At 70.4% G+C, this 55919-nt stretch carries 53 protein-coding genes, 1 pseudogene and 1 riboswitch (2 of these 55 cut by a window edge); of the genes and pseudogenes, 27 read left to right on the top strand and 27 right to left on the bottom strand.

Annotation, left to right across the window (positions count from 1 at the left end; genetic code table 11):
- From rsrA to ACZ607_RS15150, 6 genes are all read left to right on the top strand, one after another.
- Nucleotides 1–129: the 3' end of a mycothiol system anti-sigma-R factor gene (gene rsrA / locus ACZ607_RS15125; RefSeq protein WP_469735157.1), read on the top strand. The gene continues 192 nt to the left of window position 1, outside the view; 129 of the gene's 321 nt are visible here — the last part of the coding sequence; the start codon falls outside the window, past its left edge; it ends in the stop codon at nucleotides 127–129.
- A gap of 156 nt (nucleotides 130–285) precedes the next feature.
- Complete coding sequence (locus tag ACZ607_RS15130) at nucleotides 286–1674, top strand: HD-GYP domain-containing protein (protein WP_469735158.1); 1389 nt, start codon at nucleotides 286–288, stop codon at nucleotides 1672–1674.
- On the top strand, nucleotides 1671–2924 hold the full coding sequence (locus tag ACZ607_RS15135) for an HD-GYP domain-containing protein (RefSeq protein WP_469735159.1): 1254 nt from the start codon (nucleotides 1671–1673) through the stop codon (nucleotides 2922–2924). Before ACZ607_RS15130 ends, ACZ607_RS15135 begins: the two co-directional genes overlap by 4 nt.
- Before the next feature lie 91 nt (nucleotides 2925–3015).
- Nucleotides 3016–4008 carry a tetratricopeptide repeat protein gene (locus ACZ607_RS15140; protein ID WP_124274609.1) on the top strand — a complete coding sequence of 331 codons (993 nt, stop codon included), beginning with the start codon at nucleotides 3016–3018 and terminating at the stop codon, nucleotides 4006–4008.
- 82 nt (nucleotides 4009–4090) lie between these two features.
- Nucleotides 4091–4729 carry a peptide deformylase gene (def, locus tag ACZ607_RS15145; RefSeq protein WP_469735160.1) on the top strand — a complete coding sequence of 213 codons (639 nt, stop codon included), beginning with the start codon at nucleotides 4091–4093 and terminating at the stop codon, nucleotides 4727–4729.
- 199 nt (nucleotides 4730–4928) lie between these two features.
- Entirely contained in the window at nucleotides 4929–5666 is a 738-nt protein-coding gene (locus ACZ607_RS15150; protein WP_469735161.1) for a D-Ala-D-Ala carboxypeptidase family metallohydrolase, read from the top strand.
- A 70-nt stretch (nucleotides 5667–5736) separates the two neighbouring features.
- Here ACZ607_RS15150 and ACZ607_RS15155 read toward each other — a convergent pair whose 3' ends face one another.
- Nucleotides 5737–6711, bottom strand: coding sequence for a GlxA family transcriptional regulator (locus tag ACZ607_RS15155; RefSeq protein ID WP_469735162.1), 975 nt, complete (start codon nucleotides 6709–6711; stop codon nucleotides 5737–5739).
- Between the two features lie 81 nt (nucleotides 6712–6792).
- Between ACZ607_RS15155 and ACZ607_RS15160 the strand changes: the two genes are divergently transcribed.
- Nucleotides 6793–7017 (top strand): hypothetical protein, encoded by a 225-nt coding sequence (locus ACZ607_RS15160; protein ID WP_469735163.1) that lies wholly within the window; start codon nucleotides 6793–6795, stop codon nucleotides 7015–7017.
- Here ACZ607_RS15160 and ACZ607_RS15165 read toward each other — a convergent pair.
- From ACZ607_RS15165 to ACZ607_RS15190, 6 genes are all read right to left on the bottom strand, one after another.
- The gene (locus ACZ607_RS15165; RefSeq protein ID WP_469735164.1) at nucleotides 7014–8030 is read right to left on the bottom strand and encodes a ribonucleotide-diphosphate reductase subunit beta; all 1017 of its coding nucleotides are present in this window, start codon (nucleotides 8028–8030) and stop codon (nucleotides 7014–7016) included. The genes ACZ607_RS15160 and ACZ607_RS15165 overlap by 4 nt on opposite strands.
- Nucleotides 8030–10426 (bottom strand): ribonucleoside-diphosphate reductase subunit alpha, encoded by a 2397-nt coding sequence (locus ACZ607_RS15170; protein WP_469735165.1) that lies wholly within the window; start codon nucleotides 10424–10426, stop codon nucleotides 8030–8032. The genes ACZ607_RS15165 and ACZ607_RS15170 overlap by 1 nt, the downstream gene beginning before the upstream one ends.
- Before the next feature lie 136 nt (nucleotides 10427–10562).
- Nucleotides 10563–10685, bottom strand: a riboswitch (cobalamin riboswitch).
- A gap of 52 nt (nucleotides 10686–10737) precedes the next feature.
- Complete coding sequence (locus tag ACZ607_RS15175; protein WP_469735166.1) at nucleotides 10738–11238, bottom strand: GNAT family N-acetyltransferase; 501 nt, start codon at nucleotides 11236–11238, stop codon at nucleotides 10738–10740.
- 118 nt (nucleotides 11239–11356) lie between these two features.
- The gene (gene mctP, locus ACZ607_RS15180) at nucleotides 11357–12991 is read right to left on the bottom strand and encodes a monocarboxylate uptake permease MctP (RefSeq protein WP_469735167.1); all 1635 of its coding nucleotides are present in this window, start codon (nucleotides 12989–12991) and stop codon (nucleotides 11357–11359) included.
- A complete protein-coding gene (locus ACZ607_RS15185; RefSeq protein WP_469735168.1) occupies nucleotides 12988–13251 on the bottom strand; it encodes a DUF3311 domain-containing protein in 264 nt (87 codons plus the stop codon). Before ACZ607_RS15185 ends, mctP begins: the two co-directional genes overlap by 4 nt.
- Before the next feature lie 181 nt (nucleotides 13252–13432).
- The gene (locus ACZ607_RS15190; RefSeq protein ID WP_469735579.1) at nucleotides 13433–14206 is read right to left on the bottom strand and encodes a GntR family transcriptional regulator; all 774 of its coding nucleotides are present in this window, start codon (nucleotides 14204–14206) and stop codon (nucleotides 13433–13435) included.
- Between the two features lie 283 nt (nucleotides 14207–14489).
- Here ACZ607_RS15190 and ACZ607_RS15195 point away from each other — a divergent pair, with 283 nt between their 5' ends.
- The 4 genes from ACZ607_RS15195 to ACZ607_RS15210 all read left to right on the top strand — a co-directional run bounded on the left by ACZ607_RS15195 (nucleotide 14490) and on the right by ACZ607_RS15210 (nucleotide 19213).
- Nucleotides 14490–15776 (top strand): extracellular solute-binding protein, encoded by a 1287-nt coding sequence (locus ACZ607_RS15195; RefSeq protein ID WP_469735169.1) that lies wholly within the window; start codon nucleotides 14490–14492, stop codon nucleotides 15774–15776.
- 90 nt (nucleotides 15777–15866) lie between these two features.
- Complete coding sequence (locus ACZ607_RS15200) at nucleotides 15867–16847, top strand: carbohydrate ABC transporter permease (protein WP_469735170.1); 981 nt, start codon at nucleotides 15867–15869, stop codon at nucleotides 16845–16847.
- Between the two features lie 89 nt (nucleotides 16848–16936).
- Entirely contained in the window at nucleotides 16937–17683 is a 747-nt protein-coding gene (locus tag ACZ607_RS15205; RefSeq protein WP_469735580.1) for a carbohydrate ABC transporter permease, read from the top strand.
- A 9-nt stretch (nucleotides 17684–17692) separates the two neighbouring features.
- Nucleotides 17693–19213: a glycoside hydrolase family 3 protein gene (locus tag ACZ607_RS15210; RefSeq protein ID WP_469735171.1), complete on the top strand. Its 1521-nt coding sequence runs from the start codon at nucleotides 17693–17695 to the stop codon at nucleotides 19211–19213.
- 81 nt (nucleotides 19214–19294) lie between these two features.
- Here ACZ607_RS15210 and nagB read toward each other — a convergent pair whose 3' ends face one another.
- Entirely contained in the window at nucleotides 19295–20080 is a 786-nt protein-coding gene (gene nagB, locus ACZ607_RS15215; protein WP_469735172.1) for a glucosamine-6-phosphate deaminase, read from the bottom strand.
- Nucleotides 20081–20631: 551 nt separating this feature from the next.
- Between nagB and ACZ607_RS15220 the strand changes: the two genes are divergently transcribed.
- Nucleotides 20632–22098, top strand: coding sequence for a sensor histidine kinase (locus tag ACZ607_RS15220; RefSeq protein ID WP_469735581.1), 1467 nt, complete (start codon nucleotides 20632–20634; stop codon nucleotides 22096–22098).
- A 193-nt stretch (nucleotides 22099–22291) separates the two neighbouring features.
- Here ACZ607_RS15220 and ACZ607_RS15225 read toward each other — a convergent pair whose 3' ends face one another.
- Nucleotides 22292–22549: a WhiB family transcriptional regulator gene (locus ACZ607_RS15225; protein ID WP_003953983.1), complete on the bottom strand. Its 258-nt coding sequence runs from the start codon at nucleotides 22547–22549 to the stop codon at nucleotides 22292–22294.
- 320 nt (nucleotides 22550–22869) lie between these two features.
- A complete protein-coding gene (locus ACZ607_RS15230; protein WP_469735173.1) occupies nucleotides 22870–23838 on the bottom strand; it encodes a diacylglycerol/lipid kinase family protein in 969 nt (322 codons plus the stop codon).
- Between the two features lie 149 nt (nucleotides 23839–23987).
- Between ACZ607_RS15230 and ACZ607_RS15235 the strand changes: the two genes are divergently transcribed.
- Complete coding sequence (locus ACZ607_RS15235; protein WP_469735174.1) at nucleotides 23988–24440, top strand: hypothetical protein; 453 nt, start codon at nucleotides 23988–23990, stop codon at nucleotides 24438–24440.
- A gap of 36 nt (nucleotides 24441–24476) precedes the next feature.
- On the opposite strand, the gene ACZ607_RS15240 is transcribed toward ACZ607_RS15235, so the two are convergent.
- The 3 genes from ACZ607_RS15240 to ACZ607_RS15250 form a co-directional block, all read right to left on the bottom strand.
- Nucleotides 24477–25442, bottom strand: coding sequence for an RNA polymerase sigma factor SigF (locus tag ACZ607_RS15240; RefSeq protein ID WP_469735175.1), 966 nt, complete (start codon nucleotides 25440–25442; stop codon nucleotides 24477–24479).
- A complete protein-coding gene (locus tag ACZ607_RS15245) occupies nucleotides 25439–25852 on the bottom strand; it encodes an ATP-binding protein (RefSeq protein ID WP_014154139.1) in 414 nt (137 codons plus the stop codon). The genes ACZ607_RS15240 and ACZ607_RS15245 overlap by 4 nt, the downstream gene beginning before the upstream one ends.
- Before the next feature lie 230 nt (nucleotides 25853–26082).
- Nucleotides 26083–26343 (bottom strand): UBP-type zinc finger domain-containing protein, encoded by a 261-nt coding sequence (locus ACZ607_RS15250; protein WP_469735176.1) that lies wholly within the window; start codon nucleotides 26341–26343, stop codon nucleotides 26083–26085.
- 35 nt (nucleotides 26344–26378) lie between these two features.
- Between ACZ607_RS15250 and ACZ607_RS15255 the strand changes: the two genes are divergently transcribed.
- Entirely contained in the window at nucleotides 26379–27980 is a 1602-nt protein-coding gene (locus tag ACZ607_RS15255; RefSeq protein WP_469735177.1) for a Na+/H+ antiporter, read from the top strand.
- Nucleotides 27981–27995: 15 nt separating this feature from the next.
- On the opposite strand, the gene ACZ607_RS15260 is transcribed toward ACZ607_RS15255, so the two are convergent.
- The 4 genes from ACZ607_RS15260 to ACZ607_RS15275 form a co-directional block, all read right to left on the bottom strand.
- Nucleotides 27996–28904, bottom strand: a complete 909-nt coding sequence (locus ACZ607_RS15260; RefSeq protein ID WP_469735178.1) for a 1-aminocyclopropane-1-carboxylate deaminase/D-cysteine desulfhydrase — start codon at nucleotides 28902–28904, stop codon at nucleotides 27996–27998.
- A 78-nt stretch (nucleotides 28905–28982) separates the two neighbouring features.
- Nucleotides 28983–29573: an N-acetylmuramoyl-L-alanine amidase gene (locus ACZ607_RS15265; RefSeq protein WP_469735179.1), complete on the bottom strand. Its 591-nt coding sequence runs from the start codon at nucleotides 29571–29573 to the stop codon at nucleotides 28983–28985.
- Nucleotides 29574–29714: 141 nt separating this feature from the next.
- Complete coding sequence (locus ACZ607_RS15270) at nucleotides 29715–30920, bottom strand: globin domain-containing protein (protein WP_469735180.1); 1206 nt, start codon at nucleotides 30918–30920, stop codon at nucleotides 29715–29717.
- 132 nt (nucleotides 30921–31052) lie between these two features.
- Nucleotides 31053–31505, bottom strand: coding sequence for an RrF2 family transcriptional regulator (locus ACZ607_RS15275; protein ID WP_469735181.1), 453 nt, complete (start codon nucleotides 31503–31505; stop codon nucleotides 31053–31055).
- Nucleotides 31506–31603: 98 nt separating this feature from the next.
- On the opposite strand from ACZ607_RS15275, the gene ACZ607_RS15280 reads away from it, so the two are divergent.
- Complete coding sequence (locus ACZ607_RS15280) at nucleotides 31604–33031, top strand: FAD-binding oxidoreductase (RefSeq protein ID WP_469735182.1); 1428 nt, start codon at nucleotides 31604–31606, stop codon at nucleotides 33029–33031.
- Nucleotides 33032–33047: 16 nt separating this feature from the next.
- Here ACZ607_RS15280 and ACZ607_RS15285 read toward each other — a convergent pair whose 3' ends face one another.
- Nucleotides 33048–34058 carry a questin oxidase family protein gene (locus tag ACZ607_RS15285; RefSeq protein WP_469735183.1) on the bottom strand — a complete coding sequence of 337 codons (1011 nt, stop codon included), beginning with the start codon at nucleotides 34056–34058 and terminating at the stop codon, nucleotides 33048–33050.
- A 264-nt stretch (nucleotides 34059–34322) separates the two neighbouring features.
- On the opposite strand from ACZ607_RS15285, the gene ACZ607_RS15290 reads away from it, so the two are divergent.
- The 4 genes from ACZ607_RS15290 to ACZ607_RS15305 all read left to right on the top strand — a co-directional run bounded on the left by ACZ607_RS15290 (nucleotide 34323) and on the right by ACZ607_RS15305 (nucleotide 38304).
- Complete coding sequence (locus ACZ607_RS15290; RefSeq protein WP_469735184.1) at nucleotides 34323–35726, top strand: family 2B encapsulin nanocompartment shell protein; 1404 nt, start codon at nucleotides 34323–34325, stop codon at nucleotides 35724–35726.
- A 98-nt stretch (nucleotides 35727–35824) separates the two neighbouring features.
- Nucleotides 35825–36868, top strand: coding sequence for a family 2 encapsulin nanocompartment cargo protein polyprenyl transferase (locus ACZ607_RS15295; RefSeq protein ID WP_469735185.1), 1044 nt, complete (start codon nucleotides 35825–35827; stop codon nucleotides 36866–36868).
- Nucleotides 36869–36960: 92 nt separating this feature from the next.
- On the top strand, nucleotides 36961–37554 hold the full coding sequence (locus ACZ607_RS15300; RefSeq protein WP_469735186.1) for a GNAT family N-acetyltransferase: 594 nt from the start codon (nucleotides 36961–36963) through the stop codon (nucleotides 37552–37554).
- 81 nt (nucleotides 37555–37635) lie between these two features.
- On the top strand, nucleotides 37636–38304 hold the full coding sequence (locus ACZ607_RS15305) for a DUF6304 family protein (protein ID WP_469735187.1): 669 nt from the start codon (nucleotides 37636–37638) through the stop codon (nucleotides 38302–38304).
- An 87-nt stretch (nucleotides 38305–38391) separates the two neighbouring features.
- On the opposite strand, the gene snpA is transcribed toward ACZ607_RS15305, so the two are convergent.
- Nucleotides 38392–39063: a snapalysin gene (snpA, locus tag ACZ607_RS15310; RefSeq protein WP_469735188.1), complete on the bottom strand. Its 672-nt coding sequence runs from the start codon at nucleotides 39061–39063 to the stop codon at nucleotides 38392–38394.
- Between the two features lie 256 nt (nucleotides 39064–39319).
- On the opposite strand from snpA, the gene ACZ607_RS15315 reads away from it, so the two are divergent.
- The 3 genes from ACZ607_RS15315 (at nucleotide 39320) to ACZ607_RS15325 (ending at nucleotide 41611) form a co-directional block, all read left to right on the top strand.
- Entirely contained in the window at nucleotides 39320–40273 is a 954-nt protein-coding gene (locus tag ACZ607_RS15315; protein ID WP_469735189.1) for a LysR family transcriptional regulator, read from the top strand.
- 94 nt (nucleotides 40274–40367) lie between these two features.
- Nucleotides 40368–40733: a DUF952 domain-containing protein gene (locus ACZ607_RS15320; RefSeq protein ID WP_469735190.1), complete on the top strand. Its 366-nt coding sequence runs from the start codon at nucleotides 40368–40370 to the stop codon at nucleotides 40731–40733.
- Entirely contained in the window at nucleotides 40730–41611 is an 882-nt protein-coding gene (locus tag ACZ607_RS15325; RefSeq protein ID WP_469735191.1) for an SDR family oxidoreductase, read from the top strand. The genes ACZ607_RS15320 and ACZ607_RS15325 overlap by 4 nt, the downstream gene beginning before the upstream one ends.
- Before the next feature lie 113 nt (nucleotides 41612–41724).
- Here the strand turns inward: ACZ607_RS15325 and ACZ607_RS15330 are convergent.
- From ACZ607_RS15330 to ACZ607_RS15345, 4 genes and pseudogenes are all read right to left on the bottom strand, one after another.
- Nucleotides 41725–42261 (bottom strand): annotated as a pseudogene (locus ACZ607_RS15330) (NUDIX hydrolase); the annotation flags it as partial.
- A 488-nt stretch (nucleotides 42262–42749) separates the two neighbouring features.
- Nucleotides 42750–46403, bottom strand: a complete 3654-nt coding sequence (locus tag ACZ607_RS15335) for a hypothetical protein (protein WP_469735192.1) — start codon at nucleotides 46401–46403, stop codon at nucleotides 42750–42752.
- A gap of 148 nt (nucleotides 46404–46551) precedes the next feature.
- A complete protein-coding gene (locus ACZ607_RS15340) occupies nucleotides 46552–47082 on the bottom strand; it encodes an NUDIX domain-containing protein (protein WP_469735193.1) in 531 nt (176 codons plus the stop codon).
- Nucleotide 47083: 1 nt separating this feature from the next.
- The gene (locus ACZ607_RS15345) at nucleotides 47084–48439 is read right to left on the bottom strand and encodes a tetratricopeptide repeat protein (RefSeq protein ID WP_453712977.1); all 1356 of its coding nucleotides are present in this window, start codon (nucleotides 48437–48439) and stop codon (nucleotides 47084–47086) included.
- Between the two features lie 202 nt (nucleotides 48440–48641).
- Here ACZ607_RS15345 and ACZ607_RS15350 point away from each other — a divergent pair, with 202 nt between their 5' ends.
- The 4 genes from ACZ607_RS15350 to ACZ607_RS15365 all read left to right on the top strand — a co-directional run bounded on the left by ACZ607_RS15350 (nucleotide 48642) and on the right by ACZ607_RS15365 (nucleotide 51637).
- On the top strand, nucleotides 48642–49391 hold the full coding sequence (locus tag ACZ607_RS15350) for a hypothetical protein (protein ID WP_469735194.1): 750 nt from the start codon (nucleotides 48642–48644) through the stop codon (nucleotides 49389–49391).
- Nucleotides 49392–49471: 80 nt separating this feature from the next.
- A complete protein-coding gene (locus ACZ607_RS15355; protein WP_469735195.1) occupies nucleotides 49472–50383 on the top strand; it encodes an aminoglycoside phosphotransferase family protein in 912 nt (303 codons plus the stop codon).
- Nucleotides 50384–51076, top strand: coding sequence for a class I SAM-dependent methyltransferase (locus tag ACZ607_RS15360; protein ID WP_367554731.1), 693 nt, complete (start codon nucleotides 50384–50386; stop codon nucleotides 51074–51076).
- A gap of 15 nt (nucleotides 51077–51091) precedes the next feature.
- Nucleotides 51092–51637, top strand: coding sequence for an HAD domain-containing protein (locus ACZ607_RS15365; RefSeq protein WP_367554733.1), 546 nt, complete (start codon nucleotides 51092–51094; stop codon nucleotides 51635–51637).
- A gap of 91 nt (nucleotides 51638–51728) precedes the next feature.
- Here ACZ607_RS15365 and ACZ607_RS15370 read toward each other — a convergent pair whose 3' ends face one another.
- Nucleotides 51729–52232, bottom strand: coding sequence for a DUF2716 domain-containing protein (locus tag ACZ607_RS15370; RefSeq protein ID WP_469735196.1), 504 nt, complete (start codon nucleotides 52230–52232; stop codon nucleotides 51729–51731).
- Between the two features lie 180 nt (nucleotides 52233–52412).
- Between ACZ607_RS15370 and ACZ607_RS15375 the strand changes: the two genes are divergently transcribed.
- The gene (locus ACZ607_RS15375) at nucleotides 52413–53111 is read left to right on the top strand and encodes a hypothetical protein (protein ID WP_367554737.1); all 699 of its coding nucleotides are present in this window, start codon (nucleotides 52413–52415) and stop codon (nucleotides 53109–53111) included.
- Between the two features lie 164 nt (nucleotides 53112–53275).
- Here ACZ607_RS15375 and ACZ607_RS15380 read toward each other — a convergent pair whose 3' ends face one another.
- From ACZ607_RS15380 to ACZ607_RS15390, 3 genes are all read right to left on the bottom strand, one after another.
- Complete coding sequence (locus ACZ607_RS15380) at nucleotides 53276–54973, bottom strand: relaxase/mobilization nuclease domain-containing protein (RefSeq protein ID WP_469735197.1); 1698 nt, start codon at nucleotides 54971–54973, stop codon at nucleotides 53276–53278.
- The gene (locus tag ACZ607_RS15385; protein ID WP_469735582.1) at nucleotides 54963–55532 is read right to left on the bottom strand and encodes a hypothetical protein; all 570 of its coding nucleotides are present in this window, start codon (nucleotides 55530–55532) and stop codon (nucleotides 54963–54965) included. The genes ACZ607_RS15380 and ACZ607_RS15385 overlap by 11 nt, the downstream gene beginning before the upstream one ends.
- A 313-nt stretch (nucleotides 55533–55845) precedes the next feature.
- Nucleotides 55846–55919: the 3' portion of a DUF3631 domain-containing protein gene (locus tag ACZ607_RS15390; RefSeq protein ID WP_469735198.1), read on the bottom strand. The gene runs 1366 nt beyond the window's last position; the window shows 74 of its 1440 coding nt (coding positions 1367–1440); its start codon lies beyond the right edge, outside the window; it ends in the stop codon at nucleotides 55846–55848.

Consider the following 55919-nt stretch of genomic DNA (forward strand, 5'->3'; position numbering starts at 1 on the left):
GACGACGTCCCGGCCGACCTGCGCTCGAAGGTGATGGGGCGGATCGACCTGATCCGCTCCGGGCACGCCGTGCCCGAGCAGGACGTGTCCCTGGGCGGCGCCGACCGTCCGGCCGCCGCCGCCGAGTGACGGCGCCCCGGTCACGCGGCGGGCGCTGAAACCGTCCGCCGCCCGAACCCCGGTCATGTCACCCGAATGTGCTAATCCGACTCGTTCGGACCCTGCCCGATCCCCAACTCGCTAGCCTGGCGCCTCCATTGACCAGGCTGGGGGCGGGCGGTACGGGTGAGGGGCACACCGGGGGCAGCGCGCGCCCACATCCTGTGCGCGGCGGTCTGCGCCGTGGTCTGCGCCCTTCCCGCACTCCTCCCCGGGGCCGCGACGCCCTGGGGCACGCTCGGCCTCCTGGCCGTGCTCCACACACTCTGTGAACTCCCGGGCCGCCGGCGCGTCCTCGGCGGCTCCGTGCCGATCGGCGCCGGATCGTTCTTCCCCCTGTTGCTCGCCGCGGCCTTCCTGCTGCCGCCGTCCGCCGCCGTCCTCGTCGCCGTACCGGGCGCGCTGGTGGGCCGGGTGGACCGGCCCCCGGCCGCCGCGCGCCGTGTCTGGCGTGCCTCGCAGCTGGCGCTGACCGTGGGGGCCGCCTCATGGACGTACGCGTTCCTGGGGGGTCCCGGCACGCTCGGGGGGACCTCGGGGGACGCCGTGCCCGACCTTCCGTACGCCCTGCTGCCGGCCTGCGCGGCCGCGCTGGTCTTCAGCCTGGTGCTGGCCGCGCTGGACGGCGGGATCCTCGTCACGGCCGAACGCGTGGCCGTCAGGCACGCCTGGCGCGGGCTGCCCGCCCGATCCGTGGGGCCGCATCTGGTGCACGCCCTCGCGGGGCTGATGATGGCCGTCCTCTGGCACAGCACCTACGGGCCGCTGTCCGCGCTGGTCGTCCTGCTGCCGATGTACATCTCCTGCTGGGTCTTCGCGCAGTACCACCGCGAGCACGCCGCCCACCGCGCCACCATCAGGGCCCTCGTCCAGGCCGTCGACATCAAGGACGGCTACACCCGGGGGCACAGCGAGCGGGTGGGACGCGCCTCCGAGCTGATCGCCCGTGAACTGGGCATGGAGGAGGACCGGATGGAGGCCCTGCGCTTCGCCGGCATCCTGCACGACGTGGGCAAGCTCGGCGTCCCGACCCGGGTCCTGCGCAAGGACGGCCCGCTCACCCCCGAGGAGCGCCGCGTCATCGAACTGCACCCGGAGTACGGCCACGAGATCGTCCGGGGCATCGGCTTCCTCGACGAGGCGCGCGCCGCGATCCTGCACCATCACGAGCGGCTCGACGGCAGCGGCTATCCGTACGGTCTCGCCGGGGACCGGATCCCCGAGTTCGCCCGGGTCGTCGCCGTCGCGGACGCCTTCGACGCGATGACCTCGACGCGCTCCTACCGGCGCGGCCGGCCCGTGCCCGCGGCCGTGGAGGAGCTGAAGCGCTGCGCCGGGAGCCAGTTCGACCCGCGCATGGTCCGTGCGCTGGCGCGCGCCCTGGACCGGCACGGCTGGTCCGCCGCGGCCAACACGGTCACCTCCGACGAGGAGCCGGCCGGGCTGCCGCGGCAGCGGGCGGGGGCGCGGCCACCGGCCGCCGGCTCACCGGACCGCCCGGGACAGCCCCGGTGACCCGGGCCCCCCACCACCCGTCGCCCACCGCCCTCGCGGTCCGGGGCGCCGCGCTGGTCCTCGCGGCCGTCGCGCTCGGGCACACCCTGTGGAACGGCGTCGTCGAGCCCGGCCACGCCCTCGCCTTCGGCGTCCTGATCACCGTGGGTGAGCTCGCCCGCTGGGGAGCCCTGCCCGGCGAGCGCGAGCCCGCGCCGCTGGGGGCGGCCGGCGCACTCGCGTACGCACTGCTCGGGCGGAGCGGCGGACAGGAGACGGCGCACGGGGTGCTCCAGGTGATCACCGTCGTCGTCGCGGCGCAGCTGCTCGCCTCCGTGCCGCACACGGCGCGGGGCAACGGACCCGGACCCGACCGGGCGGCCCGCCGCGTGCTGGCCGTGGCCTTCGCCGCCGTGTGCTTCCAGCCGCTCCACCACACGGGCCGGACGGAACGCTGGTTCGGTGAGGGACCGTACTTCGCTCTCTTCCTGCTGGTGCTGCTGGTGCTCACCGCGCTCTGCGACGCGGTACTCGCGGCTCTCACCGCCGGCGGCTCCCGCCCGTACGGGCCGCAGCTGCGCGACGAGCTCCGCGCGCTCAGCGGCATCGGCTCGGCGGTCTGCGCGACCGGTGCGGTGATGGCGCTCGGGGTCGCCGTCGCGGGGCTGTGGGCCCTGCCCGTCCTGTGCGTGCCCCTGCTGCTCACCCAGGTGTCCTTCCGCCGCTACGCAGCCGTCCGTACGACATACCGGCAGACCATCGCGTCGCTGGCCCGGTCCACCGAGATCGCGGGCTACACCCCGCACGGGCACGCCCGCAGGGTCGCCGGTCTGTCCACGGCCGTCGGGCGCGAGCTGGGGCTCTCCGGTCCCGAGCTGACCGTGCTGGAGTACGCGGCGCTGATGCACGACATCGGCCAGCTCTCCCTGGTCGACCCGGTGGCCGACGGGGCGACCGCCGTGCTGCCGGCCGCCGAGCAGCGGAGGATCGCGCTGCTCGGCGGGGCCGTGGTCCGTCAGACCGGTGTGGATCCCGCGGTGGCCGTGGTGGTCGAGCAGCAGGCGGATCCGTACAGGGAACAGCAGACCGCCGCGAGGATCGTCCGTACGGTCAACGCGTACGACGACCTGTGCGGGGAAGGCGTCAAGGGGTCCCTGGGGGCGCTGGAGCAGCTCAGGCTCGGCACCGGCCGTGACTACCAGCCACAGGTGGTCGAGGCACTGGCCAGAGTCCTGGCGCGGGGCGGTCCGACCCCTGCCGGGGCTGGGTAACCCATGGGTAATGAGCGAGCGTCCGGCCGGGCATGGTTGGATGCGAAGAGAGCGTATGAACGAGGGTGTCCAGTCGGGACAGGCGGGAATCGTGAGGATCTTCGGGAAGGTACGGCATCGGCCGTCCGCCTCTTGGCGGCAGGCCACGGACCGCGCGTTCACGCTGATCGGCGACGGCCGGTACGAGGACGCGGGGGCGCTGCTGACGCGTGCGGCGGACCTGGAGCCCTGGCTCTCCGAGTCCTGGTTCAATCTCGCGCTGCTGCACAAGTTCCGGCACGACTGGGAGCAGGCGAGGGCCGCCGGTCTGCGCGCCGTCGCCCTGCTCGACCGTGAGTCGGGGGCGCCGGACTGGTGGAACGTCGGCATCGCGGCGACCGCGCTCCAGGACTGGCCGCTGGCGCGCCGGGCCTGGCAGGCCTACGGGCTGCGGGTCCCGGGCAGCGGCCAGCACAACGCGGCGGCCAACAGCGAGCCCACGGGCATGGAGCTGGGCAGTGCGGCGGTGCGGCTCTCGCCCGAGGGCGAGGCCGAGGTCGTGTGGGGCCGCCGGCTCGATCCGGCCCGGCTCGAAGTGCTGTCGATCCCGCTGCCGTCCTCCGGGCGGCGCTGGGGCGAGGTCGTCCTGCACGACGGCGTCCCGAACGGCGAGCGGATCACGGCGGCCGGCCCCTCGTACCCGGTCTTCGACGAGATCGAGCTGTGGGCGCCTTCTCCCGTCCCCACCTGGGTGGTCCTCCTGGAGGCCGCCACCGAGGCCGACCGGGACGCGCTGGAGCAGCTCGCCTCCGACGCCGGCTTCGCCGCCGAGGACTGGTCGTCCTCGGTGCGGCTGCTCTGCCGTGCCTGTTCGGAGAGCCCGATGGAGAGCGACGAGGGCGACGGGGAGCACCTGGACCCGCACGACCACAGTGAGCCCGGCCACCCCGGACCCCTGGGCCACCGCACCGCCGGTGACCTGTGGGTGCCGGAGCGTGAGTGCGGGATAGCGGCCCCGGCCGGGCTGGTGCGCGGTCTGCTGGACGGCTGGGTGGCGGACAGCCCGGACAGCCGTGAGTGGCGGGATCTGGAAGAAGTCTGCTGACCGGTGCCCGTAGGCTGTACGCGCACCGATTCCGGTGCGGGACACTCACGGGTTCAGGGTTGCAGGAAGGCGAACGGCGGACATGTCGCAGCAGGAGACGGACGAGCAGACCGGTGTGGACGACGAGGGATTCCTCGTGGACACCGAGGACTGCGAGGCGCGCGAGGCGGCGCACCGAGAGCGCGGCACGTCCCGCCCCATCACGGTGGTCGGCAACCCGGTCCTGCACAAGGAGTGCCAGGACGTCACGGAGTTCGACGACGAGCTCGCGCGGCTGATCGACGACATGTTCGCGAGCCAGCGGACGGCGCAGGGCGTGGGCCTGGCCGCCAACCAGATCGGTGTGGACCGCAAGGTCTTCGTCTACGACTGCCCGGACGACGACGGCGTGCGGCACGTCGGCGCCATCTGCAACCCGGTGCTGGAGGAGCTCGCCCCGGAGCGGCGCAACCTCGACGACTCCAACGAGGGCTGCCTCTCCGTGCCCACGGCGTACGCCTCGCTCGCGCGCCCCGACTACGCGGTCGTGCGCGGTCAGGACGCCCGGGGCAACGCGGTGAAGGTGCGCGGCAGCGGCTACTTCGCGCGCTGCCTCCAGCACGAGACCGACCACCTGTACGGCTACCTGTACATCGACCGGCTGTCGAAGCGGGACCGCAAGGACGCGCTGAAGCAGATGGCGGAGGGCACCGCGCGCTACGAGGTCGTCCCGAACGACTGACGTCGCACCTGTACGGACAGGGGCCCCGCCGGCGGCGGGGCCCTTTCCCGTGGCCGGGGGCTTCCCGTGGCCGGTGAGGCGCGTGGGCGCGGTGGTTTCGTCAACCGGCGTTGTCCCGGGCGTAGTTGACGCGCGTCGACCCGTCCGCCAGGCTCGTCCCCACGCCATGCCTCCACGCCTCATATGCAGGGAGACCCCCATGCTCAGACGTACCGCACATCTGCTGCTCGGCCTTGTCATGACCATGGCCTTCGCGATCGGCGGGGCCGTCGTCACCGCCGGCACCGCGCAGGCCGACGGCTGTTTCACCTGGACCCGCACCCTGTCGTCCGGTGCCACCGGCAACGACGTCACCCAGCTCCAGATCCGGGTGGCCGGCTACCCGGGGTACAACTCCGTGCTGGCCATCGACGGCTCGTACGGCCCGGCGACCACGGCCGCGGTCAAGCGCTTCCAGTCCGCGTACGGCCTCGCGGCGGACGGGGTCGCCGGACCGGCCACCCAGGCCAAGCTCTACGCGCTCCAGGACGACGACTGCACCCCGGTGAACTTCACCTATCCCGAGCTCAACAAGTGCAACAGCACCTGGGCGGGCGGTGCGGTCGCCGCGGGCACGGCCAAGGCCAACGCCCTCAGCAGCATGTGGAAGCTCCAGGCCCTGCGGCACGCCCTGGGCGACCAGTCGATCCGCGTCACCAGCGGCTTCCGTTCCACCTCGTGCAACGCGGCGGTGGGCGGAGCGACGAACAGCCGCCATCTGTACGGTGACGCCGTCGACCTGGGCGCCGGGCCGCACTCCCTGTGCACCATCGCCAAGCAGGCCCGCAACCACGGGTTCAACGGGATCCTCGGCCCGGGGTACGCCGGGCACAGCGACCACATCCACGTGAACCAGGGCCCGAACCACTTCTGGTCCGCCTCGCAGTGCGGCGTCTGAGCGCACGGACGCGGTGAACCGGCCCGCCGGGGCATGCGCACGACCGCCCCGGCGGGCTCCGGGACAGCCCTCAGGCCGCCTCGGTGATGCCCGCCGGCCCCCGGAAGGTGCGCCGGTAGGCGTTCGGGGTCGTCCCCAGCGAACGTACGAACTGATGACGCAGCGCCGCCGCGTTCCCGAAGCCGGTCCGGCCCGCGACGGTGTCCATGGTCTCCTCCGACGTCTCCAGCAGGTGCTGCGCGAGCAGCACGCGCTGCCGGAGCAGCCAGCGGTACGGCGTGGTGCCGGTCTCCTGCTGGAAGCGGCGGGCGAAGGTCCGGGGCGACATATGGGCCTGGGCGGCCAGCTGTTCGACGGTCATCTCCTGGTCGAGGTGGCGCTCCATCCAGGCGAGGGTGTCCCCGACCGTGTCGCACCGGGTGCGGGGCAGCGGGCGCTCGATGTACTGCGCCTGGCCCCCGTCCCGGTGCGGGGGGACCACCATCCGGCGGGCGATGGCGTTCGCCACGGCGGGCCCGTGCGCCTGGCGGACCAGATGCAGGGCGGCGTCGATGCCCGCGGCCGTGCCCGCCGACGTGATGACCGCGCCGTCGTCCACGTAGAGCACATCGGGCTCCACGCGGGCCTCGGGGAAGCGGCGGGCCAGCTCCTCGGTGTACCGCCAGTGGGTGGTGCAGCGGCGGCCGTCCAGCAGCCCGGCCGCGCCGAGGACGTAGGCGCCGGAACAGACGCTCAGCACCCGGGCCCCGCGCTCCACGACCCGGCGCAGGGCGTCCAGGACCTCCTCGGGGTAGGTCCGCTCCAGGAAGTGGCTCCCCGCCGGTACGGCGACGAGGTCGGCCTCCTCCAGGCGGTCGAGGCCGTGGGGGGTGCTGAGGGTGAACCCGGCGTGCGTGCGGAGGACCGGACCCTCCGCGGACACCACCGCGAAGTCGGTGACCGGCAGCCCCTCGTCGGACCGGTCGAGCCCGAACACCTCGCACAGGACGCCGAGTTCGAAGGGATGGACCTCGTCGAGCAGCAGGACGGCGACGTTTTTCAGCATGGCGTCAGTGTGGCAGTAAATCGAGGGTGTGTGACAGTCCTGCCACTGCCCGAATTCCGGCGTACGGACGACAGTGGAGCCATGAACACATTCCTGAGCTACCTGGCCGTCCTCGCCCTCTTCGCCCTCGTCCTGCTGCCCGCCCTCGTCGGGTTCGCCCGGGAGCGCCGCATCGACCGCGTGCTGCGGGAGGCGGAACGGAGCGGAGGTGCCGAGCCCCCGGAAACGGCGGGCGCCGCGCAGCCGGTCACGGCCACACGGCGCCTGTACGTCAGGTCCTGGGCGAGGGCCCAGAAGACGGTCTAGAAGTCGTCGTCGAAGCCGACCGACCCCTCCACCGCCACCTGGTAGGCGGAGGGGCGGCGCTCGAAGAAGTTCGTCAGCTCCTGCACCCCCTGGAGCTCCATGAACGAGAACGGGTTCTCGGAGCCGTAGAGCGCGGGGAAGCCGAGCCGGGTGAGCCGCTGGTCGGCGACGCACTCCAGGTACTGGCGCATGGACTCGGTGTTCATGCCCGGCAGACCCTCGCCGCACAGATCGCGGCCGAACTGCAGCTCCGCCTCGACCGCCTCCCGCAGCATGTCGGTGACCTGCTGCTGGAGCTCGTCGTCGAAGAGGTCCGGCTCCTCCTTGCGGACGGTGTCCACGACCTCGAAGGCGAAGTTCATGTGCATCGTCTCGTCACGGAACACCCAGTTGGTGCCCGTGGCCAGGCCGTGCAGCAGACCGCGCGAGCGGAACCAGTACACGTACGCGAAGGCGCCGTAGAAGAACAGGCCCTCGATGCACGCGGCGAAGCAGATCAGGTTGAGCAGGAAGCGCCGGCGGTCGGCCTTCGTCTCCAGCCGCTCGATCTTCTCGACCGAGTCCATCCAGCGGAAGCAGAACTGCGCCTTCTCGCGGATCGAGGGGATCTCCTCGACCGCGTCGAAGGCCGCCGCACGGTCCTCCGGGTCGGGCAGATAGGTGTCGAGCAGCGTCAGATAGAACTGGACGTGCACGGCCTCCTCGAACAGCTGCCGTGACAGGTACAGCCGGGCCTCGGGCGAGTTGATGTGCTTGTAGAGCGTCAGCACCAGGTTGTTGGAGACGATCGAGTCGCCCGTCGCGAAGAACGCGACCAGCCGGCCGATCATGTGCTGCTCACCCGGCGAGAGCTTGGCGAGGTCGGCGACGTCGGAGTGCAGGTCGACCTCCTCCACCGTCCAGGTGTTCTTGATCGCGTCCCGGTAGCGCTCGTAGAAGTCCGGGTAGCGCATGGGGCGCAGGGTCAGCTCGAATCCCGGGTCGAGCAGGTTCTTGTCTTCGGTGGAGCTCATTACTGGCAGGCCTCGCAGGACTCGGGGTTTTCGAGGGAGCAGGCGATCGCGTCCGCGTCGGGAGCGGTGGCCTGCTGTACGGGGATGGGGGCGGTGGTGGCGGTCTTCCCGGACGCGGCGCGCGCGATGCGGGTGGCCGGGCGGGAGCGCAGGTAGTACGTCGTCTTCAGCCCCTGCTTCCAGGCGTACGCGTACATCGAGGAGAGCTTGCCGATCGTCGGCGTCTCCAGGAACAGGTTCAGGGACTGGCTCTGGTCGAGGAACGGCGTACGGGCCGCCGCCATGTCGATCAGGCCGCGCTGCGGGATCTCCCACGCCGTGCGGTACAGCGCCCGCACGTCCTCGGGGATCCAGGCGAAGCCCTGGACGGAGCCGCTCGCCTCGCGCAGCGCCTCACGGGTCCGCGCGTCCCAGACGCCGAGCCGCTTCAGCTCGTCGACCAGATAGGCGTTGACCTGGAGGAACTCACCGCTGAGCGTCTCGCGCTTGAAGAGGTTGGAGACCTGCGGCTCGATGCACTCGTACACACCGGCGATCGAGGCGATCGTCGCGGTCGGCGCGATGGCGAGCAGCAGCGAGTTGCGCATGCCCGTCCTCGCGACCCGTTCGCGCAACGCGTCCCAGCGCTCCGGCCAGTTCAGCTCGGTGTCGTAGTGGTCGGGGTGCAGCACACCGCGGGCGGCACGGGTCTCGGCCCAGGCGGGCAGGGGGCCCGACCTCTCGGCGAGGTCGCAGGAGGCCTCGTACGCGGCGAGCATGATCCGCTCGGAGATCTTCGTGGAGAGCGCGCGGGCCTCGGGGGAGTCGAAGGGCAGGCGCAGCTGGAAGAAGACGTCCTGGAGGCCCATCGCGCCCAGACCCACCGGGCGCCAGCGGGCGTTGGAGCGGCCCGCCTGCTCGGTCGGGTAGAAGTTGATGTCCACCACGCGGTCGAGGAAGGTCACCGCCGTACGGACGGTGGCGTCCAGCCGCTCCCAGTCGATGGTGCCGTCGGCGACGAACGCGCCCAGGTTGACCGACCCGAGGTTGCAGACGGCCGTCTCGCCGTCGTCGGTGACCTCGAGGATCTCCGTGCAGAGGTTCGAGGAGTGAACGACGCGGCCCGGCTCGGCGGTCTGGTTCGCGGTCCGGTTGGACGCGTCCTTGAACGTCATCCAGCCCTGGCCGGTCTGCGCCAGGGTCCGCATCATCCGGCCGTACAGCTCCCGCGCCGGCATCGTCTTCCGGGCCAGGCCCTTGGCCTCGGCCGCGCGGTAGGCCGCGTCGAACTCGTCGCCCCACAGGTCGACCAGCTCGGGGACCTCGGCGGGGGAGAACAGCGACCAGTCGGTGTCCGCGTCGACCCGGCGCATGAACTCGTCGGGGATCCAGTGCGCCAGGTTGAGGTTGTGCGTACGCCGCTGGTCCTCACCGGTGTTGTCGCGGAGCTCCAGGAACTCCTCGATGTCCGCGTGCCAGGTCTCCAGGTACACGGCGGCGGCACCCTTGCGCCGGCCTCCCTGGTTGACGGCGGCGACCGAGGCGTCCAGCGTCTTCAGGAACGGCACGATGCCGTTGGAGTGTCCGTTGGTGCCGCGGATGAGCGAACCCCGGGCACGGATGCGGGAGTACGAGAGCCCGATGCCGCCCGCGTGCTTGGAGAGGCGCGCGACCTGGTGGTAGCGGTCGTAGATGGAGTCCAGCTCGTCCTTGGGGGAGTCCAGCAGGTAGCAGGAGGACATCTGCGGGTGCCGGGTGCCGGAGTTGAAGAGGGTGGGCGAGGAGGGCAGGTAGTCCAGCCGGTTCATCAGGCCGTACAGCGCGGCCACTTCCTCCAGCGCGCGCTCGGAGTTGTCCTCGGCGAGCCCGGCGGCGACGCGCAGCATGAAGTGCTGCGGGGTCTCCACGACGTCCCGGGTGAGCGGGTGGCGCAGCAGGTACCGGCTGTGCAGCGTCCGCAGCCCGAAGTAGCCGAAGCGGTCGTCGGCGCCGTCGGCGAGCGCCCGGTCGACCAGCGCGTCGAGGGCGGCGGCGTGCAGCGCGACGAACTCGGCCGTGCGGTCCGCGATCAGGCCCTCGCGGTGACCGACGGCGACCGACGCCGAGAAGGAGACGGCGCCCTGGCCCGCGGCCTCGTCCGCGATGGCCCGGGTGAGGAGCCGGGCGGCGAGCCGGGAGTAGGCGGGGTCCTCGGAGATCAGGCCGGCGGCGGCCTCGGTGGCCAGCGAGCGCAGCTCCGCCTCGTCCGACCGGGCGTTGCGGCCGCGCAGTGCGGCGGCGGCCACCCGTCCGGGGTCGGTGTCCGGCAGATCGGCGGTGAGGCCGGTCAGGGTCCGCAGCAGTGCGGTCCCGGGCGCGTCGGTCGTGCGGTCCTCGGAATCCGTGGCTGAAACCGGGTCGGCTGGCGCGATGGTCACTGGGGCTATCCCTCGCTCGGCTCAGGGCCTGCGGGAGCGGGGCAGCCGGACACGGCGGCGCCCGGGAAGGGCGGCACGGCGCACGGCGTCCACCGGCCCTCCGCGGGGCCCGGACGTCTCGGCGCCCGGATCGGTCGAGCCGGGCGCACTGTCGGCAGGTCTTCGGACTTCGGATGCGCGAAAGCACACCGATCACACCGTTGCGGGACAGTTCCGGATTCTCACCGGATTCCCCTGCGGCGACAGCGAGGTCGAGCATACATGTGGGGGCTCCTGAATGAAGAAGCCCCCACATGTTGTGTCGTGATGCGTCAGAGCTCCAGGCGGAATGTCAGGAGTGAGAGGCCCGGCAGAGGGCACCAGTCCCGCTCAGGGGTCCGTACGAAGCCGAGACGGCGGTAGATCCGGTGGGCGCCCAGCATGGCGGGGGCCGTCGACAGGACGATGCCCGAGACCCCCGCGGCGGCCCGTGCCCGCTCCACACAGGTCCGTACGAGCGCCTCACCCACGCCCCGGCCACGGGCCTCCGGTGAGACGGCCAGCATGCGGAACTCGGCCTCGTCCTCCCCGGCGATGTCCGCCCACGGGCTGCCGGGCGCGACGTACGTGACACCGCCCAGCAGCCGGCCGTCGGCGTCCAGCGCGACCAGCACCTCGGCCTCGGCGGCGCGCCGCCCGACGGCGCGGAGCTGCTCCAGATAGGGGTCCTCGGCGCCGAAGTCCAGGAGCCCGTCACCGAGGTACGCCTGGGCGGTGATCTCACCCAGGTCCTCGAACTGGGCGGGCCGGGCCGGCCTGATCGCTATGTCCATGCAGAGCAGTGTGCCGCAGCGGGCCGCTCCGGCGCGTCCCCGTTTCCGTGGGCCGTGACGACGCCGTCCCGGCAGGGCGGACCCTGCCGGGACGGCGTCACACGTACTGCCGGGGCGGTCAGTGGCCGCCCGGGGCGCCCGCCGTGGCCGGCGGGAGCTCGACCTGGACACCGGGGTCGCCCGCGTCCGCCGTGTAGTCGGCCGGCGAGGTCTCGTCCACGCCCGCCGGCGCCTTCACCGCGTTGAGGACGACCGTCAGCACGACCACCACGACGACGTTCAGCACGAAGGCGGTGAGGCCGATGTAGCCGATCTCGCCGATACCCGGGATCTCCTTCGAGGAGCCGCCGAAGTGCTTCTGGGTGGGGCTGGCGACACCGTAGGCGGCCACCGTGCCGTAGATCATGCCGACCGCCCAGCCCGCGATGAGGGCCCAGCGGTGGAACCAGCGGGTGAACAGACCGCCCACCAGGGCCGGCATCGTCTGGAGGATCCAGATGCCGCCCAGCAGCTGGAAGTTGATCGCGACCGTCTTGTCCATGGTCAGGACGAAGGCGAGCGCACCGACCTTGACCAGCAGCGAGACCAGCTTGGAGACCTTGGTCTCCTGGGCGGGGGTCGCGTCCGGCTTGAGGAAGTCCTTGTAGATGTTGCGGGTGAAGAGGTTCGCCGCGGCGATCGACATGATCGCGGCCGGCACCAGGGCGCCGATCCCGATCGCGGCGAAGGCCACACCGGCGAACCAGTCCGGGAACATGTTCTCGAACAGCTGCGGGATGGCGAGCTGGCCGTTGTCCACCTTGATCCCGGCGGCGATCGCCATGAAGCCGAGCAGCGCCAGCAGACCCAGCATCAGCGAGTACAGCGGCAGGATCGTGGTGTTGCGCCGGATCACGTCACGGCTGCGGCTGGAGAGCGTCGCCGTGATCGAGTGCGGATACATGAACAGGGCCAGCGCCGAGCCCAGCGCGAGGGTGGCGTAGCCCCACTGGCCGGAGACCCCGGGCGCGAGTCCGGCGACCGGCTTGCCGGCCGCCTCGTTCTTCTGGGCGAAGGCGTCGCCCGCCTTGGCGAAGATGTCGTCGAACCCGCCGAGCTTGATCGGGATGTAGACGATCGCCACGGCGATGACCAGGTAGATCAGGCCGTCCTTGACGAACGCGATGAGCGCGGGCGCGCGCAGCCCCGAGGAGTAGGTGTACGCGGCGAGGACGGCGAACGCGATGAGCAGCGGCAGGTCCTTGATGAACCAATGCGTGTTCTCGCCGCCGCCGACGCCCATGACGTCCAGCACGGCCTGGATGCCGACCAGCTGGAGGGCGATGTACGGCATCGTGGCGAGGATGCCGGTGACGGCGACCGCCAGCGAGAGCCCCTTCGAGCCGAACCGGCCGCGGACGAAGTCCGAGGTGGTGACGTAACCGTGCTTGTGCGACACCGACCACAGACGCGGCAGGAAGGTGAAGATCAGCGGGTAGACGAGGATCGTGTACGGGACGGCGAAGAAGCCGGCCGCGCCCGCCGCGTAGATCGCCGCGGGCACCGCGACGAAGGTGTACGCCGTGTAGAGGTCGCCGCCGAGCAGGAACCAGGTGACCCAGGTGCCGAACGAACGTCCGCCCAGGCCCCATTCGTCGAGGCTGGCCTCGTTCTCGGCCTTGCGCCAGCGCGCGGCCATGAAGCCGATGACCGTGACGGCCACGAAGAAGAAGATGAACACGGCGAGTGCGACGCCGTTCACGCCGTCCTTCATGCTGACGCACCCCCCTTGCGGGCGCGCTGGTCACGCTGCCACAGCTTGTACGCGATCATCGTGAGAGCGGTCGAGATGAGCACCCAGAGCATCTGGTACCAGTAGAAGAACGGGATGCCGATGAAGGTCGGGTCGACCTTCGCGTACGAGCCGACCCAGAGCATCGCCACGAACGGGGCGATGAGACAGAGCCCGATGACCACCCTCACGGGTGTCACCACGGGTGCTGTCGGTGGGTTCGCTTCGGTTTCTTCTGGCATGTGGCGACTCCGTCCCCTCGCTGATCACCTGGTGCAACGCGCAGGAAATCTAAGCGGTAGTTCCGGCCATCGTCACCCCCCGTCCGCATTGCGGTCCTGCAACGGTCCGGTGTCGCCCGAAATGAGTGATCCCCCCGCGTGTGCGGGGGGATCATCCGTCGGGGGGAACCGCGGGGGCGTCTCAGTCGGTGGGACGCTTCAGGCGGGCCACGAACTTGTACCGGTCGCCCCGGTAGACCGAGCGCACCCACTCCACCGGTTCGCCCTCCCCGTCGATCGAGTGACGGGAGAGCATGAGCATCGGCAGTCCGACGTCCGTGCCGAGCAGCCCCGCCTCGCGCGGCGTGGCGAGCGAGGTCTCGATGGTCTCCTCCGCCTCGGCGAGCCGGACGTCGTACACCTCGGCCAGGGCGGTGTAGAGCGAGGTGTACTTCACCAGTGAACGGCGCAGCGCGGGAAAGCGCTTGGCCGAGAGATGGGTGGTCTCGATGGCCATCGGTTCGCCGCTGGCGAGCCGGAGCCGCTCGATGCGCAGCACCCGGCCGCCCGCCGTGATGTCCAGCAGTCCGGCGAGCGTGTCGTCCGCCGTGACATAGCCGATGTCCAGCAGCTGGGAGGTGGGTTCGAGGCCCTGGGCGCGCATGTCCTCGGTGTACGAGGTGAGTTGCAGGGCCTGCGAGACCTTCGGCTTGGCCACGAAGGTGCCCTTGCCCTGGATGCGCTCCAGCCGGCCCTCGACCACCAGCTCCTGGAGGGCCTGACGGACCGTCGTGCGCGAGGTGTCGAACTCCGCGGCCAGGGTCCGTTCGGGGGGCACCGGGGTGCCCGGCGGCATGGTGTCCGTCATGTCGAGGAGATGGCGCTTGAGCCGGTAGTACTTGGGGACGCGTGCCGTACGCGCACCCGCGCCCGCACCGGTCTCGCCCGTACTGCTGCTGCCCCCGTCGGCACCCATGGCCCGCCTTCCCGACTGCTGCGTTGCTGCCGTCACCGGCTCCTCCGTCTGTCGCGGCTCACATGGTGGCACGGTCCGGTCACGGGTCGTCGCCCTCCCTCAGGTGTCGGTCCTATAACGGACGCGAGTGCACTTCTTATACACCCTTGACACCCCTAAAGGTCTAGGCCAAGCTCCCGGTACTGGTCTAAACCATTAAAGACCAGGTCCCAGCCCCAGCAGTACTACTCGTCGGTGTCTTCGCGGTGGGCGGGGGGTTGCAGCACCCTGAGGAGGGTTTGGCGTGAAGCGCAAGCTCATCGCGGCGATCGGCGTCGCGGGCATGATGGTCAGCATGGCAGCGTGTGGCTCCGACGACGGCGGCAGCGACAGCAGCGGCAAGAAGTCCGGTCCCGACAGCTACAAGGGACAGACCCTCACCGTCTGGGCCATGGACGGTTCGACGCCGGATCAGTGGCAGAAGGACCTTACCGCCGAATTCGAGAAGAAGACCGGCGCGAAGGTCAAGTTCGAGGTCCAGCAGTGGAACGGGATTCAGCAGAAGCTGACGACCGCCCTCTCCGAGGAGAACCCGCCGGACGTCTTCGAGATCGGCAACACCCAGACCGCGGCGTACGCGAAGACCGGCGGCCTGGCCGACCTCGGTGACCTCAAGTCGGAGATCGGCGGCGACTGGACCGCCAACCTCAACGAGGCCGCCGTCGTGGACGGCAAGCAGTACGGCGCCCCGTGGTACTTCACCAACCGCGTGGTGATCTACAACAAGTCGGTCTTCAAGGAGGCCGGTGTCACCGAGACCCCGAAGACCCGTGACGAGTTCTTCGCGGCGCTGGACAAGATCAAGGCCAAGGGCAAGGCCGAGCCGATCTACCTGCCCGGCCAGAACTGGTACTTCTTCGACGGCCTCACCATCGGTCAGGGTGCGGACCTCGTGAAGAAGGACGGGGACAAGTGGGTCTCCAACCTCGCCGACCCGAAGATCGGCGCGGCGATGGACCTGTACAAGAAGTACCAGTCCTACTCCAAGGCCCCCAAGGACAAGGACGAGGCCACCCCGCAGCAGGCCGACGTCTTCGCCAAGGGCAAGACCGGCGCCTTCATCGGCATGGGCTGGGAGGCCGGCACGGCGATCAAGGCCAACCCGGCCATCGAGAAGGAGATCGGCTACTTCACCATCCCGGGTGAGACCGCCGACAAGGCCGAGGGCGTCTTCCTCGGTGGCTCCAACCTCGCCGTCGCCGAGGGCAGCGCCAAGCAGGACCTCGCCAAGGAGTTCCTGAAGCTCGCGCTCTCCGACCGCTTCGAGGGCCAGCTCGCCAAGCTCAACGGCGTCATCCCGAACAAGGAGTCCCTGAACTCCAACCTGGCCGGCAACGTGGTCGCCGAGGCCGCCGCCCCGGGCGCCAAGGTCGGTGGCACCACCCCGCTGATCCCGGAGTGGGCCGCGGTCGAGAACGCGCCCAACCCGATCAAGACCTTCATGACGGCGGTCCTGAACGGCAAGTCGAACGAGGAAGCCGCCAAGCAGGTCGAGGCGGAGTTCAACAAGCGTCTCGCGCAGAAGCAGTAAGGCCGAACTGCCGGGGGACGGGTTCCGACACGGAGCCCGGCCCCCGGCAGTCGATTTGTGTCCCATGGTGCCAAGAAAGAGATGGCGAGCATGACCGTGCAGACCGAACGGCCGCCTTCAGGTCCGACGGACGTAGTGAAGGAGACCGGCGCAACCCCGGGCGAACCCGCGGCCCGCCGCAGATCCCGCGCGGCGGCGCCGTATCTGCTGCTGGTCCCCCCGGTGGCCGTGACCCTGGTGTTCCTCGGCTGGCCGCTGGTCAAGAACACCCTGCTGTCGTTCCAGGACCTCAACATGAGGCAGCTGATCCAGCACCTCACCGAGTGGAACGGCATCGAGAACTACCAGGAGATCCTCGGCAGCGAGGACTTCTGGAACGTCACCGTCCGGTCGATCGTCTTCACCGCCGTCAACGTCTTCCTGACCATGCTCGTCGGCACCCTGGTCGGACTCCTGGTGGCCCGTCTCGGCAAGCGGATGCGCGTCGCGCTCCTCACCGCCCTCGTCCTGGCCTGGGCCATGCCCGTCGTCGCCGCGACCACCGTCTACCAGTGGCTCTTCGCCTCCCGGTTCGGTGTCGTCAACTGGGTGCTGGACAAGATCGGCTTCCACTCGATGGCCGAGTACAACTGGACCGGCGGCCAGTTCTCCACCTTCTTCGTGGTCACGGTGCTCATCGTCTGGATGTCGATCCCGTTCGTCGCGATCAACCTGTACGCGGCCACGACGACCATCCCCAAGGAGCTCTACGAGGCCGCCGCGCTCGACGGCGCCGGCCCGTGGAAGAGCTTCACCTCGGTCACCATGCCGTTCCTGCGGCCCTTCCTCTTCGCGACGACCTTCCTGGAGATCATCTGGATCTTCAAGGCCTTCGTCCAGGTCTTCGCCATCAACCAGGGCGGCCCCGACCGGCTCACCGAGATCCTGCCGGTGTACGCGTACGTCGAAGGTGTCGGGAACCAGCACTACGGCATGGGCTCGGCGATCGCGATGCTCACCATCGTGATCCTGCTCCTGCTGACCTCCTACTACCTCCGGATCGTTCTCAAGCAAGAGGAGGACGAGCTGTGAAGCGCTCGGCTTCGTCACGAATCAGCGGCGTCTGGCGGAACGGCACCGCGGTCCTGCTGATCATCGGTCTCGTCTTCCCCGTGTACTGGATGTTCGCCACGGCCTTCAAGCCGACGCCGGACATCATCGCGGACGACCCGGTCTGGCTCCCCACGAACTTCACGTTCGAGCACTTCCGGACCGCCTTCGCGGCCGAGAACTTCTGGACGATGGTCCGGAACTCGCTCACGGTCACCGTCCTCGCGGTGACCCTCTCCCTCATCCTGGCGCTGGCCGGCTCGTTCGCCCTGGCCCGGATGCGGTTCAAGGGGCGCAAGGGCTTCATCGTGGGCTTCATGGTCGCCCAGATGGCGCCCTGGGAAGTCATGGTCATCGCGATCTACTTCATCGTGCGCGACTCGGACATGCTCAACAGCCTGATCCCGCTGACGCTCTTCTACATGGTGATGGTGCTGCCCTTCACCCTCCTGACGCTCCGCGGCTTCGTCGCCGCCGTGCCCAAGGAGCTGGAGGAGTCCGCCATGGTGGACGGCTGCACCCGCCCCCAGGCGTTCGTCAAGGTGATCCTGCCGCTGCTCGCGCCCGGCCTGATGTCCACCTCGATGTTCGGCTTCATCACCGCGTGGAACGAGTTCCCCCTGGTGCTGGTCCTGAACAAGAACGCGGAGTCCCAGACCCTGCCGCTGTGGCTGTCGCAGTTCCAGACCCAGTTCGGCGACGACTGGGGCGCCACCATGGCGGCGTCCTCGGTCTTCGCCATCCCGATCCTCGTCCTCTTCGTCTTCCTGCAGCGCAAGGCCGTCAGCGGTCTGACCGATGGCGCAGTGAAGGGATAACAGGCTGTCATGACCACCCTCGTATCCACCACGGACACCGTCACCCGTGACGCGCTCGCGGTCCTCCAGCCGGGCTTCACCGGCACGACCGCCCCGGACTGGCTCCTGCGCAGGGTCGGCGAAGGCCTGGCCTCCGTCGGACTGTTCGGCCGGAACATCCACTCGCCCGAGCAGCTCGCCGCGCTCACCGCCCGGCTGCGCGCCGAGCGCGACGACGTCCTCGTCGCGATCGACGAGGAGGGCGGCGACGTCACCCGGCTGGAGGTCCGCAGCGGCTCGTCCTTCCCGGGCAACCTCGCTCTCGGCTCCGTCGACGACACCGGCCTGACCAGAGCCGTCGCCCGGGAGCTCGGCCGCCGGCTGGCCGAGTGCGGGGTCAACCTCAACTGGGCGCCGTCCGCCGACGTCAACTCCGATCCGGGCAACCCGGTCATCGGCGTGCGCTCCTTCGGCGCCGAGACCGAGCTCGTCGCCCGCCACACCGCCGCGTACGTCGAGGGGCTCCAGGCCGCCGGGGTCGCCGCCTGCACCAAGCACTTCCCGGGGCACGGCGACACCGCGGTCGACTCGCACCACTCGCTGCCCCGCATCGATGTGGATCTGGACACCCTGCACGCCCGTGAGCTGGTGCCTTTCCGGGCGGCCATCGCAGCGGGTTCCAAATCAGTGATGAGTGCACATATCCTGCTTCCCGCACTCGACCCGACCCGGCCCGCGACCCTGAGCCCCCAGATCCTCGCCGGTCTGCTGCGCCAGGAGCTGGGCTACGACGGGCTGATCGTCACGGACGGCATGGAGATGGACGCCATCGCCGGCACGTACGGCATCGAGCGCGGATCCGTCCTCGCCATCGCCGCGGGCGCCGACGCCATCTGTGTCGGCGGCGGGCTGGCCGACGAGGACACCGTGCTGCGGCTGCGCGACGCGCTGGTGGCGGCGGTACGGACCGGAGAACTGCCCGAGGAGCGGCTGGCCGACGCGGCCGCACGTGTACGGGCCCTCGCGTCCTGGACGCAGGGGGCCAGGGGGGCTGCCTCGGAGCCGGGCGCGGACATGCAGGAGGGGACCGCGCCCGGCCCCGGAGCCGACGTCGGGCTGATCGCGGCCCGCAGGGCCGTGACGGTCACGGGCAGCGGTGAGCCGCTGCGGGAGCCGGCGTACGTCGCCGCGTTCACCCCGGTCGCCAACATCGCGGTGGGCGACGAGACCCCGTGGGGCGTGGCGGCCGAGCTCGCCCGGATCCTGCCCGGCACGGAGACCGGCACCTACGGCACCGGAGGCGCGTCGCCGGCCGCCGAGGTGCTGAGGGCGGCGGGGGAGCGGCGCATCGTCGCCGTCGTACGCGACGCCCACCGGCACGCGTGGATGAGCGAGGCGCTGGACACCGTGCTGGCGGCTCGCCCCGACACCGTCGTGGTCGAGATGGGCCTGCCGTACGCACCGCCCCGGGGCGCCCTGCACGTCGCCACGCACGGCGCGGCACGGGTGTGCGGGGTCGCGGCCGCGGAGGCGATCACGGGAACGCGCTGACCCCCGCCGAGTCCTGGGGAAAGGCCTGAGGGCCGGGCACCGTCACGGTGCCCGGCCCTCACGCGTACGGGGTGCCGGGTCCTACAGCCCCTGCCACTGCGGCTTCGCCGCGTACGTGGCACGGAAGTAGTCCGCCAGCTTCAGCTTCGAGGCCGCCGCCTCGTCGACCACCACGGTGGCGTGCGGGTGCAGTTGCAGCGCCGAGGCCGGCACGACCGAGGCGACCGGGCCCTCGACGGTCCGCGCGACCGCGTCGGCCTTGCCCTCGCCGGTGGCCAGCAGGATCGGGTGGCGGGACTCCAGGATGGTGCCGATGCCCTGGGTGATGACGTGGCGGGGCACCTGAGCGATGTCGTCGTCGAAGAAGCGCGCGTTGTCGACCCGCGTCTGCTCGGTCAGCGTCTTGATACGGGTACGGGAGGCGAGCGACGAGCAGGGCTCGTTGAAGCCGATGTGCCCGTCCGTGCCGATGCCGAGCAGCTGGAGGTCCACGCCGCCCGCCTCGGTGAGCGCCTTGTCGTACGCCTCGCAGGCCGCCTGGACGTCCTCGGCGGTCCCGTCCGGGCCCATGAAGGACTTCTCGGACAGGCCGAGCGGCTCGACGACCTCGCGCAGGACGACCGAGCGGTACGACTCGGGGTGGCCGGCGGGCAGTCCGACGTACTCGTCGAGCTGGCAGATGCGGGCGCGCGAGGCGTCCACGGCGCCGGAGCGGACCTTCGCGGTGAGCGCCTGGTAGATGGGCAGCGGGGTCGAGCCGGTGGCCACGCCGAGCAGGGCGTCGGGCTTGCGGCTCAGCAGCGCCGCGATGGCCTCCGCGATCAGTTCGCCGCCTGCCGCGGCGTCCGGGACGATGACAACTTCCACGCTGTGCCTGCCGATCTGGAGAGTGGCGTCATGTGGTATAGACCAATATAGAGGCCCAATCTAGCAGAACGAGGTGGCCCGGCGGTGAACCGTCCACGTGTGCGTCACTGGTTGTCGCCCTGTCGGCGGACGGTCGCGTCCGCGGGGAAAGGCCCCGGAAACACCCGCGGGCCGCGGCGCCGGGACGGGACCCTCAGCCCGTCCGGCACCGCAGCCCGGAGCTGCGGGCCTGTTCCGAAAGGCAGGCCCTGCCTGGCCGGCGGTGTGCGGTGCCTCCGGCCACTGGAGGCACCGGCGCAGTCAGGGCAGAGAGCGCCGGGTACCTCGGTCCGCTCTCCTGTGCGGGGAGAGCGGAGGTCTGTCGTGCGGGGGGCGTGTTGCCACTACCGCCCCTACCTGGTGCATTGTGGACTAGACCAATAGGCCCTGTCCATCCATGTGCGCGGACAATCTCCCGCCGTGAGCCCGCCCTCCCACAGTGTCACGTATCCACCGCCCGTTCGGTTCGGATCCACTTCGTCTCCACAGGTACGCTCGCATCTGTGCCCTCCATGAACGACCTCGTCCGCCAGCACACCGCCCTGAGTGACACCGACCTCGAGTGGCTCCATCTGCTGGTCTCGGAGTGGCAGCTGCTCTCCGACCTCTCCTTCGCCGACCTCGTGCTGTGGGTGCCCACCCGCGACGGGACCCGCTATGTGTCCGTCGCGCAGATGAGGCCCAACACCGGCCCCACCTCCTACCAGGACGACATGGTCGGCCACCTCGTGCCGCGCGGCCGCCGGCCGCTGCTGGACGCCGCCCTGGACGAGGGCCGCATCGTGCGCGAGGGCGATCCGGAGTGGCGGGAGGAGGTGCCCGTCCGGGTCGAGTCGATCCCCGTACGGCGGGAGGGGCGGATCCTCGGGGTCATCGCGCGCAACACCAACCTGCTGACCGTGCGCACGCCGTCCAGGCTGGAGCTCACCTACCTCCAGTCCGCCTCCGACCTGGCCCAGATGATCGCCGCCGGGACCTTCCCCTTCCCCGGCCAGCAGGTCGACATGGACGCGTCGCCGCGCGTCGGCGACGGGCTGATCAGGCTCGACGCCGACGGTGTCGTGCAGTACGCCAGCCCCAACGGCCTCTCCGCCTATCACCGGCTGGGCCTGGCCTCGGACCTCGTCGGACACAACCTCGGTGCGACGACCGCCGAACTCGCCCCGTCGCGCGGCCCGGTGGACGAGGCCCTGGTCAAGATGGCGAGCGGGTACGCGCCCCGGGAGTTCGAGGTCGAGGGCGCCGGCGGGGTCATCCAGCTGCGCGCCATTCCGCTCAAGCCCAAGGGCGTACGCATCGGTTCGCTGGTCCTGCTCCGTGACGTCACGGAACTGCGGCGCCGCGAGCGGGAATTGATCACCAAGGACGCCACCATCCGGGAGATCCACCACCGGGTGAAGAACAACCTCCAGACCGTGGCCGCCCTGTTGCGGCTCCAGGCCCGCCGGATGGACTCCGAGCGCGGACGTGAGGCGCTCAACGAGGCGGTCCGGCGCGTCGGTTCGATCGCCATCGTCCATGAGACGCTGTCCCAGAATCTGGACGAGCGGGTCGAGTTCGACGAGATCGCCGACCGGGTGATCGCGATGGTCGCCGAGATCTCGCCCGGAAAGGTCACCTGCCGCCGCACGGGCCGCTTCGGGATCCTCGACGCGGAAGTGGCCACTCCGCTCTCGATGGTGCTCACCGAGGTGCTGCAGAACGCCCTGGAGCACGCGTTCACCGTCGCCGAGCACGGCACGGTCGAGGTGTCCGCGGTGCGCGGCGGCTCACCGGCCGAGGGCCGGCTGCGCATCACCGTGACGGACGACGGGCGCGGACTGCCCGAGGGGTTCGACCCGCAGCGGGCCGGCAATCTCGGACTGCAGATCGTGCGGACCCTGGTCGAGGGCGAGCTGGGCGGCACCTTCGGCATGGTCCCGGCCCAGGTGCGCGGTACGCAGGTGGTGCTCGACATCCCCGTACGGAACGAGAAGTAGCGAACGCCGGGTGGTGATCCGCCCGGCCGTCGCACAGCAGTGGGCCCGGACCGTGGTGACGGTCCGGGCCCACTGCGTGGTGCTCACGGTGCGATGCGCTTCGGGGGTACTGCGCGCTGCGACTCGAAGGCGGGGCTGTGCGTACGCTCTGTACGCGCCGCCGGGCTGAGGCTCGTCGTGCGGGGGGCGTCGGTCAGGCGCTGGCGTTACGCGCCCGGTTGCGAGCGGCGCGGCGCTTCATTGCGCGGCGCTCGTCCTCGCTGAGGCCACCCCAGACGCCGGAGTCCTGGCCGGACTCGAGCGCCCACTGCAGGCACTGCTCCATGACGGGGCAGCGACGGCAGACGGCCTTGGCTTCCTCGATCTGCAGCAGCGCAGGACCGGTGTTGCCGATGGGGAAGAACAGCTCGGGGTCTTCCTCACGACAAACGGCGTTGTGACGCCAGTCCATGGCTGCTACCTCTCCTTGGTATTACATGCTGGTGCTTGTGAATGTGAACGCTTTCACGAATCCCCCCGCAGACGAAGGTCCGACGCCCAGATGAGCTGGATGTGGTCCTGTTGTGGTGAGGAGGGGTTCTGGCTCTCAGTGGAGGCCGATGTTGCGGGCCGTCCCGATCGCCATGTAGAGATTCGCAAACCTCGGCGGCGGATACAACCCCTTCTGGAAAGTTTTTTTTGATTCCTCGGTGTCGACTAGGTCACAGCCGTACTTCTAAGGGGTGGGGGCCAGCCCAAACGTTCGAGTTAAAGGACTTTGGCCCCTTCCACTCACACAATCACACGCAGTGCACGGCGTACGCCTGTGAACGTCACGCTCGTACGCAGTCCCAGGTGGTCGCCGTCCATCTGGAAGGGCAGTGGAGCCTTTGAATGCAAGGTGAAGTCTGTGAGGTCGTGCAGGGACACCGCGTGCTTGCCGTGCGGGCCCTTCTCCGGGCTCGAAGTGAGCAGCTGGGTGGCGTACCGGGTCACGGCGGGGGTGGAGAGGCGCTTGAGTCCGAGGACGTCCAGGGCGCTGTCGAAGGACGCCTTCGGGGAGGCGTATATCGGGCGGTTCCCCAGGTAGGTCCAGGGTGCGGTGTTGCAGATTATCGACAGCGCGAGGTCGGTGACCGGCTCCTGGCCGGGGACGTCCAGGGTGATCATCCCGTTGCGCCGGTGCGGGTCGTCCATGAACTGCCGGAGCACCTGGCGCACGTACAGCGCATGGGTCGACCGCTTGCCCCGCTCGCGTTTCTGTTCGACCCGGCCGATGACGCCGGCGTCGAAACCGAGCCCCGCGCAGAAGGTGAACCACCGGCCCGGGACGGCTTCGTCCGCCGTTCCCGGGGTGCCGGCCGCCAGACCGAGGCCCACCGTGCGCTCGCTGCGGGACGCGAGGGCGTCCAGGATCGCGCCCGTCGCCTCCACGGCGTCGTTGGGGATGCCGAGGGCCCGGGCGAAGACGTTGGTGGAGCCGCCGGGGACCACGGCGAGGCTCGGGAGCCCCTCGGGATCGGGGCCCTTGTGCAGCAGCCCGTTGACCACCTCGTTGACCGTGCCGTCGCCGCCGAGGGCGACCACCAGGTCGATGTCGTCGGAGTCCGCGGCGCGACGCCCCAGGTCACGCGCGTGGCCACGGTGCTCCGTGGTCACGACCTCGATCTTCATCTCGCTCGCCAGGGCGTGGATCAGCACGTCACGCGTACGCGCACTGGTAGTGGTGGCAGCTGGGTTGACCACGAGAAGTGCGCGCATGTCCGCCAGAGTACCTACCGCGCGGTACCGCCCTGAAGTCCCGATCCACCCGGTCCACCACCGGTCACACAGCGTGACGGGGGTGCCGTGACAGGGCCGCCGCGGCCCCGGCTTCACGTCCGGGCCGTCGGGATGCGAATCTGAAAGGCGTGAGCACTCAGCAGAACGCGCCCTCCCCCTCGCCCTCGGCCGGCGAGGAGAAGCCGGGCCGGATCGCCGCACTGGCCGCACTCAACGCGCTCGAAGGCGCGGCGCTCGCCGTCGGCGGGATCTACATGCTGGCCGTCGGACTCTTCGGCCGGCCCGACAGCATGCAGCAGGCGGAGATGGGCGGGCTCACGCTGGTGGCGCTCGGCCTGATCCCCCTGTTCGCCGCCCGTGGACTGCTGCGGCGGCGCAGCTGGAGCCGGGGTCCCGCGCTCATCACCCAGCTCATGGCGCTGCCGGTGGCCTGGACGCTGCTGCGGGCGCAGGGCGCCCTGATCCCGGCCGGCATCGTCCTCGCGGCCGTCGCCGTGACGTCGCTCGTCCTGCTGCTGAACCCCGCCACGACGGAGGCGCTCGGCATCCGCCGGGGGCCGCGTACGACCCCCGACGCCTGACCTGCCGGCTCGGCCCGTGCGGTCGGCCGCTCCTCGCTACTCCTCGATGAGGAGCCGCTCGCGCAGCTGCGCCAGCGTGCGGGCCAGGAGCCGGGAGACGTGCATCTGGGAGATGCCGACCTCCTGAGCGATCTGCGACTGGGTCATGTTGCCGAAGAAGCGCAGCAGCAGGATCCGCTTCTCGCGCGGCGGGAGGTCCTCCAGCAGCGGCTTGAGCGACTCGCGGTACTCGACGCCCTCCAGTGCCTCGTCCTCGGAGCCCAGGGTGTCCGCGACCGCGGGCGACTCGTCGTCCGTGTCCGGGACGTCGAGCGAGAGGGTGCTGTAGGCGTTGGCCGATTCCAGCCCCTCCAGGACCTCCTCCTCGGAGATGCCCAGGCGCTCGGCCAGCTCGTGCACGGTGGGGGAGCGGCCGTGCTGCTGGGAGAGCTCCGCGGTGGCCGTGGTCAGCGACAGCCGCAGCTCCTGGAGGCGCCGGGGGACCCGGACCGCCCAGCCCTTGTCCCGGAAGTGGCGCTTGATCTCGCCGACGACCGTGGGGGTCGCGTACGTCGAGAACTCGACGCCGCGGTCCGGGTCGAACCGGTCGACCGACTTGATCAGCCCGATCGTGGCGACCTGCGTCAGGTCGTCCAGCGGCTCGCCGCGGTTGCGGAACCTGCGGGCCAGGTGCTCCACGAGCGGCAGATGCATCCGCACCAGCCGGTTGCGCAGCTCGGCCTTCTCCACCGAGCCGTCCGGAAGCCCCCGGAGCTCGACGAAGAGCGCCCGTGCCCCACTGCGGTCATGTGGATCGTGGTGCCCGTGCTCGCTCATCCGGCCCGTCCGCTCCGCCTGCGGCTGCTGCGCCTGCTCGGCCCCGGCCGGAGCGCCGGTCCGCGCACCGTCCGCACCGTCCTCCGGATGCGGCCGGGCCTGCTGCTCCGGGAGGGCTGCCGGTCGCACCGGCCCCGACCGGATCGTCTCGTCCCGCACAGGACCGTCCCCGTTCCCGTCGCTCACGCCGGCCCGGGTCCCGCGCCGCGCTGTTTGTAGAGGCTGATGCTGACCGTACGGTCGTCGGCGACCGTGGAGTCGACCTTTCCGGCCAGTGCGGAGAGCACCGTCCAGGCGAAGGTGTCGCGCTCGGGGGCGCGTCCGTCCGTCGTGGGGGCCGAGACGGTCACCTCGAGGGAATCGCCGACGAGCCGGAACACGCAGCTGAGGACGGAGCCGGGCACGGCCTGCTGGAGCAGGATCGCGCAGGCCTCGTCGACCGCGATGCGAAGATCCTCGATCTCGTCGAGAGTGAAGTCCAAGCGCGCTGCGAGGCCGGCCGTGGCCGTACGCAGCACCGACAGGTAGGCACCCGCAGCGGGCAGCCGGACCTCTACGAAGTCCTGGTTCCCGGGCTCGCCTGCGATCTGGGACACCCTCACCTCCAAGGTGGCACAAACTCGTTCGAGGCTCCGGGACGAGTGCCCGGGGCCGTGCGGTCCGTCGTCGGTTCTGTGGTTCGGCGACGCTGTCGCGACCCATGATGCCGTGTCGCCGCGACCGCAACCCGCTGATTACTCATGGTAGGCATATGGGCACACACAGTGGCTAGGGGTCTGCGGCGGTCAATTGCGAAGAACCGGCGCCGGTTTGACGTACCCAGACGTCAGACGATCGAACCGTCCACGAAGCACCAGCGCCAGCTCTCGGCGCAATCGAAGCTACGCATCACCGGATGGCCGGTCGCCTCGAAGTGTGCCGTGGCGTGCTTCAGGGGCGACGAGTCGCAGCATCCGACGTGCCCGCAGGCGAGGCAGAGCCGCAGCTGCACCGGATGGGTGCCGGCCACGACGCACTCCGGACAGGTGTCGCTGAGCGGGGCGGGTTCGGGGCGCGGCAGTTCGGATACGTGGAGGCACTCACTCATGATGGCCACGTTACGTCGGATGTGAGGACAGCGAGATGGACGCATTGCCGCTGGTGGCGCTCGTCGCGGCCAGCGCGGCGGTCGCGGGGGCCGCCCGCCGGACCCCCGTGCCCCCGCCCCTGCTGCTGGTCGCCGCCGGCCTGCTGGCCTCGTACCTGCCGGGGGTGCCCGGCTACACGCTGGACGCGCACATCGTGCTGCCCCTGCTGCTGCCGCCGTTGCTCTACACGGCGGCCGTCGACAGCTCGTACCTCGACCTGCGGGCCAACCTGCGCCCGGTCGCCCTGCTGTCCGTGGGGTACGTCCTGTTCGCGACGGTCGCCGTGGGGTGGCTGGCCTATCTCCTCGTGCCGGACCTGCCGATCACCGCCGCGCTCGTGCTCGGCGCGGTGGTCGCCCCGCCGGACGCCGTCACCGCCGCGGCGATCGCCCGCCGGGTGGGACTGCCCGCCCGGGTCACCACCATCCTCCAGGGCGAGTCCCTGGTGAACGACGCCACCGCGATCACCGCCTTCAAGGTGGCCGTCGCCGCGGCTGTCGGGGAGGGCATGAGCTGGGGCGCGGGGATCGGCGAGTTCGCGCTGGCGGCGGTCGGCGGCATCGGCGTCGGGCTGCTGCTGATGGTGCCCCTGCACTGGCTGCGCACCCACCTCAAGGAGGCGCTGCTCCAGAACACCCTGTCGCTGCTGATCCCCTTCGTCGCGTACGCCGCGGCGGAGCGCGTGCACGCCTCCGGGGTGCTCGCCGTGGTCGTCGTCGCGCTCTACCTGGGGCACCGCTCCTGGCAGGTCGACTTCGCGACACGGCTCCAGGAGGCGGCGGTCTGGAAGATGGTCGCGTTCGTCCTGGAGTCGGCGGTCTTCGCGCTCATCGGGCTGCAGCTGCCCTTCGTGCTGCGGGGGCTCGGCTCGTACAGCGTGGCCGAGGCCTTCGGCTACGCGGTCCTCGTCTTCGTGGCCGTCGTCGTGGTGCGCTTCGTCTGGGTGTACCCGGCGAGCTATCTGCCGCCCTGGCTCTCCAGCCGCATCAGGGAGCGCGAGGGGCCGCCCTCCTGGAGCTCGGCCCTGATCGTCGGCTGGGCCGGGATGCGGGGTGTCGTCTCGCTCGCCATCGCGTTCTCCATCCCCATGGCCACGCACGACGGGGAGGGCTTCCCCGCGCGGAACCTGGTGCTCTTCCTGACCTTCACGACCGTCATCGGGACGCTGGTCGTCCAGGGGCTGAGCCTGCCCCTCCTGGTGCGCGTCCTGAAGCTGCCCGGGCGCAGCGCGCGCACCGAGACGCTGGCCGAGGCGCAGGCGCAGAACGAGGCGTCCACGGCCGCCGAAGCCTCGCTGGAGGAACTGCTGGCCGATCCGCGCAACGCGCTGCCCGACCCCCTCCTGCAGCGGCTGCGCGCCGTGATGGAGCGGCGGCGCAACGCGGTGTGGGAGCGGCTCGGCGCGGCCAACCCGGTCACCGGGGAGTCGGCGGACGACACCTACCGGCGGCTGGCGAGGGACATGATCGCCGCCGAGCGGGAGGTGTTCGTACGCCTGCGGGACGAGCGGCGGATCGACGACGAGATGCTGCGTGCCCTGCTGCGGCGTCTCGACCTGGAGGAGGCCGCCGCCTACCGGGAGTCGGACGACGCGTGAGGGCGCCGTACCGCGTCAGGAGGGTTCCGGCCCGGGGCGTCCCGTGACGACCGCGGTGACCGTGGAGCCCGGCGCGAAGGCGCCCTCCCCGGCGAGCACGGTCAGCCCGTACAGCAGTTTGGCCACATAGAGCCTTTCCACGGGCAGGCCGTGGCGGTCCTCGAAGTCGTCGGCGAAGGCGTGCAGCTCCGGTGTCGTACGGGCGTACCCCCCGAAGTGGAAGCGCTCGTCCAGGGACCACCGTCCGGAGGGCCCGCCGAAGGCATCCCGTTGCAGCTCGCGTACGGCCGCTCCCAGGAAGCCGCCGCGCAGGACCGGGACGCCCAGGGCGCGCTGCCCGTCGTCGAGCCCGGCGGCCAGCCCCGCGAGGGTGCCGCCGGTGCCGCAGGCGACCGCCACCGTGCCGGTCCGGCCGCGCAGCTCGCGGCCGAGCTCTGTGCAGCCCTGTGCGGCGAGTGCGTTGCTGCCGCCCTCCGGGACGACCACGCACTCCCCGAAGAGGCTCAGCAGGCCGTCCAGGACGTCGGGAGAGGTCTTCGCGCGGTAGGTCGGCCGGTCCACGAAGTGCAGACGCATGCCGTCGGCCGCGCAGCGGGCGAGTGAGGGGTTGAGCGGCCGGCCGGCCAGCTCGTCGCCCCGTACGACGCCGACGGTGGGGAAGCCCAGCAGGCGCCCCGCGGCGGCGGTGGCCCGGAGGTGGTTCGAGTAGGCGCCGCCGAAGGTCAGGACGGTCCGGCCGGCGGCGGCCCGCAGATTGGGGGCGAGTTTGCGCCACTTGTTGCCCGGCAGGTCCGGGTGGATCAGGTCGTCGCGCTTGAGCAGCAGCGTCACGCCGTGCCGTGCGAAGCGCTCGTCCTCGGCCGGCTGCAGGGGCGAGGGGAGCGCCGGCTGCAGCCGGGAGAGGTCGAGCGCTTCGTCGGTCATGCCCACATTGTGTGCGGTCCGCCCGCCGGGGGTGCCCTGCCGGGGCGCCTGTCCGGGGCGCCGGTCCGGGATGCCCGCCTACTTCAGCCGGTCGTGGATGCGGTTGCGCATGCCGTTCATCGAGAAGCCGCGCGGGTCGACCTTGCCGGGCTGCCACTCCAGGTGCCCGATGACCGAGGGCGCGTCCCAGCCGTGGAAGCGGCAGACCGCGGCCGCCGCCTTCTCGATGGCCTCGAGCTGGACGGCCGGCCAGGGGTCCTTCCCGTCGCCGAGGTTCTCGCACTCGAATCCGTAGAAGTGCCTGTTCCCGTCGGTGTTGGACTCGTTGTCCGCCGGCAGGCGCTTCTCGGCGATGACGGCGCGCAGGACGTCGTCGTCGCCCAGCCCGGCGTGGTTGGCGCGGCCGTAGCCGACCAGATGGACCCGGCCGTCCTTGGCGATCACACCGTGGCAGAGCGGGCCCGGCAGCCCCGAGTAGCCGTCACGGCAGATCTCCACGGTGCGGGCGGTGCCCTTCGTGACGGTGTGGTGGAGCATCACGCCGTGCACCGGCCCCCAGGGGCCCTTGTGGTTGCGGTTGTGGGTGCGCCAGTCACCGACCTGGACGACGGTGAGTCCCTCGTTCTTCAGGGCCTTGAGGAAGTTGCTGGCGGACATGGGTGAGGACATGGCCGACTCCTTCGTTGGCAGGGAGCGTGTCCGTACAGCGCTTGTACCGGAACACGGGGCTCCGGCAAACCTGTGCGGGCACTGTTCGCGTCGTGTGCGATTCGATCCGGACAGTCCGCTCGTGCCCCGGGGCGGTCGTGCTCAGTCCTGGGCGAGCCACAGGTCGGGGCCGAACACCTCGTAGTGGATGTCGGCCGAGGGCACGCCCTTCGCCAGGAGCTGCGCGCGTACGGCACGCATGAAGGGCAGCGGGCCGCAGAGGTAGGCGCGGGTGCCCGGGGCGACCCGGACGTCGCTCAGATCGACCGTACCGCTGTGCTCCGTGCCCGTGCCGGCCCGGCCGGGCTCCGGCTTCTCGTACCAGAAGTGCGCGGAGGCGTCGGCGAGCTTCCCGGTGAGCGCCGCGTGGTCCGCGCGCAGGGCGTGGTCGGCCGGAGAGCGGTCGCCGTGCACCACGGTGACGGGTGAGCGGTGGCCCTGCCGCGCCAGGTGCTCCAGCATCGACAGGATCGGGGTGCAGCCGATGCCGGCCGAGGCGAGGAGCAGCGGGGCGTCGGAGCCGTCGAGCACCAGATCGCCGTACGGCGCCGAGACGCGCAGCCGGTCGCCCGTGCGCAGCCGTGCGTGCAGGTGCGCGGAGACCTCGCCCTCCGGGCCCGCCCCGCCCCGTACCCGCTTGACCGAGAAGGAGCGCAGCTCGGAGCCGGGTGCGCCGGTGAGGCTGTACTGGCGTATCTGACGGGCGCCGTCGGGGAGTTCCACCTGTACGGAGACGTACTGGCCCGCCCGGAAGGCGGGCGGGGGCGTGCCGTCCGCGGGGGTGATGCGGAAGGTGGCCACGTCGGGGGTGTCCTCGGCGCGGGAGGCCACCGTCCACTCGCGCCACACGTCGCCCGCCGTCACCGCCTGCTGCGCGTAGAGCCGCTCCTCGATCGCGATGAGGGCGTTGGCCATCAGCCAGTAGACCTCGTCCCAGGCCGCGGCGACCTCGGGGGTGACGGCGTCGCCGAGCACCTCGGCGATCGCGGCGAAGAGGTGGGTGTGCACGATCTCGTACTGGGGGGCGGTGATGCCCAGGGAGGCGTGTTTGTTGGCGATGCGGCCCAGCATCACGTCGGGCCGGGTGTCCGGGTGCTCCACGAGCCGGGTGGCGAAGGCGGCGATCGACCCGGCGAGCGCCTGACGCTGGCTGCCCGAAGCCTGGTTGCCCCGGTTGAACAGGTCGCGGAGGAGCTCCGGGTGGGCGTCGAACAGCTTCCGGTAGAAGAGGTCCGCTATGTCGCCGATGGCCGCCCCCACGGCGGGCAGCGTGGCGCGGACGGTGACGGTCGACGGCTCGGAGAGCATCGGGTGACTCCTCGGGTGTGAGGGCGGCCGTCGTGACGGCCGGCCTGTAATTGGTATGTGAGATGCGTATTTTCGGGCCGGAGTGACCCGCCCGGCGCGCGCGGTGCGGACGCGGCGGGCGGGTGCGGGGGGTCAGCCGGATGCGGGGCGGCCGCTGCTGATGCCGAGCAGCAGCGGGCCGGTGGGGGAGGAGACGAGATCGCCGACCGTGAGCGGGTCGAGCGAGGCGTAGAACGCCTCCTCGGCCCGGCGCAGGGCGGAGCGGAGCAGGCAGGCGGAGCGCAGCGGGCACGGGGTGGCGCCCTCGCACTCGACGACCTCGTCCGGCCCTTCCAGCTGCCTGACCAGGGTGCCGATCGAGGCCGCCCGTCCGGCGGTGGTGAGGGAGAGGCCGCCGCCCCGGCCGCGCCGTGCGTCGACCAGGCCGAGGTGCTGGAGGCGGGCGACGACCTTCGCCGCGTGGGTGTACGGCACCTGCATGGTGGCCGCCACCTCGCGGGTGGTCGGCGGGTCCTCGTCGTCCGCCGTGACGGTCAGGCGCATGAGCACCCGGAGCGCCACATCGGTGAATCGCGTCAGCCGCATGGCGGCAGCGTAGATAAGTTGCATCCTGGATGCAACTTAGGGTGCCCGTTCCGCGCGTGAGCCGCCGCGTCATGATGGAAGACGCGGCCCCGTGACGGATGCGGGGTGCGCATGGGCGAGAGAGGTGGTCAGCGGCCGTGCCGAAGCCGAACGCAGCCGACGGGATACCGGCGGTCAAGGTCATCACCGACCCGGACAGTCTGGGCCGCTACGCGCACGACGAGGCGGAGTGGGCCCCCGCGGGGGTGCCCCTGGCCGTCGTGCGGCCCCAGGACACCGACGAGGTGCGGGCCGTCGTCGCGTACTGCGTCGAACACCGGATCCCGGTGATCCCGCGCGGCGCCGGCACGGGCCTGTCCGGCGGTGCCAACGCGGTGGACGGGGCCGTCGTCCTCTCCTTCGAGGACATGAACCGGATCCTGCGCATCGACCCGGTGGAGCGCCTGGCGGTGGTCCAGCCGGGCGTCGTCAACGACGATCTGCGGGCCGCGTGCGCCGAGCAGGGCCTCTGGTACCCGCCGGACCCCGCGAGTTCGCCGTGGTCCACGATCGGCGGGAACACGGCCACCAACGCGGGAGGCATGTGCTGCGTCAAGTACGGCGTGACCCGCGACTACGTGCTCGGGCTTGAGGTCGTCAACGGCCTCGGCGAGACCGTGCGGGTGGGCCGGCGGACCGCGAAGGGGGTCGCCGGCTACGACCTGTGCGGCCTGTTCGTCGGCTCCGAGGGCACTCTCGGAGTGATCACCGAGATCACCGTGAAGCTGCGCGGGGCCCGGCCCGCCGAGCGCACCGTGGCGGGCTTCTTCGACTCGGTCGTCGCGGCCGGCGACGCGGTGAGCCGGGTGACGGCGGCGGGCATCGTGCCCTCGGCACTCGAACTCCTCGACCGGCACTGCCTGAAGGCCGTCGACGAGTGGAAGAACATGGGGCTGTCGTCGGACGCTGACGCCATCCTGCTCGGCCGTGTGGACACCCCGGGAGCGGCGGGCGACGCCGAGGCCGAGGCGATACGGGCCTGCTTCGCGGAGGCCGGAGCGGCCTGGGCCGAGGTCTCCACCGACCAGGCGGAGGCGGACGCCCTGTTCCAGGCCCGCCGGCTCGCCTACCCCGCGCTGGAGCGGCTGGGGCCGGTGCTCACCGAGGACGTGGTCGTGCCGCGCTCCCGGGTGCCGGAGATGCTCGCACGCGTCGAGGAGATCGCGGGCGCCCACGACGTCCTCATCGCCAACATCGCCCACGCCGGTGACGGGAACCTCCACCCCCTGATCATCACCGAGCCCGGCGACGACGCGGCCAGGGCCCGCGCCCAGCTCGCCTTCGAGGACATCCTCGACGCGGCGATCTCCTTCGGCGGCACCGTCACCGGCGAACACGGCGTGGGGCTGCTGAAGATGGGCGGCATGGACCGTGAGGTGGGCCCGGTCAACCTCGCCATGCAGCGCGCGGTCAAGGCGGCCCTGGACCCCCACGGCATCCTCAACCCGGGCAAGGTCGTCGCCTCGGGAGCGCCACTGGCGTACTGACGGCCACGGCGGGGCCCTACCGCAGCGGTTCGCTGAGCTCGATGGCGCGCAGGGCCGCCGCCAGGGCCCGCTCGTCGCCGAAGTCCATGGCCGTGTCGGTCAGCTTGATGACGTGCTCGTCACCGTGCGCCAGGGCCCGTTCCACGACCTCCTCGGGCGTGATCCGGCCCGGCGGTACGTAGGCCACGGGGGCGTCCGGCGCGTACATCGCGGTCACCGCGGCCGAGGCCGTCCAGGCGGCCTGGAGGCTCGGTACCCACAGGGCCGCCGGGAGCGCGGGGAGGGTCCGCAGCACGGCGTTGGGGGCCGTGGCCGCGTGGACCAGCATCGTCTCCTCGCCGTGGCCGTGGGTGGCGTACCGGTGGGTGGCCGCACGGACCAGCTCGGTGAGCCGGCGGCGCGCCTCGTCCGGATCGGTCACCGCGGCGGCCCACACCGGCAGGCTCCTGACCCGGCCGAGCCGGGCGGGGAAGCCGCCCTCGCGCTCGTCGACGGGGGCCACCGCGTCGAGGGCCGCCGCTGCGCTGTCGGCACCGGGCACGGGCGCGAGCTCCGTCATGGGGTGGTGGCGGGCCGCCCAGTACCCGAGTCCGTGGGCGAGTTCGGTCAGCCGCGGCTCGGTCTCCTCGCCCGCCAGCAGCGTGCGTACGGCGTGGCCCACGCGGATGACCGGGTGCGTCGATCCGCCGTACATGCCGGGCAGGAGGCGGGGCCACCACAGGGTGAGCACCTCGCGCCACGGATGCTCCGCGAGCTGCCGGCCGAAGTACGCGATCCAGTCGGCGGCGCGGCGCGGATCGCCCAGCGCGGAGCGCCAGTTGTCCTCCGTGACCGGCTCGACGCCGGCCGGGAACTCCTCCAGCTTGGCGGCGTACAGGTCGAGCCAGCGGTGCACGGCCGCGGCCTGGCCGTTGGCGGCGAGGGCCTCGACGGCCATCGGCGCGTGGTTGGTGAGCCGCCCGAGCCGCTCCGGACCCGAGATGTGCAGCCGCTGGAGGGCCTCGTCGAGAGTGCCTGTCGTATCCATGGCCAGAACGCTAGGGGCCGGTGCCCCGCGCCGTAACGGGCGGAAGTCCCGGACGTGGAGCGGGCGGAAGTCCTAGGTCCGGGGTCCCGGTCGGGCTCCGCCGCGTCGGAGCCCGACCGGTCCGCGCGGTGTGCGGGTGCTCCGGTGCGGGCAACGTTCCCGTCCCAAGCCCGAATAGTCACACTCTTTTGTGTAATAGCGCGCCGTGTCCTCCGGCTGGAAGTCTTCTTCTCGCAGGTCAGCCCATGATCGAGAGGATGTCGGATGTCCGTTGGTGAAGAGGTTCGCGACACGCAGCCGCCGCAGCAGAGTCTCGGCACAGCGGCTGCGCGGAACCTCGCGACGACGACCAAGTCCGCCCCGCAGATGCAGGAGATCACCTCGCGGTGGCTGCTGCGCATGCTGCCGTGGGTGCAGGTGCAGGGCGGCACCTACCGGGTGAACCGGCGGCTGAGCTACTCCGTCGGGGACGGCAGGGTGACCTTCGTCCAGACCGGCGACCGGGTCACGGTCATCCCCGCGGAGCTCGGCGAACTTCCCGCCCTGCGCGACTTCGGTGACGAGGAGGTGCTGGCCGAGCTGGCGCGCCGGTGCGAACAGCGCGACGTCGCGGCGGGAGAAGTGCTCGCCTCGTCCGGCGATACGGCGGACCGCGTCCATCTGCTGGCCCACGGCAAGGTCGAGAAGGTCGGGACCGGACCGTACGGCGACGAGACGGTGCTCGGAGTCCTCGCCGACGGCGCCTACTTCGGGGACCACGTCCTGCTCGACGGCGACGCGACCTGGGAGTACACGGCCCGTGCGGTGACCGCCTGCACGCTGCTCACCCTGCGCCGGTCGGACGTGCTCAACCTGGCGGCCCGCGCGGACTCGCTCCGCGACCACCTGGCCGGGCTGCTCGCCATCCCGCACCAGCGGACCAACCGCTACGGCGAGGCGGAGATCGACCTGTCCGCCGGCCATGTGGGGGAGAGCGTCGTCCCGCACACGTTCGTCGACTACGAGTCGTCGCCCCGTGAATACGAACTGAGCGTGGCCCAGACCGTGCTGAAGGTCCACAGCAGGGTGGCCGACCTCTACAACCAGCCGATGAACCAGACCGAGCAGCAGCTGCGGCTCACGGTCGAGGCGCTGCGGGAGCGCCAGGAGCACGAGCTCATCAACAACCGGGAGTTCGGCCTGCTCAACAACTGCGACTACGGGCAGCGGATCCAGCCGCACGACGGAGCGCCCGGCCCCGACGACATGGACGAACTCCTGTCGCGGCGGCGCGGATCGAAGCTGTTCCTCGCGCATCCGCGTGCCATCGCCGCGTTCGGGCGCGAGTGCAACAAGCGGGGTCTGGTGCCGGAGAGCGTCGAGGTCGGAGGACACCACGTGCCCGCCTGGCGCGGGGTGCCGATCTTCCCGTGCAACAAGATCCCGGTCACCGACGCCCGCACCACATCGATCATCTGCATGAGGACCGGCGAGGCGGAGCAAGGCGTCGTCGGACTCCAGCAGAGCGGCATCCCCGACGAGATCGAGCCGAGCCTCTCGGTCCGTTTCATGGGGATCGACGAGCAGGCGATCATCTCGTACCTCGTGACGGCGTACTACTCCGCGGCCGTCCTGGTGCCGGACGCCCTCGGGGTCCTGGAGAACGTGGAGGTCAGCCGCTGGCGGTGACGCTCCCCGGGGCCCGGGCGGCGGCACCGCCCGGGCCCCGGCAGGCCGAGGCCGCGACCATGGCGCCCCGTGGGCGCCCGGAAGGAGTGACCGTGACCATGACCAGTACGGATGCCGCGATGGAGGGGCACAAGGCCGCCGCGCTCCTCGAACACACCCGCGACGCCGTGGACCCGCACCTCCGGGCGGCCGTCGAGACGCTGCCCGGGGCGATCCGCCGGGTCGCCATGTACCACTTCGGCTGGCAGGACGCCGACGGGACGCCCGCGTCCGGGCAGTCGGGCAAGGCCATCAGACCGGCGCTCGTCCTGGCCGCCGCCCGTGCGCTGGGAGGGGACCCGGACGCGGCGATGCGGGCGGCCGTCGCGGTCGAGCTCGCCCATAACTTCACCCTCCTCCACGACGACGTCATCGACGAGGACACCACCCGGCGCCACCGGCCCACCGCCTGGGCGGTGTTCGGAGTGCCGGACGCCGTCCTCGCGGGCGACGCCATACTCTCCCTCGCCCTGAGGCTGCTGGCGGACGACCCGCACCCGGCGTCCGCACACGCCGCGGTACGGCTCTCCACCTGCGTCATCGAGCTCTGCGCGGGACAGCAGGCCGACTGCGCGCTGGAGGACCGCGGCCCCGACGACGTCACGCTCGACGAGTGCCTGGCCATGGCCATGGCCAAGACGGGCGCCCTGCTCGGCTGCGCCTGCGCCCTCGGCGCGCTCTACGCCGGGGCGGGGGAGCGGGCGGTCCGCGCCATGGACGGATTCGGCCGGGAGGCGGGCCTCGCCTTCCAGCTCATCGACGACCTGATCGGCATCTGGGGGGACACGGCCCGCACCGGCAAACCGGTCGGGGCGGACCTGACCGCCCACAAGAAGTCCCTGCCGGTGGTCGCGGCGCTCACCTCCGACACCCCGGCCGCCGCCGAGCTCGCCGCGCTCTACCGGGGTCCCATGAACACGCCGGGGGAGGTGAGAAGCGCCGCCGACGCGGTCGAGCGGGCCGGCGGGCGCGACTGGGCGCAGGCCGCGGCGGCGGACCGGATGGCCCGGGCCGTCCACCACCTGTCCCGCGCGGTGCCCGCGCCGGACGGCTCGGGGGACCTGCTCGCCCTGGCCGAATTCGTCACCCGCAGAACGCACTGAGCCGGGCCGCCCGTGACCGGCTCCGATGCCCAACTCTAGGATTCCGTGCGTCGGTTGGATCAACCACACGGGACGAGGAGACGGGGCCGGTCATGGGCGTACGGATACGGCGGGCGGACCAGGGGGACAGGGACCAGGTCGTACGGATCCTGGAGGAGGCGTTCCACGACGACCCGGTGAGCAGCTGGGTCTTCCCCGACGAGGAGCACCGGCGCGCGGTGCACGGGAAGTTCCTCGGCGTCTTCGCCGACGTCACGCTGGAAGAAGGCCGTATCGACCTGCTGGAGGACGGCACGGCGGCGGCCCTCTGGCTCTCCGTACCGGCGGGTGTGCCGGACGAGGAGGACGACACCCCGGCGCTCATGCGGGAGACCGCGGACCCCGACAACGAACGGGCCGAGCTGGTGGGCCGGCTGACCGGCGCCGTCCACCCGCACGACCGTGCGCACGAGTACCTGCTGATGATCGGCGTCTCCCCGGAGCGCCAGGGGGAGGGGATCGGCGAGGCACTGATGAGGGGCGTCCTGGAGCGGTGCGACCGGGAGGGGATCCCCGCCTATCTGGAGGCGAGCAGCGAGCGCAGCCGCGGCCTCTACGAACGCCTCGGTTTCGCCTTCATGGGACGGACCGTGGACCTTCCCCAGGGGCCGCCGATGTGGCCCATGTGGCGTGAGCCCCGGGCCTGATGGGCAGGTCCCGGCCGCCGGATGCACGGAAGGGGAGGGGGCCACGGGCGGGCGCCGGGGCAGGGGCTACAGTCCCTGCTCATGACAGATGAGTCGTGGGCAGGCTGGTACCGGGACCGTCATGGTTCCGCGGCGGTCGTTCTCACCACGGACGGACAGCAGCTCCGTATCCGCGTCCGGGGCACGGACTTCGAGGGCGAGAGCTTCGACGGTCTGGCGCCCGTGGCCGGTGTGCCGGTCCCGGAAGGGCAGTTCGGCCTGGTGGACGGCGTGCTCGACGACTGTGTCCTGGAGTGGGACCTCCCGCTCCCGGTCCTCGTGAACGGCACGGTCCGTCAGGCGACGCTCAGCTGCCTGCTGTCCCTGCGCAGGGCGGACCCGGACCTGTATCTCGCCCTCCACCTGGACGGAGCGGTGTACGAGTCGAACCGCGCCGAGGGCGACTTCGCCGGGGCACTGGCCACGGTCCAGCGGATCCTGCCGCCGGGCATCCATCTGCAGACGTGCATAGCCTGTGCCTTCTCCGACTACTTCCCGGCGCCGGTCCGCGGTCTTTCCGGCGGGCTCGCCTGCTTCCGCGGTGCCAAGGACGCCTACCGTGACGCGGCGGGCGGGGACGACGTGGCTGGCCTCTGGGACCGGCGCACCGGCTTCGTCCAGGAGATATGGAGCTGCCGGGAGTTCGAGCCCCGTCCGGCGCACGGCGCCGGCACCGGGCACCGGGGCGCCTTCCCGCTCGAACTCGCCTGACCCTGCCGGGACACGCGCGTGGGGCCGCCCCGCTTGCGCGGAACGGCCCCGGTGCCGCGTGCCGGGCCCCGCGGCCCGGTCCCGGTGTCAGGAGGTGGCGCGGGCGAGAGCCGCCGCGAGTCCGTTCTGCCAGAGGGAGTTCACCTTCGAGCGCTCCGTGGCGTCCGGGTAGGCGTTCGTGCAGGACGTGCCGGGGCCGCCGCCGGACATGAGCTCGCTGCACGGTCCGGTGTAGTGGTCCGGGAGCCCCAGGACGTGCCCGGTCTCGTGGGCGGTGACCCGGGTCGAGTCGTACTGCTGGTTCTGGGCGTAGTCGAGGAAGACGTAGCCGCTGCCGTGGCCGTCCGTGCTCGCGTACGAGCCCCGGGAGTCGTTGCCCTCGCGGTAGTCGAAGTCCGCGTTCGAACCCTCCTGCAGCTTGACGTTGCTGACCGAGCTGTTCCAGATGCTGGCGCTGCTCGCTATCTGGCTGCGGAAGGTGGGGGCGTTGGAGGCGTTGTAGACCACGGTGACGGCCTGGGCGCCCGGGTGGGCGGCCCGCTTCTCGGCGACGGACTTCATGACGGCCTCGAAGAAGGCCTTGTTCGCCGCGGCGTTCTCGCTCGAACCGGCGTACGCGGCGTAACCGGCCTGCGCCGCGGTCGCCGGGGCGGTGGGAGCCTGGGACGGGGCGGCGGCCACCGCGGGGGTGGCGCCGAGTGCGGCGACGAGACCGAGGCCGGCCACGGCTGACATGACAGCTGTCCTGGGGTGACGCATGGGGGGTGTCTCCTGCCTGTCCGAAGAACCCCGTCCGGAGGCCGGGCGGGGAACGGGTGGGGGGTACGGACAGAGTGTCGGGGCAGCCGGGGCCGGAGCGGATGATGTCAACCGCCGATAGCACCGCCTTATCGCCCGCACGGGGAGCACACAGAATCAGCACGTGCCGGTCGCCCCGACACCCCCTGAATCGGCCCGGTTGGTGGGGGTTGGGGCATCTGGTGCTCGGCGTACGAACAGCCATACGCTCCCCGTCATGGAGCTCGAGGTGAGGCACCTCAGGGCGCTCTGCGCCATCGCCGACACGGGCAGCCTGCACCAGGCCGCACGGCGGCTGGGCGTCAGCCAGCCCTCCCTGACCACCCAGCTCCAGCGGATCGAGCGGACCCTGGGCGCGGAGCTGTTCCGCCGGGAGCGGACGGGCTGCCGGCCGACCCTCCTCGGCCGTTCCGTCCTCAGCCGCGCCCGCCCCCTGGTGGACGGCATGTCCGCCCTGGTCGGCGCCGCGACGGCGGAGGCCGCCGCCGCCCGGGCCGGCGGCCCCGGTCTGCGGATCGGGTCCACCGCGAGCCGGGTCATCGGCGGCTGGCTGCGCGGACTGCGGGTGAGGCTGCCCGGTACGGACATCTCGCTCCGCGTCGACGTGTCGGCGCGGTCGCTTCTGGGAGCGGTGGCGGAGGGCCGGCTCGACGTGGCCTTCGTCCACGAGGTGGAGGGCTTCCCGCTCACGGTCCCGGACGGGCTGGAGCAGCGCGTACTCCTGGACCGCGAACCGCAGTTCATCTCCCTGGCCCGGGACCACCCGGCGGCCGGACTGCCGGTGGTGGACCTCGACGACCTGGCGGGCGACCGGTGGATGGTCGACCCCTCGGTGGACGGCGAGTGGGACGGCGTGCGCCGGGTCCTGGGCGCCGCCGGCCTCGATCCGCCCGTCCTGCACGGCGACTACCTCACCGCCGCCTCACTCGTCGCCCTCGGCGAGGCGGTCGCCCCCTGCCAGCCGACCACGGGCCCGCGCGACGACATGGCGATCCGCCCCCTGCGCGGCGACCCGCTGGCGGTCCGGCTGCTGCTGGTCTCCCGGCCGGGCGCGGACATGGACGCCGTGTACGAGGAGCTGGAGAGGGCCTACCGCGACGCGGCGAGACGGGCCGAGGAGTACCACCGATGGCTGCTGCGCCACCGCAGCCCTCTGGCGCTCACGTCCTGAACGGCGGGTTGGCGGGGCCGTGGTGACCCGGCCCCGCCACGACGCGCGGGCCGGAACGGCCCCGCACGGCACCCACCGGCCTTAGCGTGGTCCGGTGACCGAACAACTGCTGCACCTCACCGAAGAGCCTCTGTGGGAGGCCGCCCGCCGCGCGGGGTCGTACGAGATGTCCACCAGGGGCCGCACCCTGCGGGAGGAGGGGTTCATCCACTGCTCCCTGCCGCATCAGCTCCCCGCCGTGGCCCGGGCGTTGTACGGACCCGGAGGCGGCGAGGGCCTGGTGGTGCTGGTCATCGACACCGGCCGGCTGCCCGCGCCCGTCCGGTACGAGGCACTGGAGCCCGGCGGCGAGGAGTTCCCCCACATCTACGGACCGCTGCCGACGGGCGCGGTGGTGGAGGTGCGCCCCTGGGCGGAACACGTCGCACGCCCGGTGGACGAGGGAGGCGAGACCAGGTGATCAGCCCTCTCGTCGCGGTGACCGGTGCGAGCGGCGCGGTCGGCGGCCGGGTGGCCGCGCGGCTGGCCAGGACCGGGGTCCCCGTACGCCTTCTCGGCCGCGACCCGTCCCGGCTGCCCCGACTTCCCGGCACGGCCGCCGCGCCCGCGGCCACGTACGGCGACGCCGAGGCCATGCGCCGCGCGCTCGACGGCGCGCACACCCTGTTCCTCGTCTCGGCGCACGAGAGCCCGGACCGGGTCACCGAGCACACCATCGCGGTGGACGCCGCCCTGGCCGCGGGCGTCGAACGCGTCGTGTACGTGTCGTTCCTCGGCGCGGCACCGGACGCGACGTTCACCTTCGCGCGCGACCACTGGTACACCGAGGCGCACATCCGGATGACCGGCGTCCGCCACACCTTCCTGCGGGACAGCTGGTACCTGGCGGGGATCCCCGCCATGACGGGAGCCGACGGCGTCCTGCGCGGTCCCGGCGGCGAGGGGCGGGTGTCGGCCGTCTCGCACGACGACATCGCCGACTCGGCCTCGGCCGTCCTGCTGGACGAGGGAACCGCGCACGACGGCGTGACGTACGACCTCACGGGGCCCGAGGCGTTCACCCTGGCGGAGGCGGCCGACGAGCTCAGCCGGCGCACCGGCCGGGCGATCCGGTACGTGGCCGAGACCAGGGAGGAGGCCTACGCCTCCCGCGCCGGCTACGGCGCCCCCGAGTGGGAGGTCGCGGGCTGGGTCACGTCGTACGAGGCGATCGCGGCCGGCGAACTGGCCACCGTCTCGGACGCCGTCCCCACACTCACGGGCCGCCCGGCCCAGGACCTGGCGACCTTCCTCCAGGAGCACCCGGAAAGCTACAGCCACCTCCTGCCGGGGTCCTGAGGCGGCCGGTATGTCGCGCTCTTCGCCGGTGACCCGGACGGAGTCCCCCTGGCAGGCCCCGATGCCTGGTTCCGAGCAACGTCTGCGTGAATCCCTCGGCTGACCTCCCACGAGGAACTGCCGGTTGCCTCGTCCAGCAGCAGATACAGCAGACCGACCAGGCTGCCACTGCTGACGACCTCACGGCGGTCGATCATGCCTCGGATCTCGGAGATCGGGATCCACTCGATCCGGTCGGACTCGTTCAGCTCGGTGGGAGGGCCCACGTACGAGGCGGCCTCAGCACGGAAGACGAAGTGCTCGGAATCCGTGATGCCGTTCGCGGGTTGGGCGTAGACCAGGGGCTTGACGCCCTCCACCCGCCAGCCGGTCTCCTCCTCCACCTCGCGGGCGGCAGCCTGCTCAGGGGTCTCGTCGGCCTCGATGAGGCCCATCGGAAGCTCCCAGCCCCAGGTGTCGGTGATGAACCGGTGCCGCCACATCATCAGCACGCGCTTCTGGTCATCGACCACAGCCGCCACGGCCAGGTGCCGCATCCGGACCACATGGTGTTCCCACCGTCGGCCGTCAGGCTGCTGGACGTCCACGAGCCAGAGATTCACCCACGGGTTCTCGTAGATCTGCCGCTCACCATGGACGGTCCACTGCATGAGCCCAACTCCCTTGTCTCAGTGCAGTATCCAGCATGTCACCCTGACGAGAATTCGTCCGCCTGCTCGATTCACCCTGGCCCGTAGCCCGTAACGCTGTCGCTATCCGCCGTCTGCAGCCTGCGGATCTATGCGTACCAGGGGCAGAGAGAAGAAGACCGCACCCGGTGCCGTCGCAGTCGCCGTTGCCGGCGGCCGACGGGCCGGGTGCGGTCCGGTGGGCGGTGCGGCCCGTGGAATCCCGGGCCGGGTTGCCCGGTCAGGCCTTCTTGGTCTCCTAGTAATGGGCCGGGTCGGTGACCTGCGGGGATGTTCCCTGCGGGTCGCTGAACTGGCCTTTTGCTGTTGGCCAGCGATGGGTCGAGACGGTCCTGATCGGATGTCCTGCGGACTGTGTGCGGACTGCTGGGACAGTCGAAGATCCGCTCCGGATGAGGCTTCCTGTCGCTGGACGCTGAGAGGCTAGAAAGCGCACCACCGTTGGAGCACTAGCGAGCACGGCGTTTGGATCTCTTACCGTGCCGAGTCTGTGCTGCAGCCCATGCCGTCAGCTGGTGGATGGCCATGACGGGTACGTCCGACGTCAAGACGCGTGACGACATCAGGTCGCGACTGGTGACGACGACGGGGGCCACCGTCCAACCTCGAGTGTCGGTGCTGCTCGTGAAGTGGTCCAGTGTAAGGGCCAGATGGGTGCGGATCCATTGGGCTCGTCTTGTGATCTTGAAGACGGCGCTCTTGTCTCCTCGCAAGAGTGCATCAGCTTCGTTGGCCATCTCAGAGGGGTTGCGGGCCATCTCGAAGTCCTTGGATTCAACGATGAAGATCGTCCTTTGATCTAGGTTGATTCCCAAGGCATCGATGTCGCCGAGGTCGTCTCCTTGGGGAGACATGAGGCGCCGCCCTGCGATCTTGCCCACGCTGTGGGCCGTTATGGAACAGCCTGCGCCTGCCAGGGCCCTTTCGGATTCCTTCTCAAACTCCTTGTTGTGGTCCTGCCGGATGGACCCCATGAGCTTCTTCATCGTCGCCGATTTGGCTTTTAGCCTGCCGGAATACAAGAGGTAGACCCAGTAGGGGCCCGTGCTCAATACGTGTCTGGGCGCCCACATCAGCATTTCACCGTCCACGCCAGTCGAGCGGACCAATGGACGGCGCGCGTAGGACCATTCACGGTTATAGCGCCAGGGCAACGCGTCGGCGCCCACGGACAGGAACTTGGGACGTGGACGCAAGCTAAGGCGATCGAGGAAGGCATGTGTTTTGTCGTCGGTCCAGCCGAGGGTGGACCCAAGGTGCTCTTGCACACGGGTGAAAGGGAGAGTGAATGGTTCATTATCGCACGCCTCATCGCCCAAAGCGATGATCTCGACCATGCCGTGGGCGAGATCAGTTAGGGTGAATCCGAATTCGGCGAGCATCGCTTCTTCAACCTTCACAGAAGGGGCTGCGGCCGTGCGGGGCGCCGAAAGGGCGGAAACCTGGTCAGCAGTTGCCATGGCTGCGCGTGCTCGGTCCAATGCCAAGGCATCGGTACCCGTTTCGTACTGATCACCGCGAGAGACGCCGAGCCGGCCCGACTCCAGTAGGGACAGCTGTGCGGTGGAGAAGTCGTACCTGATGGCGTCGGACAGCGTGGCTCGAGAGATCAGGTCAGCGGCGATCGCCAAGAGCGTGTCGTAGGTGTCCAAGGTCAGGGGCTGGTCGCCTGAAGGTGGGGTAGCGGCCGCATACTCGATGAGGAAGCGGCTTGCCTGCGCAGCGGCCACTCGTTCCTTGCTGTCCTTGGCGATCTGTGTGGCGGGCTGGCTGGATATTCCGAAACAGGCGAGCCTGGACCGCAGGACCTGATCGCCGTGAGCCTCTGCACGGATAAGCGCCTCGTGCCGTGTCATGAGCTGGTCTATCAGACCCTCGGGGGCCAAGCCGGCGATCAGGTGCTGAATGCGCTGGAAGTAGTGCTCGACTGTCTTGTTGAGCACCTCAAGGCGTTTGTCTTCTGAGACGACCCCCTGCGGGATTCCCTCAGCGGCGAGCCATTGACCCAGTTCGTCCAACACGAATGCGGAGACAGCTGGCTGCACAAGTCGGGTGGCAGGAAGCCGCCCTGGGCGCAACAGCATGGGTCGGGCTTGTCCGTGCAGCATCTTCTTGTGACCGACAGGAGCGAACCGTTCGACAAGGTCGCTGACCACGAGGGTGCTGTCGTTGCCAACCATGGCTTCAGCCAGGACCTGGACAATCACACGGTCGGCGCTGTTGTCCTCCACCAGTAGGGAATCTACGCCTGCGGCCAGCAGCTCAAGGTGAATGGGCCCTGCGCTACGCGCTTGCCGCGCGAGCCAGGGGGCCTTCTGTCCGGGCTGGGTGACGCGTCCTGCCAGAGCCTTCAACCAAGCGTCTGTGTTGTCGAAGGACACCGTGATCCGCACACGCCCCAGGCCGTCGGCCATTGCGAGTAGTCCTTTGGACGCCGCCAGCGAGATCTGCCAGACCCAGTAGGCGACGGCTTCAATGACCATCTCTTGAAAGGATTCCAGGGCACCCGCTGTGTCCTGACTGGGTCCGATCCAGACCTGAAGACCAGCGGTTTCCACGAGCAGTTCGTCTTCCGGGACAGCGGGATGTGTCCGGTAGATCGGTGCGGTTTTCACGCCGTAGAGGGCGAGAACCGGAACAAGAGCAGGGCGGTGAGGGCTGGCAACGACGTGATGGTCGTACCGCTGGTGGGCACTGACTCGCAGCGCCTGGCTGAAGTCGGAGTCGACCATAACGGCGGTCGGCCTGTACCCATCCGACAGGTAGTAGCTGTACTCGTGGTCGCGGTACATGCCGTAGTTGTCAAGCGTGCTGAAGGAATGGACCCTGGCGTCGATGTGCAGCTTCTCGTCCGCTTGAGCAAAGCGCCACAGAAACAGTGGGTCCGAACCATCGAGCTCTGCCATAACGCGTAGGTCGTCGACGGTAGTGGCGAGACAAGGGCCGACTCGTGACGACTCGCGAAGACCGAAGAATGAGGAGCGACCCAGACCCTGGTTGATGATAAGTCGTAGGCAGTGAGCGTCATCCTGCAGAGGATGGACCGGCGTCTCGTGCAACTCATGTAGCTGTTCCATGACTCGGCCAGCATCCCAGTATCCGTAGGGTGTCTGGGCGTCATAGTCAGACAGGTCATCGGCCACGACCGCCAAGTCGATGTGCTTATCATCGGCGAAGGTGAACTGACGGCGACTGATCTGCGGATTCTCGGCTACTTGCGCCGTCGGGGGCAGCGGAGTCGCCCCGCAGCCAATCAGGATTTCGGTGGCTTCATCCAGGACGCATGCACGCAAGAGCTTGGCGAGTTGGGGGGCGCAGCCATGCTCTGTGGCGATAACGAGAAGGCGATGACGCAGGGCTGCGGGCAGATCCCCTGGATTGGCGATCACCACGGCCGAGCCGAGGTCCAGCAGCGGGGTGAGAGTCATTCCCTCGTCTGGGCCATGCTCCGCTGTGAACGTGTGTGTACCCGGCTGCACACTCAGGCTGTCCAGCACCCGCAACGCCTGTGGCGCCGCGATCTGGGACAAAGCTGCCTCGTCGAATGTGACGGCTTCGCACAGTGCGTTCAGCGCATGCTCTCCCGGTACGAATACCTCCGCTCTGGTCGATTTGGGCGGGGTAACGCCACGGGCGAGCCCTGCGCGGAGTAGTGCCACGTGGCTCAGACGCAGTACCACCTGGATCAGCGGGCTGACCTCATTCCGGAAGGTGACGGGAAGCGCCTTGCCCTCCGGTCCGAAGATGCTGCGGAGGACCAGGCCAAGTGTGTAAGCCGCCCTCTCCGTCAGCCCCTGGGCGATTAGGTAGGGACCACCGTGGAAAGCCACTTCCGCCGTGTAAAGGTCGTTGTATGGATCTTCCTGAGATCGGACCTCCGCGCTGCCGATCACCGGCTCCTTCAGCAGTGACCGGATTCTGCTTGGCGACAGGCGAGGAGCCTTAGGACGGCTTGGCAGGCAGGCGCCGACCGCAGCAAGCCGCTGCAGCCTGACCAGGCAAGGGATATTTTCGGGGATCAGCTGCAACGCAGCGGCCGACCGCACCAGGGAAGGGCCATCCACCGTATTCCAGGGCTTGGCGTCAGAAACGAACTTTGTCACGGCCGCTCCTCTTCGAGTGTCCGGCATGCTCCTGTTGCCGAGGTCACACGGACGACGTTACCGGCCTCCACTGACAGAGTCCGTCAGACGATGAGCAATGCCTTGATCAGGGAGGCCCCTTCAGCCCCTACAGAGTGAGGGACCCCCTCTACCTCCAGCCGTTGAGGGAGACCTCCGGGCCTCCCGCCAGGTACCGGTGGAGGGCGCTTGAAGTGGTGTCCACGAAGTTCTCGGGGATGGCGTCGGCATCGATCCAGCGGACTTGGGAGTGCTTCCGAGGTTCGCGGTTCTCGGGTTCGCCGGTCCATTCGTGGGTGGCGAAGACGACCGTGAGGAAGCCATTGGGGGACTCAACGCCCCAGGCTCCGTGAATGATGTGCGCGACCTTGAGGGACTCGGGCTTCACCGTGAGGCCGGTCTCCTCGTAGAGCTCGCGGACCGCAGTTTCGGTGATGGGCTCGCCCGGCTCGCTCTTGCCGACGGGGAGGTCCCACATTCCCTGGGCGAACTTGGCGCTCTCGCTGCGTTGGAGGAGGACGACGCGGTTGGTGGCCTTGTCGTGGACGATGACAGCCGCAACCAGCAGGGTCATCGATTCGAGCGCCGCCTTGAGGGCCTTGGGCTGGTCGTCGGTCTGCTGGGTCACGGTGTTCCCTTCGTCGGGCGGGTTGTTGGGCATGTTAGGCGAGGGCCTCGCGGGCTCGGCGGGCGAGATCGGCGGCGCCGGGGACGCGGCGGCGCTGGTAGATCGCGAGCGTGGAGCGGATTGAGGTGATGGCCTTGCGCGTGCGGTCGGACGTCATGCCTTCCATGAGGACGAGCGCCTGGGTCCAGGCGGCGACGGCTTCGTCGGCGCGGGCTTGGGCGGCGAGGCTGTCGCCGAGGTCGGCGTGGGTGAGGGCGTGGACGCGCTTGTACTTCTCCGGGTCCCATCGGGTCAGCGCGTCGCGGTGCTGCTGTTCCGTACCGATGTGGTCGGCAAGGTCGGTGAGGGTGCGTGCGGTGTGGCTGGCCACGGTGCCGGCGGCGGGGCCGCTGACGCGGGAGAAGCTGGGCTGGGGCCCGTCCTCGCGTAGGAGGGCGTCTTCGGCGGCGAGGAGAGCGCGAGCGGCCAAGGGGTTCTCGCCGACCGCTGCGTAGGCGCGGGCGTGCGTGATGTGGAGGAGCGCTTCGGTCTGGCCGTCCACGTGGCCGAGGCCGCGGGCGAGCGCGCCTTTGACGAGGTCCACGCAGTGGTGGGGTTGCTTGAGGCTGAGGGACTGGTGGGCGAGGGCGCGCATCATCCATGCGGCGTGCCCGTGGGGGTCGGCTTCGCAGGCGAGTTGGTAGCCGACCTGGTAGTAGCGCTGGGCGGCGCCTTCGTGGCCGAGGTCGTGGTGCTTCCAGCCTGCGAGGTAGGCGAGTTCGGCGACGGCGCCGAAGGCGGCCTGGCGTAAGGGCTCCGAGGGGAAGCGTCCGCGCAGCATGGGGGCGGCTGTGTCGGCGAGGTACGCGGTGACTGTGGTCAGGCCGTGCCCGCCGCCGAGCCTTTCGTCGGCGGCGCTGAAGGCTGCCGTGATCTGTCGTACGACGTCGATGTCGTCGCTGCCGACGAGGGAGCTGGCGGTGCGGGCGCGGAGCATCCGAGAGGTGGCTTCGTGGTTGTGCAGGAGCGGCATGGCCACGCCGGCCGTGGTGAAGGCGGCGATGGCGAGGAAGCTGCGGCGTTCGACGTCCGCACGGCCGAGGTCGGTGACCGCCGTGACGGGGTCACTGTCCTGTAGCGCCTCCGTGTCGGGTGAGTGAAGGCCGAGTTCGGTTCGGGTGACGACGCGGCCCAGCCGCCGGGAGAGGGCTTCAGCGAGGTACTGGCCTGCCTGGCCGGACGGCGTGCGGGCACCGCCCACCCAGTGGGAGATGGCCGACTTGTTGGTCTGGAGCAGTTCGCCGTTCTCGGCGGCGATGCGACGTACGTCCTTGGCGAGCGCGTCGTACGTGCACCCGGCGGCGTTGACCGTGTCGCGTAAGCGAGAGTTGGCGCTGGTCGGTGTCGACACGATCGCCTCCGCTCCGAATCCGTAAACCGTGTATACCGCTTGGCCTCGCTCACACCGTACCCACTCTGCGTAGCGGGCGGTTCACTTATCGACAGCCGCCCCACTCACGGCATCACGGGCCGGGCGGCCCCCAAGTTCCGTACGCCCCAACGGGCTCGGGCATTCCTGTGCCCCGGTCCGGACGATCAGAGACGGAGACACGGTGACCACCATCGACACCGCGACCATCACGGTCGAGCTGCCCGACGCCTTCGACCCGCGCTGGAACCGCCTGCCCGGCATCCACGTGGACGGCCGGCGCATCGCTATCGACCCGGCCGAGTACTTCTTCCGCTTCGAGTCCAGCACCTGGCTCGTCGCCGACTGGGAGCTGGTGAAGGCGCAGCTCCTGGACGTGGACGAGACGACCGAGAGCGCGGTCGAGCAGCTCGCGCTCGACTTCATCAAGCAGCACAGCGAGTCCACCTCCGATGCAGCCCGTGTGCTGGCGACGGCGTACGGGGTGTACTCGTATCTCTTCCGCGAGGAGCACCTGGCCGGCCTCGGCCTGCCGCAGATCACCGCCGACCACCTGCGCATGTTGCGCGAGGCAGCGACGTTGATGGCGCTCAACAAGGTCGAGCTGGACGGGCACATCTCCAACGTCGGCCCGTGCTGGTTCTTCCCCGCCGCCACGTCCGTCGTCTTCGACCTGGACGACGAGATGGGCGGGATGCTGGACGAGGTCTACCACGGCGGCTGGTTCAACGAGCACCGCCGGATCCAGTCCATCAAGGCCCACGCCGCGCTCGGCGGTCGGCTCGTGCACGGCTGCCAGTCCGTGCCGGACCAGTCCGGCGGCGTCGTCGCGCCCTACGGTGCCTCGATGGCCAACTTTCGTGACGACCTGGCCGAGTTCAAGGCGGGCTGGATCGAGCAGGTCTACGCCCGCCGCGTGACCGCAGCCGAGTAACCCCGCCCCCAGTACGGCTCCGGGGCGGGCCAGCTCGCGCGCGCCCGCCCCGGAGCCCACCAGCCCCTGGAGACCCCCTCATGGACCAGCGCCCGTCCGCCACCCTGCTGGACGACCTGTGCACCCTCGTCGGCAAGCCCCTCCCCGAACGTACCGAGATTCGCGTCTGGGGCATGTCCGGCGTCGAACGCGTCACCTTCCCCGACGGCACTACAGCCGTCTTCAAGTACGCCAAGGAGCCCTTCGACCGCGAGGCCCAGGCCCTGCGATTGGCCTACCAGCGCGGGCTCCCGGTCCCCGCGCTCCACGCCACTGCCATGCAGGACAAGTGGCTCGGGATGTTCATGGACGACCTCGGGACCTCCGTACGGGACGCCGACGACCTCGACGGTGTCGCCGCCGCCGTGATGCTCCATGCCGCCCGCCCTGCGGGCGGTCTGCCACTCCTCGACGGTGCGGGCCTCGCAGCCCTGCCCGGCCGAGCCCTCGATCACCTCCAGCGGCTGCGGAAAGCCGACCGGTGGACAGACTGCGACGACATCGAGACCGCGCTGGGGAAGGTCTCCGCCGCGGCCGAGGCCCGTGTCCAGGGTGCGACGCTCGACCCGTTCGGCTGGGTGCACTCCGAGTTCCACCCCACGAGCGTCCACATCGGGGAGAACGGATGGCACCTCCTCGACTTCGCACGCGCCTTCACCGGCCCCGGCCTGATCGACCTCGCCTCGTACCACGGCACCACCGACGTACCAAGCCCCTTCCGCATGCGGGTGCTCCTGGAGCAGTACGTCGCCGCAGGTGGTCATGAGGACGCCCTCGCCGCTCGGGGCGGCCTGGCCGCAGAGGCATGGGCCCTGGGTTGGCATCGGATGTGGGCCGTGGAGTGGTTCATGGAGCAGGCCATCCGCTGGATCGACGACCCGGCCAAGGACCCTGCGTACATCCCCGTCGTCCGCCGCCACCTGAACGACGTGGTCCAACTTCTGGAGGTCTAGGTGCTCGCCCAGGTCTCCCCCTGGTACGCCCACGCAGCCCAGCGCACAGCCGCCGACCCCGCGCACGCCCTCACCGCACCTGCCCGGATGGAATGGAGCACCCACGCAGGCATCGGTCCCGGCGCCGAGATCCTGGGCCGGGACCTGTGCGGCAAACGCGTCCTGGAGCTGGGCTGCGGCCCCGGCCACAACGTGGCCCACCTCGCGAAGTACCACCAGGCCCGCGTCACCGGCGTAGACATGGTCGGCCTCCAGGTAGGCCGCGCCCGCTCCCACTACGGCCACATCGACGGCGCCACCTTCGCCGCCGGCCACGCACTGCACCACCTGCAGGCCACCGGCCAGACCTTCGACGCGATCTACTCCGTCTTCGGCGCCGTCGGCCTCGTCGCCCCCGAGCTCCTCCTCGCCGCCGTTTCCCGACGCCTGAAGCCTGGCGGTGTCCTGGCCTTCTCCGTCCCCCACCCGGCACGGGCCGGAAGACATCCATCCACGGACGACCGTCCGCGCGAGGACTACGTCACCATGCCCGACCGCACCCGACTGCCCCTCGCCCGATGGGAGTTCGACGCCCGCCGCTGGGGAGCCCACCTCTCCCGGACCGGCCTGCGCGTCACCTCGGCGGTGGAGCTGCGGCACCCGCGCCGCGACCCGTGGCCCACCACCCTCCTGATCACCGCCCGCAAACGCTGACCGATGGAGGAAACGATGCCCCTGCCCTACCTGCTCCTCGACATCGACGGCGTCCTCATCCCCTTCCCGGCCGCCGACGGCAGCACCCCGCCCACCCACGTACGCCACACCGTCCTGCCCACCGGCCGGCACCCCGACGACCCCGTGCCCATCTGGCTCGACCCGAGCCACGGTTGCATGCTCACCGACCTCGTGACCAGCGGACTCGTCACCCCCGTGTGGTGCACGAGCTGGCGCAGGGACGCCACCACGATCATCGGGCCCCTCCTGGGGCTGCCCGACTTCCCTTACCTCGACCTGCCTCGCCCCCAGATCACCACCAGTCACCCCGACGGCTACCTCTGGAAACGTGACCACGTCGACGTCTGGCTGGCAGACGCCCCCGCCGTCTGGATCGACGACGACTTCACCGGCCTCGACCACGCGTGGGCGGCGGAGCGTACTGCCAGGGGAACGCCGACACTGATCGTTCAGCCCGACCCACGTCTCGGGCTGCAGCCCGAGCATCTGACCGAGGTGACGATGTGGCTCGCGCAGTTACCCACAGCCCGCGCCGTTTGACGCTCATGCCCTCGCTGCCGCGAGCAGCGAGGGCGCCAGGATGCGCTGTGGGGTCTGATTCTCTGGGCGCCTGTGGAGTCGGGGGCCCAACTCAGGCGGTGCCGACTGCCCTGCCGGACCTACGGATCGGCTGGCCGAGAAGCTTCTCCACCTCCGCGGATGTGGCGTCGAGGAATTCCTGACCGAACAGACAGAGGGACTGTTCCCAGGGGTGCCCAAAACTGCCCGTCCGGAAGTCTTCCGAGAGGTAGATGTAGTAGTCCCCATCGGGATACGGGCTCAAAGGCCAGGCCAGCTGCCCCGGGCCGCCGACGCCAAGCGGTGCGAAGCGATACGACGTGTGCTGCCAGTCGAGCGCGAGCAGTGTTCCGCTCCGACCCATGCAGGACTTCAGCCCCTGCTCGACCACCTCGACCAAGCGGCCCAAACGCTCGTATTCAGGATCGTCGTCAAGCACGGCAAGGCTCCAGGTAACCGATGCGACGGGCTCCTTGATGGCAGGCCACTTGAAAGAACTCGTACTCGGCCGGAACTTGAACTCGTCGTAGAAGCGGTCCCAAACACTTCGGTACTCGGTCTCAAGCAGCTCGACCACGGGACTCTCCATCATGACCCGACCCTATCGAGTCGCCCGTGTGAGGATCGGAGAAAGATCCTTCGCGGAACTTCGCTCCCCTCCACTCGGACCGTCAAGGTATTCCGTGAGAGGCGGGGGACGGCCTGATAGCCTGCGATCTTCGCCGGTCACCCGGACGGAGTCCCCCGGCAGGTCTTCATGCCTTGCTCTGAGCAGCTCATAACAGCTCTCGATGCCCTGGACCGCGCCTTCGCCTCAGAAGATCCCTTCCCCGTCACGGGGTGCACCTTTTGCTACAGCGAGCAGGACTTCGCCGAACTCTCCGGGCCACTGCATCTCATAGCCGATGATCTGGTTTCCTCGGTTGCCGCAGAGGTACCTGATCACTGGGAGGACTTTCCGCGCCTCTATCGCCGCCTCGTCCCGCGCATCATTCGCCTGCTCGTCACCGGCCGGCTCCACGTCGGCGAGGAGCTCATCGCCTCACGCCTGAATCAGGCGGGCTGGGCTGACTGGGATCTGCCCTTGACCGAGGCCCTGCGAGGCGTCTGGTCCGCCTGGTGGCAGAGCACGCTGGAGACCCACCCCAGCCCCGTGCCCGTCAGGGACGCCCTCAGCGTCATCGCCGTATCCACCAACAGCCTGCGTCCTTGGCTGAACATGTGGACCGCGACCAATACCCCAGCTGCCGACGCGCACTTGGCAGACCTCGTTACCGACGTGATGTACAAGTTCGAGATCACCGACTTGCGCATGGGCTTCTACGAAGAGTACGACGCCACTGCCGAGCTGCTGGGCTGGCTTCTCACCGACGTGCGCGATCGTGTCATTGACACGCGTCTCGACGCCCCCTTCCTCCATGAGCACCTTCAGGCAACCGCTCAGCCCCCCAGCTGATCTGGTACGCCATCCGGAACTGAACGGAAAGCTCCGTCTCCTCAGGGTTGGGCGTACCCCGTGGCAACACTTCCGGTGTTCCCACGGGGAACGTGTCGCACCAGGGGCTGTGCCGGCCTTCGCCTGCCGGTCCTCGTCGGGAATCTTGCGGGGAGAAGCCGGGGTCAAATGTGCCGACTGCGCTCCTCGGGCCTCTTAGCCACTGGCGTAGCCGGAAGGCGCGGCGTGGCGGACCTGGCCGATGTGCCACTAATGGCGCTTTGCCTGCGAGCGGCTTGCGTCCGCCGGTTCGGTTGTGCGGCGATGCGCCAGGTGAGGACCTCGGCGGGGCGCTCCGCACTGTCGAGTTCCCGCTGGGTGCCCACCTCGGCCAGGAGACGTCGGGGGTTGTGGCCGTCGGTTTCGGCTTGGGCGAGGGTTGTTGTCAGGGCGGTCCAAGTGGGGTCGGTGAGAATCCGGTCGGCGTGGTCGGGGAGGGCCGCGCGCACGTCCTGCTCGAAGCGGCTGGCGGTGGCGGCTCGTGGTGCGCGGTGGGCAAGCTCCACCAAGGCCGGTGCGGCGGCCTGCTGGTAGCCCGCCTGGAGGTGGAGGAAGGCTTCCTCGGCCGCAGCGGCCTGCTGTTCGTGGCCGCGCTGTTCGTGCCACGTCGCGGCGGCGCGGGCCAGGTACACGGTGGCGAAGAGCAGAGCGATGGCGAGTCCGCCGGGTTCGTTGGAGGCGTAGGCGAGTTCCTTGGCGGCCTGGCGCAGGGCGGTGGCCGCGTCGTGGTCAGCGCGCGCGGCGGAGCGGCGGGCGCGGTTGAACGCCGAGGCGGCTGCGCGGAGCTCTGCGCGGTGCGGGTCGGGTGAGGCGCTGGCGATGTTGTAGAGGGCGTCGCCGAAGGCGGCGAGGTGGGCCTGGGCGGCGGCATGGTCGTCGGAGTCGAGGGCGAAGTGCGCCGTCTGAATCGCGGTGATGGTGTGCTGCCACGGCTCGGCGGGATCTGCCGCGAACCTGGGGCGGTCGGTTACCTCCTGGTCGGGGAGGCGTTCGCGGAGACGGTTGATGGAGAGGTCGGGGGCGAGTTTCGAGCCGCCGTACCAGATGGGTTCGCCGGCGCTGTTGGTGTCGTCGGGTGCGGCGAGGCTGTAGCCGATCACGTCGCCGCTCTCGGGGCCGAGGCGTGTCTGGACCTTGATGCCGAGGGACTGCAGCACGGTGAAGTAGTCGGCTTCGGTGTGTACGGCGGCGGCGACCGCGTATGCCCGCTCGCGCAGCCAGTGCCGTGCCGTCACCGACTGGCCCTGGCGCTCGGCCTTGGCGCGTTCGGCACCGGTGGGGGTGCGGGGCGCGGTGAGGTCGCCGGACTTCAGGCGGCGCAGACCGAACTGAGCTTCGATCCGACGGCACTCGGCCTGAGCCCGTCGGCCGTCCTGGTGGGTGCGTGGGCGGCGTCCGTCGGCGCGGACGGTGGTGGCCATGATGTGGATGTGGTCGTCGGCGTGGCGTACCGCGATCCATCGGCATGCCCTCTCGTCGCCGTCGGGGGCGATGCCCGTGGCGTGCACGACGCGGCGGGCGACCTCGGCCCACTCGGTGTCTGTGAGGTAGCGGTCGCCGGGGGCGGTGCGGACTGGGCAGTGCCAGACGTGCTGCGATGGTTTCTTGCCGCCCAGCTCGCGGGTGCGGAGGTCGACGTGGTGGTCGAGTCGCCTGGCGAGCTGGGAGTAGGTGGCTGCCGGGTCGCGGCCGGGGTCCGGGGCGCCGGTCATGTCCCATGCGGCGACGATGTGGGGGTTGGTGTGCTCGTCGCGGCGCCCAGGGCCGAAGAGGTAGGCGATCAGTCCGCGGCTGTCGGAGCCGGTGGAGACGTCAGGAACCATGGGTCGTGCCGTTCGCGAGGAGCTGGTCGATGAGGTGGAAGCTGTTCTGTGCTGCTTGCTCGACGCGGTCGAGAACCGTCTCGGCGCGCTCGGGCACGGTTCCTCGGTTGATGGCTGCGGTGATCTGGTTGAGGTTGCCGCCGATGCGGTTCAGCGCGACGGTGTGCGCCTCGACGGCCTCGATCAGTGGGCGGAGAGGATCGTCCTCCGGACTGCCGACCATCCCCGCCTTGCCCTGCGCAACAGCCAGGGCCGCGTCCCCGACGAATCCGGCGAACCTCTGACCGCGCTGGTGAGCGGCGGCGCTGATCACCTGGACCGCGGTGCGTGTGAAGCGGATGGTTTTCTCCTGGTCGCGCTTCTCAACAGTGCGCTTGCGGTACATCTGCGCGGGCAGGGCGGGGGCGTCGAGATCCCGCCAGGAGGGCTGCTCGACGAGCGGTGGGGCATCGGCCGGCGTACGGCGAGGAGCGGAGTCGGCTACGGGCTGGCAGGATTCCTCGCCCACCTTCTCCTTCGGCTCGGGCGCCCCCTGGCGCTCGGCCTTGTCCTCCGCCACCCCTGGGGCGGGGGCAAGCGCGGACGAAGCCTCGTTAGAGGCTCGTTCGCTCCAGCTTGCTGCTGGTCGTCGGGTGAGCCTGAACAGCTTCCTGCGGCGGCGGGAGGTGGGGTCGTCGGCGTTCGATTCGGGCATGGTGGTGCTCCGTCAGTCGTGAGGGGTGGTGTCGTCGCATCCGTCGCATCCGTCGCGTGGCTGGTCAGCACAGGTACGGAGACGGAGGCAGGTACGGAGTGATCCGTAACGCCGAGGAGATCCGTCCCCGCGCTGACCTGCGCGGGGACGGATGCGACGGATTGATGCGGACCTGGTGTCAGCGAGTGGGCCAGGGGCCTGCGGGCCCTCCCGCCGGGCCGGTGGGCAGCGTCCCGGACGGAGGGGCGGGCG

This window comes from Streptomyces sp. NPDC104381 (assembly GCF_055583745.1).

What these genes read in the sequence shown, in the direction of transcription:
- def (WP_469735160.1), top strand. Translation starts at nt 4,091, where the DNA reads ATGTCGCAGCAGGAGACGGACGAGCAGACCGGTGTGGACGACGAGGGA.
- ACZ607_RS15150 (WP_469735161.1), top strand. Translation starts at nt 4,929, where the DNA reads ATGCTCAGACGTACCGCACATCTGCTGCTCGGCCTTGTCATGACCATG.
- ACZ607_RS15155 (WP_469735162.1), bottom strand. Translation starts at nt 6,711, where the DNA reads ATGCTGAAAAACGTCGCCGTCCTGCTGCTCGACGAGGTCCATCCCTTC.
- ACZ607_RS15160 (WP_469735163.1), top strand. Translation starts at nt 6,793, where the DNA reads ATGAACACATTCCTGAGCTACCTGGCCGTCCTCGCCCTCTTCGCCCTC.
- ACZ607_RS15165 (WP_469735164.1), bottom strand. Translation starts at nt 8,030, where the DNA reads ATGAGCTCCACCGAAGACAAGAACCTGCTCGACCCGGGATTCGAGCTG.
- ACZ607_RS15175 (WP_469735166.1), bottom strand. Translation starts at nt 11,238, where the DNA reads ATGGACATAGCGATCAGGCCGGCCCGGCCCGCCCAGTTCGAGGACCTG.
- mctP (WP_469735167.1), bottom strand. Translation starts at nt 12,991, where the DNA reads ATGAAGGACGGCGTGAACGGCGTCGCACTCGCCGTGTTCATCTTCTTC.
- ACZ607_RS15185 (WP_469735168.1), bottom strand. Translation starts at nt 13,251, where the DNA reads ATGCCAGAAGAAACCGAAGCGAACCCACCGACAGCACCCGTGGTGACA.
- ACZ607_RS15190 (WP_469735579.1), bottom strand. Translation starts at nt 14,206, where the DNA reads ATGGGTGCCGACGGGGGCAGCAGCAGTACGGGCGAGACCGGTGCGGGC.
- ACZ607_RS15200 (WP_469735170.1), top strand. Translation starts at nt 15,867, where the DNA reads ATGACCGTGCAGACCGAACGGCCGCCTTCAGGTCCGACGGACGTAGTG.
- ACZ607_RS15205 (WP_469735580.1), top strand. Translation starts at nt 16,937, where the DNA reads ATGTTCGCCACGGCCTTCAAGCCGACGCCGGACATCATCGCGGACGAC.
- ACZ607_RS15210 (WP_469735171.1), top strand. Translation starts at nt 17,693, where the DNA reads ATGACCACCCTCGTATCCACCACGGACACCGTCACCCGTGACGCGCTC.
- ACZ607_RS15220 (WP_469735581.1), top strand. Translation starts at nt 20,632, where the DNA reads ATGAACGACCTCGTCCGCCAGCACACCGCCCTGAGTGACACCGACCTC.
- ACZ607_RS15225 (WP_003953983.1), bottom strand. Translation starts at nt 22,549, where the DNA reads ATGGACTGGCGTCACAACGCCGTTTGTCGTGAGGAAGACCCCGAGCTG.
- ACZ607_RS15230 (WP_469735173.1), bottom strand. Translation starts at nt 23,838, where the DNA reads ATGCGCGCACTTCTCGTGGTCAACCCAGCTGCCACCACTACCAGTGCG.
- ACZ607_RS15250 (WP_469735176.1), bottom strand. Translation starts at nt 26,343, where the DNA reads ATGAGTGAGTGCCTCCACGTATCCGAACTGCCGCGCCCCGAACCCGCC.
- ACZ607_RS15255 (WP_469735177.1), top strand. Translation starts at nt 26,379, where the DNA reads ATGGACGCATTGCCGCTGGTGGCGCTCGTCGCGGCCAGCGCGGCGGTC.
- ACZ607_RS15260 (WP_469735178.1), bottom strand. Translation starts at nt 28,904, where the DNA reads ATGACCGACGAAGCGCTCGACCTCTCCCGGCTGCAGCCGGCGCTCCCC.
- ACZ607_RS15265 (WP_469735179.1), bottom strand. Translation starts at nt 29,573, where the DNA reads ATGTCCTCACCCATGTCCGCCAGCAACTTCCTCAAGGCCCTGAAGAAC.
- ACZ607_RS15270 (WP_469735180.1), bottom strand. Translation starts at nt 30,920, where the DNA reads ATGCTCTCCGAGCCGTCGACCGTCACCGTCCGCGCCACGCTGCCCGCC.
- ACZ607_RS15275 (WP_469735181.1), bottom strand. Translation starts at nt 31,505, where the DNA reads ATGCGGCTGACGCGATTCACCGATGTGGCGCTCCGGGTGCTCATGCGC.
- ACZ607_RS15280 (WP_469735182.1), top strand. Translation starts at nt 31,604, where the DNA reads ATGCGGGGTGCGCATGGGCGAGAGAGGTGGTCAGCGGCCGTGCCGAAG.
- ACZ607_RS15285 (WP_469735183.1), bottom strand. Translation starts at nt 34,058, where the DNA reads ATGGATACGACAGGCACTCTCGACGAGGCCCTCCAGCGGCTGCACATC.
- ACZ607_RS15290 (WP_469735184.1), top strand. Translation starts at nt 34,323, where the DNA reads ATGTCCGTTGGTGAAGAGGTTCGCGACACGCAGCCGCCGCAGCAGAGT.
- ACZ607_RS15295 (WP_469735185.1), top strand. Translation starts at nt 35,825, where the DNA reads ATGACCAGTACGGATGCCGCGATGGAGGGGCACAAGGCCGCCGCGCTC.
- ACZ607_RS15300 (WP_469735186.1), top strand. Translation starts at nt 36,961, where the DNA reads ATGGGCGTACGGATACGGCGGGCGGACCAGGGGGACAGGGACCAGGTC.
- ACZ607_RS15305 (WP_469735187.1), top strand. Translation starts at nt 37,636, where the DNA reads ATGACAGATGAGTCGTGGGCAGGCTGGTACCGGGACCGTCATGGTTCC.
- snpA (WP_469735188.1), bottom strand. Translation starts at nt 39,063, where the DNA reads ATGCGTCACCCCAGGACAGCTGTCATGTCAGCCGTGGCCGGCCTCGGT.
- ACZ607_RS15315 (WP_469735189.1), top strand. Translation starts at nt 39,320, where the DNA reads ATGGAGCTCGAGGTGAGGCACCTCAGGGCGCTCTGCGCCATCGCCGAC.
- ACZ607_RS15340 (WP_469735193.1), bottom strand. Translation starts at nt 47,082, where the DNA reads ATGCCCAACAACCCGCCCGACGAAGGGAACACCGTGACCCAGCAGACC.
- ACZ607_RS15355 (WP_469735195.1), top strand. Translation starts at nt 49,472, where the DNA reads ATGGACCAGCGCCCGTCCGCCACCCTGCTGGACGACCTGTGCACCCTC.
- ACZ607_RS15365 (WP_367554733.1), top strand. Translation starts at nt 51,092, where the DNA reads ATGCCCCTGCCCTACCTGCTCCTCGACATCGACGGCGTCCTCATCCCC.
- ACZ607_RS15375 (WP_367554737.1), top strand. Translation starts at nt 52,413, where the DNA reads ATGCCTTGCTCTGAGCAGCTCATAACAGCTCTCGATGCCCTGGACCGC.
- ACZ607_RS15380 (WP_469735197.1), bottom strand. Translation starts at nt 54,973, where the DNA reads ATGGTTCCTGACGTCTCCACCGGCTCCGACAGCCGCGGACTGATCGCC.